This window comes from Pseudomonas sp. 57B-090624 (genome assembly GCF_003234055.1).
Classification (GTDB): domain Bacteria; phylum Pseudomonadota; class Gammaproteobacteria; order Pseudomonadales; family Pseudomonadaceae; genus Metapseudomonas; species Metapseudomonas tohonis.
In genome coordinates this window covers 1-55317 of the sequence record NZ_QKRU01000004.1, presented here as the reverse complement: position 1 = coordinate 55317, position 55317 = coordinate 1, and the positions used below count along the sequence as shown (strand labels likewise).

Below are 55317 nucleotides of genomic sequence, written 5' to 3'. Positions count from 1 at the left end.
GATCAGGCCCGCGGTGGTGGTGCAGATCAGCAGCCAGGTGGCCGGCACCAGGGTGACCCAGACGTAGCGCTGGCGCTTCATCTTGATCAGCACCACGCAGCCGAGCATCAGGGCGATGCCGGCGAGCATCTGGTTGGAGATGCCGAACAGCGGCCACAGGGTGTTGATGCCGCCCAGCGGGTCGATCACGCCCTGGTACAGCAGCCAGCCCCACATGGCCACGCAACCGGCGGTGGCGATGACGTTGGCGGTCCAGGACTCGGTGCGTTTCAGCGCCGGTACGAAGTTGCCCAGCAGGTCCTGCAGCATGAAGCGCCCGGCACGGGTGCCGGCGTCCACCGCCGTGAGGATGAACAGCGCCTCGAAGAGGATCGCGAAGTGGTACCAGAACGCCATGGTGTTCTCGCCCGGCAGCACCTGGTGGAGGATCTGCGCGATGCCCACGGCCAGGGTCGGCGCACCACCGGCACGGGCCAGGATGGTGTGCTCGCCGATGTCACGGGCGGTGGCCTCCAGCACTTCCGGGGTGATGGTGAAGCCCCAGCTGCTGACGGTGGCCGCCACGGCGGCGACGTCGGTGCCGACCACGGCCGGCGGGCTGTTCATGGCGAAGTACACGCCCGGCTCGATCACCGAGGCGGCGACCATGGCCATGATGGCGACGAAGGATTCCATCAGCATGCCGCCGTAGCCGATGTAGCGGGCGTGGGACTCGTTGGCCAGCAGCTTGGGCGTGGTGCCGGAGCTGATCAGCGCGTGGAAGCCGGAGACGGCGCCACAGGCGATGGTGATGAACAGGAAGGGGAACAGGCCGCCTTTCCACACGGGGCCGGTGCCGTCGACGAACTGGGTCAGCGCCGGCATCTTCAGCTCGGGCATGGTCACCAGGATGCCGATGGCCAGGGCGATGATGGTGCCGATCTTGAGGAAGGTCGACAGGTAGTCGCGCGGCGCCAGCACCAGCCACACGGGCAGCACGGCGGCGACGAACCCGTAGCCGATCAGCATCCAGGTGATCTGCACGCCGGTGAAGGTGAAGGCCGGCCCCCAGACCGGATCGGCGGCGACCTGGCCACCCAGCCAGATCGACAACAGCAGCAGCACCACGCCCACCAGCGAGATTTCGCCGATGCGGCCCGGGCGGATGTAGCGCATGTAGATGCCCATGAACATCGCGATGGGAATGGTCGCCATCACGGTGAACATGCCCCAGGGGCTCTCGGCCAGGGCCTTGACCACGATCAGCGAGAGCACCGCGAGGATGATGATCATGATCAGGAAGGCGCCGAACAGCGCGATGGTGCCGGGGATCTGGCCCATCTCCTCGCGCACCAGTTCGCCCAGGGAGCGGCCGTTGCGGCGGGTGGAGATGAACAGGACCATGAAGTCCTGCACCGCCCCGGCCAGCACCACGCCGGCGATCAGCCACAGCGTGCCGGGCAGGTAGCCCATCTGCGCCGCGAGCACTGGCCCCACCAGCGGGCCGGCGCCGGCGATGGCGGCGAAGTGGTGGCCGAAGAGGATGTGCTTGTTGGTCGGGACGTAGTCCAGGCCGTCGTTGTTGAGCAGCGCGGGGGTCGCGCGGGTCGGGTCCAGCTGCATCACCCTGGTGGCGATGAACAGGCTGTAGTAGCGGTAGGCGACCAGGTAGAGGGCAACGGCCGCGACCACGATCCACAAGGCGTTGATCGCCTCGCCGCGGCGTAGCGCAACCACACCCAAGGCACATGCGCCGACCACCGCCAGCACTGCCCAGGGCAGGTGGCGCGTGACGCTATTGTTATTGTTCATAGGGAACTCCGAATGGATAGACAGACAAGCTGCCGCACAAGCTTAGCCGCTCCCCGGCGAAACTGAAGTCAGACCTTGGTCTAGAGCCTTCGGCCGCTGTCGTCGGGGTGGTCGGACGCTGTCTATCCGGGGCATGGAGTGTGCCCTGCCAGCCCCCGTGCACGGGCATGACCGCTGTGTAGGGTGGAGGTCGCTTTTCTGCCTCCACCAGGCGGTGTGGAGGACGGGGAGAGCGGTGGGCTGAAACGGAGCGCCGCCCGGCCCACCCGGTGCCCAGACAGGTCCACCTGCGAGCCTGGGTCCGCTGCATGGGTAGGTCGGGTGCACGCCGACATTGCGGCCAGGCCGCCTGATCACCGGGCATGAAAAAGCCGGGCATCGCCCGGCTTCCTCGTTACCGCTGCCGATCAGGCCGGCTGCTTGGCGTAGCGCGCCAGTTGCTGGTCACGGCTCATCACTTCCAGGGTGTTGGCCAGTACCTGCTCACCGGTCACGTCCGGGGCGGAGAAGATGGTGGAGAAGTTCTCCTGGGCGACCTTGGCGAAGTGCGCGCGGTCGGATTGTTCGACCCCCAGCAGGGTCGCGTAGGCGTCCAGCGCCTCGCCCTGGCCCTGGGCCATGTCCTCGGCGATGTTGTCGAGCATGCCGTTCATGGCCAGCATCGAGCGGCCGCCGTAGCCGATCTTGGCGTTCACGTCGCAGCCGTTGGTGCCGGAGGTCATGCCGAAGGTGGCGTTACCCGAGGTGCCGTTGGTGGTGGTTGCCAGGAAGTGCGGGGCGAAGCCTCGCTGGCCGTCGAAGAGCATGTTGCCCCAGCCGCATCCATTGCCACCGGCAGCATCGGCATGCGCCGCCACGCTACCCACGCTCAGAAGTCCCACAATCAAGCCTTTGACCAGCAGTCGGTTGTCCATTAGCTGCACTCCAGAAATCAACAAAGGGGTTAAATCGCCTAAGCAGCTTTGGCGACACTTGGCGAACTGTCAAACCGCAACGGACCGACGCACCGCCCAATGGCGACGCCGCTTGCACGGATGTGAACGGGTTGACGCGCGCCCCTTGCCGGGCATCGGGATTGGGAGTCTAATCCGCCGCGAACGAGCCCCGGCGCCCAGTCCCTCCCTGATGACGACCATGTACGGCCTCCCCCGCCGCAGGATCGCGGCCCTCTTCTGTCTCCTCGCCCTGGCCACCGGTTGCCGCGAAGCGGTGTCCCCGCCTCTCGATCAGCAGCTCTACATCTGGCAGCGCCAATGGCTGCCCGCCCATGCCGACGCCCTGGCCCGCAGCCGCAATGACTTCTCCACCCTGCGCGTGCTCGCCCTGCAGGCGCACCCCGGCGCCGGGTGGTCCCGCGTCAAGGTGGACAGCGCGCTGCTGCGCCGCGATGGCCGCCCGTTGGTGGCGGTGGTGCGCCTCGATGGCCAGCTGCCGCAGCTGGACGCGCAACGGGCACGGGAGGAGATCACCGCGCTGCTCGCCGAGTGGAAGGCCGCCGGCCTGGCCCCGCAAGCGCTGGAGATCGACCACGACTGCGCCAGCGCGCGCCTGCCCGGCTACATTCGCTTCCTCGCGGAGCTGCGCCAGGCCCTGCCACCGGGCCTGCGCCTGGGCATCACCGCCCTGCCCGCCTGGCTGTCCAGCCCGGAGCTTGACGCACTGCTGGCCCAGGTGGACGGCAGCGTGCTGCAGGTCCACGGCGTCAGCGCTCCCGAGCAGGGGCTGTTCGATGCCGACAAGGCGTTCGCCTGGGCCCAGCGCTGGGCCGAACGCAGCGAGCGCCCCTTCCTGCTCGCCTTGCCCGCCTACGGTGCCGGCCTCATCAGCAGTGCCAGCGGCACCCGGGTGGAAAGCGAAGCGCCGCTGAACCTGGCCGGCGAGCGCCGCGAACTCAGCGCCGATCCGCAGCAGGTCGCCGCCCTGGTCCATCGCCTGCGGGATGAGCGCCCCGCCCACCTCGCCGGGCTCATCTGGTTCCGCCTGCCCCTGCCGGGCGACCGCCGCGCCTGGCCCCTGGCGACCTTGCGCGCCGTGGCCCGGGGCGAGCCGCTGGCGGCGGCACTGGCCGTCCAGGTGGAACGCCCACGGGGCGATGACTTGCGCGAACTCAGCCTCACCAATAGCGGCAATGCCCCCGCGACGCTGCCGCAACGCCTGGAGATCGCCGCCCGCGACTGCCAGGCCTTCGACGCCCTACCCGGCTACCGCATGCAACGCAGCGACACGGGCCTGGTGCTGGAGCGCCAGGCCGCCGCCGACCTCGCCGCCGGCCAGCGCCGTGCGCTGGGCTGGGCCCGCTGCTCCGAACTCGATCAAGGAGGAATCCATGTACGCCCCTGAGCGTCGCCGCGCCCGTCTTGCCCTGGCCATCGCCCTCGCCCTGCCGCTCGGCAGCGCCCTGGCCTGCGGCCCGGACTTCTCCATGCGCCTGCTGGACGACCGCGCCAACAGCCTGGCCGAGCTGCCCGAGGGCAACTTCGCCTTCGAGATCACCCGCCTGGCCCCGCCCATCCCCGGGCTCAAGCCGGTCACCGAGGCCAGCCTGGTGCCACGCTGGGAAGAGGACAACGGCGCCTACCTGCAGCAGCGTGACGAGCGCGAGAAAAGCGAACTGGGCGAAGCGATGTGGCAGCGCGTGCAAACCCTGCGCGGCCTCGATGACGCCCAGCGGGCCGAAGCGGAGGGCCAGGACCTGCCCGCCGAAATCCGCCTCTACACCGCCGGCGCCGTAGCCTTCCAGGGCGACCCTGCGCTGGCCGTCGACTACTTCCGCCGCGTCCTCGCGCTGCCGGAAGCCGAGCGTCGCACCCGCAGCACCTGGGCCGCCTACTCCATGGGCCGCACCCTGGCCGCCAGCAGCCGCGCCCTGCCTGCCAGCGACGAAGTGCTCAGCGACGAGGAAATCACCCAGCGCCTGCACGCCAATGCCGAAGCCGCCAGGGAGGCCTTCCGCCTCACCCGCAAACTGGCCATCGAGGGCTTCGACGACCCGCTGGAGCTGGCCGCCGCCAGCCTGGGCGAAGAAGCCCTGCTGGCCAGGGAAGCCGGCGACTGGGGCGAGGCCATCCGCCTCTATTCCAACCAGGCCGCGCTGCACGCCAACACCGGCTACAGCTCCCTGCGCCAACTGAGCGGGGAGCTGGCGCGCATGCCCGACGAGCAACTGGTGCCGCTGCTGGCGGTGCCCGAGGTGCAACAGCTGCTGACGGTGCGCTTGCTCACCCGCATCGGCTGGTTCTACGACGACCAGCCCAGCGGCGAGCAGCACCTGGCCGAACTGCTGATGGACCTCGACGCCGCCGAGCTGCCCAACGCCGACCGCCTCGCCGCACTCGCCTACCGCTTCGGCCGCTACGACAACGCCGAGCGCTTCCTGGCGAAGGCCGGCGACAGCGGCCTCGCCTGGTGGCTGAGGGCCAAGCTGGCCCTGCGCGCCGGCGACACCCCGCGCGCCACCGAAGCCTATGCCCGCGCCGCCAGGGCCTTCCCCGAGGACGAGCAATGGGGTGCCCGGCGCACCGAGAACTGGGAGTGGGAAACCGTCAGGCCGCGCTGCCGGGTGGAGGGCGAGCGCGCCATCCTCGCGCTGCAGCGCGGCGACTACCTGGAGGCTTTCGACAACCTCTACCGCAGCGGCGAGATCTACTGGATGGACGCCGCCGCCGTGGCCGAGCGGGTGCTCACCCTCGACGAACTCAAGGGCTATGTGGACGCCAAGGTGGACGCGCCGCCGGCACAGACCCAGGAAGACCGCGACGCCTACCGCCCGCGCCCGGTGGCCGCCTCCCTGCGCGAGCTGCTGGGCCGTCGCCTGCTGCGCGAAGGCCGCTACGACGAAGCCCCGGCCTACTTCGAGAGCGACGAACTGCGCGCCGCTGCCCGTGAATACGGCCAGGCCCGCGAGCAGGCGCAGAGCCGCTGGACCGGCATCGGCCGCGCCGAGGCCTACTACACCGCCGCGCGCCTGGCCCGCTGGAAGGGCATGGAGCTGCTGGGCTACGAGATGTCACCGGACTTCCATGCGCTGGGCGGCTACTTCGCCCTCACCCAGGTCGGCACGCTGAAGGCGGAGGGGCTGTTGTCCGAGGGCGAGGTGCAGCGACAGAACGCCCATATGGCGCAGCCCAACTCGCGCTATCACTACCGCTGGGTCGCCGCCGACCTCACCGAGCGCGCCGCCGACGACCTGCCCCATACCAGCCAGGCCTTCGCCGCCGTGCTGTGCAAGGGCAGCGGCTGGATCCAGTACACCGACCTTCCCCGCGCCCAGGCCATCTACCGGCGCTACGTCGAGCACGGCCCCTTCGTGGAGTGGGCGGGCAACTTCGGCATGAACTGCGAGGAGCCGGACTTCGAGAGCGCCCACGGCCGCCTGTGGGAAGAACGTGAACAGGCCGTGCGCGACGGGTTCTACTCCATCAGGTACGGCCTCGTCGCCGGCGCCGCGCTGTTGCTGGGTGCTGCCGGAGCCTGGCTGTGGCGCCGCCGTTCCCGATGAGCGGCAGCCCCGAGCCTTGTCTATAGTTGTGTGAATTGAGCAGGAGCCATGCCATGAGTGACACAGACAACGAGCGCCGACGCTTCCACCGCATCGCGTTCGATGCCGCCACCGAGATCGCCCAGGACGAGCGTCGCTGGAACGTCGAGCTGCAGGACATCTCCCTGAAGGGCCTGCTGGTGGAACGCCCGAGCAACTGGAACGGCGATCCGGACCAGCCGTTCCTCGCCACCGTCCGCCTCAGCGGCGACACCCAGGTGCGCATGGAAGTCGTGCTGACCCGCGTCCAGAAGGACCAACTGGGCTTCGTCTGCCAGCACATCGACCTGGACTCCATCGCCCACCTGCGCCGCCTGGTGGAGCTCAACCTCGGCAACGAAGGCCTGCTGGAGCGCGACCTCGCCGCCCTGGTGGAGAAGTAGCCGCTACTCGAACAACGCGTCCAGCGCCTGCTCCAGGCGTGTCACCGCGATCACCCGCAACCCGGGCGGCGCCTCCTTGGGGGCGTTGCCCTTGGGCACGATGGCCCGCTTGAAGCCGTGCTTGCCCGCCTCCTTCAGACGCTCCTGGCCGCTGGGCACGGGACGCACCTCGCCCGACAGCCCCACTTCGCCGAACACCAGCAGGTCATGCTCCAGCGGGCGGTTGCGCAGGCTCGACATGATCGCCGCGATCAACGCCAGGTCGGAGGCCGTCTCCAGCACCTTGACCCCGCCCACCACGTTGAGGAACACGTCCTGGTCATGGGTGGGGATGCCGCCGTGGCGGTGCAATACCGCCAGCAGCATCGCCAGGCGGTTCTGGTCCAGGCCCAGGGTCACGCGACGCGGGTTGGCCAGGTGGCTGGTGTCCACCAGAGCCTGCACCTCCACCAGCATCGGCCGCGAGCCTTCCCAGGTGGCCATGACCACGCTGCCGGGCACCGCTTCCTGGGCGCGGGTGAGGAAGATCGCCGAGGGGTTGGAAACCTCCTTGAGGCCCTTGTCGGTCATGCCGAACACGCCCAGCTCGTTGACCGCGCCGAAACGGTTCTTCACCGCCCGCAGCAGGCGCAGGCGGCCATCGGACTCGCCCTCGAAATACAGCACCGTGTCGACCATGTGCTCCAGCACGCGCGGCCCCGCCAGGGCGCCTTCCTTGGTCACGTGGCCGACCAGGAAGATCGCCGTGCCGCTCTGCTTGGCGTAGCGCACCAGCAACGCCGCGCTCTCGCGCACCTGGGCCACGCCGCCGGGGGCGGACTGCAGCTGCTCGGTGAAGATGGTCTGGATGGAGTCGATCACCATCACCTTGGGCTTCTCGACCCGAGCGGTGGCGATGATGCTTTCGATGCAGGTCTCGGTCATCACCTTGAGCTTGTCCTCGGGCAGCCCGAGGCGGCGGGCGCGCATGGCGACCTGCTGCTGGGATTCCTCACCGGTGACGTAGAGCGCGGGGAAGCGCGCGGCGATGTTGCACAGGGTCTGCAGGAGGATGGTGGACTTGCCGATGCCCGGGTCGCCGCCGATCAGCACCACCGAGCCGTCGACCAGGCCGCCGCCGAGCACGCGATCCAGCTCGGCGGAAGCGGTGGAGAAGCGTGGCATCTCCTCGACGCTGACCTCGGCCAGGGTCTTGATCTGCGCCTGGCCGCCGGCCCAGCCGGCGCGCCCGCTGGGGGGCGCGGCGCCGTCGATGACGGTTTCAACCAGGGTGTTCCAGGCCCCGCAGTCACCGCATTGGCCGGCCCATTTGGGGAAGGTCGAGCCGCACTCGGTGCAGCCGTACATGCGCTTGGCCTTGGCCATCAGCGGACTCCGTCAGAAAAACGAAGCCCGCATGATAGCGGATCAACCCCCGCAGGCGCGCCCGCAGCCGCAGCAGCCTTCCTTGCGCTCCGGCGCCTTGAGTGCCTGCAGGTTCTGCAGCAGGCCGTCGCGGCGCATGCGCAGGGCCTGGAGGCTGGAGCCGTCCAGCGGCTCGCTGCCCTGCTCGATGCGGCCGATGCGCTTCTCCAAAAGCTCGTACTGCTCGCGCAGGCGGGCGATGCGCTCCTCGGCGCGACGCGCCTCGTACAGGGCCTTGCGGTCACGCTCGGGGGCGGTGCTGGGAAGGGTGTCGTAGACGGTCATGGCGACGGCTCCGGAAGGGGAAATGGGCGCCAGACTACCCAGCGCCGGCCTCCCCCGCGTTGACGCCGATCAAGCCGCCTCGCCGGCTACCGGGAACGGTTTCCTAGTGGTTCTTGAGCAACTGGGCGATCTCGTCCTTCAGCGCCACCCGCTGCATCTTCAGGCTGTGCAGGGCGAGGTCGTCGAGGGCGTGCTTGCCGTCCTCCACTTCATAGATGCGTGCATCGAGACGCTGGTACTCCTGCGCCAGGCGGGAAAAATGCACGTTGTGTTGCAGCATCTCCTGCATCGTGTCGCGATATTCGGGGAACTCGCGATTGAGGGGGTGATGTTCGAGCGGCATGGTCGGGCTCCTCTCTCCGGAAACTTCCTTGAGGCTAGACCAAGCGGGGCCTTTGTTGGTGCCGGGCGGCCCGATGGCGTGTTCAGTGAACACTCGTGGCTGTGCGCCGCCCGCGGGAAGTTCTAGGATTGTGCGCCTGACCGAGGAGAACCCCGATGCTGGAGCTGCGCCCTAGCTGCGAAGCCTGTTCCCGTCCCCTGCCCCCGTCGAGCACCGATGCGCGCATCTGCTCGTTCGAGTGCACCTTCTGCGCCACCTGCGCACAGCGCCTGGAAAACGTCTGCCCCAACTGCGGCGGCGGCTTCTACCCGCGCCCGGTGCGCCCGAAGGTCCTGCTGGCCCGCTACCCGGCCACCGGCGTGAAGGTGGAAAAGCCAGTCGACACGAGCGTCCACGCTGACTTCTGCCGCCTCTACCGCCATGTGGAACCGCAACATCGCTGAGATGGCGCGGTCAGAACACTCGGTTACACTTTCAGCCCATAACCAGAACCCGGGGAGCGGTACATGAGCCTACTGAACGAATTCAAAGCCTTCGCAGTGAAGGGCAATGTGGTCGACATGGCGGTGGGCATCATCGTCGGTGCGGCCTTCGGCAAGATCGTCTCGTCCTTCGTCGGTGACGTGATCATGCCGCCGATCGGCCTGCTGATCGGCGGGGTCGACTTCACCGACCTGGCCATCACCCTCAAGGCCGCCCAGGGCGACGTGCCGGCAGTGGTGCTGAGCTACGGCAAGTTCATCCAGACGGTGCTGGATTTCATCATCGTCGCCTTCGCCATCTTCATGGGCGTGAAGGCCATCAACAAACTCAAGCGCGAAGAGGCCGTGGCCCCTTCCGTCCCGCCGGCACCGACGCCGGAGGAAGTGCTGCTGACCGAGATCCGCGACCTGCTCAAGTCGCAGCAGCAGGACAGGCAGCCCTGACCGGATTGTCTTCGCAAACATGAAAACGGCGCCCGAAGGCGCCGTTTCCGTTTCACGCCCCCGTAGCCCGTGCTTCAGCCCGGGACCTCCGGCCACTCCGTTCCCCGCGCTGAAGCACGGGCTACCACCGGGGAACGCACCTCGTAGGGCGGGTGAAACCCGCGAAGCTCATATGAAAACGGCGCCTCGCGGCGCCGTTTTCGTTTTCAGGCTCAGCCCGTCTCCTCGACCGGCCTCAGCAGCAGGCGGTTGACCCGGCGCTCGCGCACCTCGGTCACCCGCAGCTCCCAACCTTCGACCTCGAGGCGGTCGCCGACCATCGGCAGGCGGTCCAGCAGGCTCATGGCCAGGCCCGCCAGGGTCTGGTAATCGTCCGTGGGGCGGGCGCGGAAGCCCAGGCGCTCGCGCAGCACCGCCAGGTTCACCGCACCGCTGACCTTGTAGCCCTCGCCACTGGGCTCGATGTCCAGGCCCTCGCTCTCGCTGGCGTCGGGCAACTGGCCGGCGATGGACTCCAGGATATCGGTCATGGTCACCAGGCCTTCGAAGCCGCCGAACTCGTTGACCACGAAGGCGATGTGGGTCGAGGCCTCGCGCATCTGCTCCAGGGCGCCCAGCACCGAGACGCTTTCCGGCAGGTTGACCGGTGAGCGCAGCAACGACTCCAGGTCCGGCTCCTCGCCGCGCAGCAGTTCCTTGAACAACTCCTTCTTGTGCAGGTAGCCCAGGGGCTCGTCCACCGCACCGCCACGGATCACCACCAGGCGCGAGTGCGGCGCCTGCAGCAGGGCCTGGTGGACCTGCTCACGGGAATCGTCCAGGTCGATGCGGTTGACCCGCGCGCGGTCGGTCATCACGGTGCGGATCGAACGCTCGGCCAGGTGCAGCACGCCACTGATCATCACCCGCTCGCGGCGGTCGAACACCGCGGTATCGCCTTCGCCGTCCCTGAGCATGTCGGCGATGTCGTCGCCCACCTCGCCGGCATCCACGCCGCGCCCGCCGAGCAGGCGCAGCACCGCGTGGGCGGTACGCTCACGCAGGCCACGGCTGCCCTGCAGCTGGCGCTTGCGGCGCCAGCGCACCGTCTGGTTGGCCAGCTCGATGAGGATCGAGAAGCCGATGGCCGCGTACAGGTAGCCCTTGGGAATGTGGAAGCCCAGGCCTTCGGCGGTGAGGCTGAAGCCGATCATCATCAAAAAGCCCAGGCACAGCATGATCACCGTGGGGTGGGCGTTGACGAAGGCGGTCAGCGGCTTGCTGGCGACGATCATCAGGCCGATGGAGATCACCACGGCGATCATCATCACTTCCAGGTGCTCGACCATGCCGACGGCGGTGATCACCGCGTCGAGGGAGAACACCGCGTCGAGCACCACGATCTGCGCGACCACCGGCCAGAACATCGCATAGGTGCGGCTGCCGCCCTGGTGGTGGACCCGCCCCTCGATGCGCTCGTGCAGCTCCATGGTGGCCTTGAACAACAGGAACACACCGCCGAACAGCATGATCAGGTCACGCCCGGAGAAGGCCTGGCCGAACACCTCGAACAGCGGCTCGGTCAGGGTCACCAGCCAGGAGATGCTGGCCAGCAGGCCCAGGCGCATGATCAGCGCCAGCGACAGGCCGATCAGGCGGGCGCGGTCACGCTGCTCGGGGGGCAGCTTGTCGGCGAGGATGGCGATGAACACCAGGTTGTCGATGCCGAGGACGATCTCCAGCACGATCAGTGTCAGCAGTCCCAGCCAGGCGGTGGGGTCGGCTATCCATTCCATGTTCAGGCACTCCTGGGCGAAAGACGGGCAGGCGCGAAGGCTGCATCGGCGCCATGGAAGCGCTGCAGGCGGATCGGCATGCGGGAAGATCGCGCGGCGGAGTGCCACGCTCGGATCGGGCGCTCGGCGGCGCCGGGTGAGGAAGGGGCCACGCCCACGCTGCTGGGGGGTGGTTTGCTACTGTCGCTGTCCATTGGGTCCCGGATCGAAAAAACGGACGTGCATCCTAGGACATGAATGCACGCCGTTTAATCCGGGAATTTTTACCAATCGTGTACGAAGTCGCTTAGCGCCGGCGGAACAAGGGCCTCGGCTCGATCACCGAACGCCCGTAGAGCACGCTGACCCCGGCCAGCCCCTTGAGCGCGTCGACCACGGACTTGTCCGCGCGCACGGCGAAGGCATCGAAGCCGCACTGGCGCATGTGCGCGAGCTGGTCGCGCAGCACATCGCCCACCGCGCGCAGCTCGCCGTGCCAGCCGAGCCGGCTGCGCAGCAGATAGGCCTGGCTGTAGCCACGGCCGTCGCGGAAGCTGGGGAAATCCACGGCGAGGAGCGGCACATCGGTATCCAGCAGCGGCCCCAGCGTCTCCACCTCGTCATCCGGTTGCAGCAGCAGGCCGTCGCGGCCATCACGCTCGCGCCACAGGGCCAGCGGCAGGATCAACGGACCGTCCGGCAGGCCTTCGCCCACCTCGCGCACCAGGGTCCAGGGGTCGTCCGGCACCAGCTGCGGTTCTCCCTCCAGCAGGCGGATGAGGTTGTTCATGCCGGCACCTGCGCGCGGGCATAGACCCGCTCCTTGAAGGGCTCGATGCCAATGCGCCCGACGGTGTCGACGAAGCGCTCCTCCAGCTCGCGGTAGTCGAGGTAGGTGGCGACGATGCGCTCGATCACCTCCGGCACCTCGGCGGCGCTGAAGGACGGGCCGATCACCTTGCCCAGCGCCGCCGCCATGCCCTGGGCGCCGCCGAGGGTGATCTGGTACCACTCGCTGCCCCCCTTGTCGACGCCGAGGATGCCGATGTTGCCGATGTGGTGATGGCCGCAGGCGTTCATGCAGCCGGAGATGTTCAGGCTCAGCTCGCCCAGGTCGTGGAGGTAGTCCAGGTCCTCGAAACGCTGCTGGATGGCCTGGGCGACGGGGATCGACTTGGCGTTGGCCAATGCACAGTAGTCGCCACCGGGGCAGGCGATGATGTCGGTCAGCAGGCCGATGTTCGGCGTCGCCAGGCCGGTATCTCGGGCGGCGTTCCAGAGCGCGTACAGGTCGCGCTTGCGCACGTCGGGCAGCACCAGGTTCTGTTCGTGGGCGATGCGGATCTCGCCGAAGCCGAAGCGCTCGGCCCAGTCGGCCACCGCCTCCATCTGCGCGGCGGTGACGTCCCCCGGCGGCGCGTCGATCCCGGGCTTGGTGGACAGCACCACGGCGACGTACCCCGGCACCTTGTGCGGCTGCAGGTTGCGCGAGCACCAGCGGGCGAACTCGGCATCGGCGGCCAGCTGGCTGCCGAAGGCCAGGTCGATGTCATCGAGCGTCTCGTAGCTCGGCGCGTCGAAGGCGGCGGCCACGCGCTGGTACTCCGCGAGGGTCAGCTGGGCCGGGCCGTCGCGCAGGTGCTGCCACTCGGCCTCCACCTCGCGGGCGAAGGCCTCGATGCCCAGCGCCTTGACCAGGATCTTGATCCGCGCCTTGTACTTGTTGTCGCGCCGGCCGTGGCGGTTGTACACCCGCAGGATGGCCTCGACGTAGGACAGCAGGTGCTGCCACGGCAGGCCCTCGCGGATCTGCAGGCCGAGGATCGGCGTGCGCCCGAGGCCACCGCCCACCAGCACCCGCAGGCACATCTCGCCCGCCGCGTCGCGGTACAGGTAGAGGCCGATGTCGTGCATCTGGATGGCCGCGCGGTCCTCGCCGGACGCGGAGATGGCGATCTTGAACTTGCGCGGCAGGAACAGGAATTCGGGGTTGATGGTGGACCACTGGCGCAGGATCTCGGCCAGCGGGCGCGGGTCCAGCAGCTCGTCGGCGGCCACCCCGGCGAAGGCCTCGGTGGTGATGTTGCGCACGCAGTTGCCGGAGGTCTGGATGGCGTGCATCTCCACCTCGGCCAGGCGTTCGAGGATGTCCGGCACCTCGGCCAGCTCAATCCAGTTGAACTGGATGTTCTGCCGCGTGGTGAAGTGGCCGTAGCAGCGGTCATGGTCGCGGGCGATGCCGGCCAGGGTGCGCAGCTGCCGCGACGACAGGGTGCCGTAGGGGATGGCCACGCGCAGCATGTAGGCGTGCTTCTGCATGTACAGCCCGTTCTGCAGGCGCAGCGGCAGGAACTCCTCCTCGCTCAGCTCGTCGCTGATGCGCCGCGCCACCTGGTCGCGGAACTGCGCCACGCGCTCGCGTACCAGCGCGTGGTCATAGTCGTCGTATCGATACATGCAAGGCTCCTCGGTCTGGCGCCGCCCCTGCACCGGGAGCGGAACAACGAGGTGCCACTATGGGCGGCCATGCCCCTCATAAACAGCCGCAGATGTGAACGCGAAAAGCAGATCAGATTTCGCGCCCGCTCAACGTCGCCGCTGCTTCCCTGGCATGCCCGCGCCTGGGATCTGATCTCTAAAAACCTCAATGATCTGAGCCTGTTTTGTTCGGACCCGGCTTTCTAGAGTGGCGAGCCTGCCAGCCCCGGTGCTGGCGCCTTCTTCCGCAATCGAAAAGGTTCCGCCATGAACACCGCACTACAGGAGCCCACCTACAACTACCGGGTGGTTCGTCAGTTCACGATCATGACCCTGGTCTGGGGCGTGGTCGGCATGGGGCTGGGCGTGTTCATCGCCGCCCAGCTGGTCTGGCCGCAGCTCAACCTCGACCTGCCCTGGACCAGCTTCGGCCGCCTGCGCCCCCTGCACACCAACCTGGTGATCTTCGCCTTCGGCGGCAGCGCGCTGTTCGCCACCAGCTACTACACGGTGCAGCGCACCTGCCAGGCGCGACTGTTCGGCGACGGCCTGGCCGCCTTCACCTTCTGGGGCTGGCAGGTCCTCGTGGTGATGCTGCTGGTCACCCTGCCCCAGGGGCTGACCACCACCAAGGAATACGCCGAGGTGGAATTCACCGGCGCCGTGTGGATGGGCATCGTCTGGGTCGCCTACGCGCTGGTGTTCTTCGGCACCGTGATGAAGCGCCGCACCCGGCACATCTACGTCGGCAACTGGTTCTTCGGCGCCTTCATCCTGGTCACCACCATGCTCCACGTGGTCAACCACATGGCCATCCCGGTCAGCTGGTTCAAGTCCTATCCGCTCTACAGCGGCGCCACCGATGCCATGGTGCAGTGGTGGTACGGGCACAACGCGGTGGGCTTCTTCCTCACCACCGGCTTCCTCGGGATGATGTATTACTTCATTCCCAAGCAGGCCGGGCGCCCGGTCTACTCCTACCGCCTGTCCATCGTTCACTTCTGGGCGCTGATCACCCTGTACATCTGGGCCGGCCCGCACCACCTGCACTACACCGCCCTGCCGGACTGGGCCCAGAGCCTGGGCATGGCGATGTCGATCATCCTCCTGGCGCCCAGCTGGGGCGGCATGATCAACGGCATGATGACCCTCTCCGGTGCCTGGCATAAGTTGCGCGACGACCCGATCCTGCGCTTTCTCATCGTCTCGCTGGCCTTCTACGGCATGTCCACCTTCGAAGGCCCGATGATGGCCATCAAGACGGTCAACGCCCTCTCCCACTACACCGACTGGACCATCGGCCACGTGCACGCCGGCGCCCTCGGCTGGGTGGCGATGATCACCTTCGGCTCGCTCTACCACCTGATCCCGAAGATCTTCGGCCGCGAGCGGATGTACAGCACCCGGCTGATCAACGCGCACTTCTGGCTGGCCACCATCGGCACCGTGCTCTACATCGCCTCGATGTGGGTCAACGGCATCACCCAGGGCCTGATGTGGCGAGCGGTCAACGACGACGGCACCCTCACCTACTCCTTCGTCGAGGCCCTCGAAGCCAGCCACCCGGGATTCTTGGTGCGCTTCATCGGCGGCGCCTTCTTCCTCACCGGCATGCTGCTAATGGCCTGGAACAGCTGGGTCACCATCCGCGCGCCGCGCAGCGAAGCCGCCGCCATCGCGGCCCGCACCTGAGGAAGCGGCCATGGACCTGGATGGCTTCTACGGGCTGCTGTCCCTCGGCGCCCTGGTGTTCTTCTACGTCGCCACCCAGCTCAGCCTGGGCGGCAAGGACCAGCGGCAGATCGACGAAGCCACCATGCTGCCCTTCGCCGACGACGAACCCGTGGCCCGGCGCATGGAACGCGCCACCGGGCGCAGCAGCACCGGTTGCAGCTGCCCCGGGCGCTGCGACGGCGCTTGTGCGAATCGTGGGGATGTGGAGATGTGAGGGGTAAGGCGGCGCTCCGCGAACCATGCGAAGCCCCGTGCCGCAGGATGGGTAGAGCCGTGCGAAACCCATGCTGACAGCCCGGCACCGATCCCATGCCCTACCCCGCATCGATGGGTTTCGCTTCGCTCTACGCCATCCCACGGGGCTCGCAGGGCCAACGTCTTCTACCAGTAATTCTCCACCGCCACCTGCCCGGGTCGGCGGGTGAGGGCCAGGTTCATGTCGCGGGCCTTCAGCACCGCTCGGGTGTCTTCGATCATCTGCGGGTTGCCGCAGAGCATCACCCGCGAATGCTCGGGGGCCAGCGCCAGGCCGGCTGCGCGCTCCAGCTCGCCGTTCTCGATCAACGTGGTGATGCGCCCGCTCAGCGCACCGGGCACCTGCTCGCGGGTCACCACCGGGATGTAGGTGAGCTTGTCGGCGACGCCTTCCAGATGCTCCAGGCCCTTCAAGCCCCCGATCAACGGCTGGTAGGCCAGCTCGCGCTCATGCCGTGCGCTGTACACCAGCACGATGCGCTCGAAGCGCTGCCACACCTCCAGGTCCTGGAGGATGGACAGGAAGGGCGCGATACCGGTACCGGTGGCCAGCAGCCAGAGGTCGCGGCCGTCATTGAAGCGATCGAGGGTGAGGAAGCCGAAGGCCTGCTTGTCGACCAGCAGGGTGTCGCCCACGGCGAGGCGGCTCAGCTCGCTGGTGAATTCGCCGCCGGGCACCACGATGGAGAAGAACTCCAGGTGCTCGTCATGGGGCGCGGACACCATGGAGTAGGCGCGCCACACGGTGCTGCCATCGGCCCTGGTCACGCCCAGGCGGGCGAACTGGCCGGCGCGGAAACGGAAACCGGGGTCACGGGTGGTGCGCAGGGTGAACAGGCTCGGCGTCAGGGTATGGACGTCGAGCAGGGTCTGGCGGGTGAACTTCTCTTCGCTGGCGCTCATTGCGGGCTCCTGTCGCTGGAACCCCGCCAGTGTCCCGCAAAGCGCGCGCGGGAAACACCCGCGCGCGTTGTGGCTATAGACCGATCAGTGCTTGCGGTTGACGGTCTGGGCCGCGCGCAGCACGTCGGCACCGATCTCCGCCTCGTAGGTCTTCCACAGCGGCATCAGGGCCTGGCGCCAGGCGTCACGCTCCTCGGGGGTGAGGGTGATCACCTTGGCCTTGCCGGCGGCGATGACGCGCTCGCGGTCCTTCTGGTTCATCGCCTCGGCGTCCTTGTTCACCGCGAAGGTCACCTCTTCGATGATCGCTTCCAGCTCGGTGCGGGTCTGGTACGGGATGCTGATCCAGAATTTCTGGTTGGTGATCAGCATGTAGTTCAGCGAACCGTGGTTGGTCTCGATGACGTAGGGCTGGACGGTGTCGATCTTCTGGCTGGCGATGTTCGACCAGGGGCCTTCGGTGCCCTGGATGGTGCCCGCCTGGAGCGCCTTGAAGGCGTCGGCGAAGGGCATCTTCACGGTCTTGGCGCCGAGCAGGCCGAACTGCGCGTCGAGCACGGAGGAGGGCTGGATACGGAAGGCCAGGCCCTTGGCGTCCTCGGGCTTGCGCAGTTCGCGGCTGGAGGTCAGCTCCTTCATGCCGTTGTTCCAGTAGCCCAGGCCATAGATGCCCTGCTTGGACATCGAGCGCAGCAGCTCGCGGCTCTTGTCGCGCTTCTGGAAGCGCTTGACGGCTTCGAGGTCATCGAACAGGAACGGCAGGTCGAACACCTGCAACTGCTTGGTGTACGCCTCGAACTTGGACAGCGAGGGCGCCAGCATCTGCACCTGGCCGCTCTGCAGCGCCTGGATCTCGTCGGCATCGCCATAGAGGCTGGAGTTCGGGTAGACCTCGACCTTCACCTTGCCCGGCAGGCGTTCTTCCACCAGCTTCTTGAACAGCAGCGCGCCCTTGCCCTTGGGCGTGTCCTCGGCCACGACGTGGGAGAACTTGATGAGGATCGGCTCCTCGGCCAGCGCGGAGCTGGAAAGGACCATGAGCGAAGCGAACAGCGCCCCGAACAGAGACTTGTACATGTATGCACCTGTGCAAATGGCAACGGCGAAGCCCGCGCCATGCGCGTCGGCTCCGTCTGGAATAAGGTTTTTTTCGGTGGAACGCCCGCTCCCAACCAGCGGGTACGCACCGTTTTTTACGGCGTACCAGGTCGTTCAGGGCAGAGAAATGCCAGATGCCTGGTTATTATTGGAGCTGTCCCGGCGCAGAGAATCGCCATGGGATGGCGGGCCGAAATCAGAGGCGCGGATTCTTAGGCAAAACTGATCAATAAACAAGCACCGCTAATCCCAACCAGCTCTCACTTCCAGCACAATCTTCGCCTTCACCCGAGTCCAGAGTTCCCGATGCCCCCACTGCTCACCCCTTTCGGCCAGCTCGACCTGGTCCGCGTTCCCGACCAGCCGAACGACCCGCTGCAGGCCTTCGACGCCGCCGACGAGTACCTGCTCGGCCACCTGCACGAGCAGGCGCCCGACGCCGCCACCCGGGTGCTGGTGCTCAACGACAGCTTCGGCGCCCTGGCCGCCAGCCTGGCCCCGCATGTGCAGGTCACCAGCAGCGGTGATTCGCACCTGGGCTTGCTCGGCCTGCAACGCAACCTCGCGCGCAACGGCCTGGCCGCCGACGCGGTGCGCTTCGTGCCGGCCAGCGAACCGATGGACGGTCCCTTCGACCGCGTGCTGGTCCGCGTGCCCAAGACCCTGGCGCTGATGGAAGAGCAACTGATCCGCCTGCAGGGCCACCTGGCGCCCGGCGCCACGGTGGTGGCCGCCGGCATGGTCAAGCACCTGCCCCACGCCGCTGGCGACCTGCTGGAGAAGTACATCGGCCCGATGCAGGCCTCGCTGGCGGTGAAGAAGGCCCGCCTGCTGGTGGCCACGGCAGCGGACCGAGCGGCCGCCCGCTCGCCCTACCCGACCCGCTACCAGCTCGACGAACCGCGCCTCGAACTGCTCAACCACGCCAACGTGTTCTGCCGCGAAGGCCTGGACATCGGCACCCGCGCCTTCCTCCCGCACCTGCCCAGGCGCCTGGACGCCACCCGCGTGGCCGACCTGGGTTGCGGCAATGGCGTGCTCGGCATCGCCTACGCCCTGGCCAACCCGCACGCGCAGCTGACGCTGGTGGACGAGTCGTACATGGCCGTGCAATCGGCTGTGGATAACTGGCGCGCGGCCCTGGGCGAGCGACCGGTGGAGATCCGCCCCGGCGACGGCCTCGCCGAGCAGCCGGCCGGCTCGCTGGACCTGGTGCTGTGCAACCCGCCCTTCCACCAGCAGCAGGTGGTGGGCGACTTCCTCGCCTGGCGCATGTTCGTGCAGGCGCGCGATGCGCTGGTCACCGGCGGCGAGCTGTGGATAGTCGGCAACCGCCACCTGGGCTACCACGCCAAGCTCAAGCGCCTGTACCGCGGCGTCGAGCAGATCGCCGCCACGCCCAAGTTCGTGATCCTCAAGGCCACCAAATAGGGCCGTGATTCAAGCGGGCGCCGCCGTGGGTCGGGTGCAACCCGACAGCCCCGTCGCTGGGATTCGCGGGTTCCACCCGCCCTGCACGAGCCGACCGTTGCGTAGGGTGGACCCCGCTTCATCGGTCTACCATCGGAGCCGGGCCGGGCACCGCTGGTGGATGTAAAAAGCGACATCCACCCTACCGTCCTGCGCTCCCTGGTGCTGCGGGGAGTCGCTCAACCGTAGGGCGGGGGACCCGCTTCACCGGTCCACCCTCGGAGCCGGGCCGGGCACCTTGCCCTTCACAACAGGCATCGCGAGCAGAGCTCGCTCCTACGGGAGCGAGCCCGGGCCCGGCTCAGGGCGTGCTCAGCCCCGCCGCATTCATGAACAGACGCAGCAGGTAGGACACCACACCCAGGGCCAGTACGCTGGCGGTCCAGATCGCCAGCAGCCAGCCCAGGCGCTGCCACAGGGGTTTCTTCTCGGGGTTGTCCACAGCCATGGTCGCTCTCCTGGCCACTAGTGGTAGCCCTGGTCCGGGGTCACCTTGCCGCGGAACACGTAGTAGCTCCAGGCGGTGTACACGAGGATGAAGGGGATGATGAACAGCGCCCCCACCAGCGCGAAGCCCTGGCTCTGCGGCGGCGCGGCGGCCTGCCAGATGCTCAGCGAGCCCGGCACGATGTTCGGCCAGAGGCTGATGCCCAGGCCGCTGTAGCCGAGGAAGATGAGGATCAGGGTGAGCACGAAGGGCTTGATGTTGTCGTAGTTCGCCACCGATCGCAGCAGGTAGAAGAAGGTCACCAGCACCAGCAGCGGCACCGGCATGAACCAGAACAGGTTGGGCAGGCTGAACCAGCGCTGGGCGATCTCGCCATGGGACAAGGGCGTCCAGATGCTGACGATGCCGATCACCGCCAGCAGCACCAGGGCCAGCGGGCGCGCCATGTCGTGCATCTGCTCCTGCAGGCGGCCTTCGGTCTTCATGATCAGCCAGGTGCAGCCGAGCAGCGCATAGGCCGCCACCAGCCCCAGGCCGCTGAAGATCGGGAAGGGCGCCAGCCAGTCCAGCCCGCCGCCGGCGAACTGGCGGTTCTCCACCGGGATGCCCTCGATGAAGGCCCCCAGGGCCACGCCCTGGAAGAAGGTCGCCGCCAGGGAGCCGCCGATGAAGGCCTTGTCCCAGATGTGGCGCTTGTGCTCCTTGGCCTTGAAGCGGAACTCGAAGGCCACGCCACGGAACACCAGGCCGATGAGCATGAACATCAGCGGCAGGTAGAGCGCGCTCAGCACCACCGAGTAGGCCAGCGGGAAGGCCGCGAACAGGCCCGCCCCGCCCAGCACCAGCCAGGTCTCGTTACCGTCCCACACCGGCGCGACGGTGTTCATCATCACGTCGCGCTCGGAGTCGTCCTTGACGAAGGGGAAGAGGATGCCGATGCCCAGGTCGAAGCCGTCCATCACCACGTACATCATCACGCCGAAGACGATGATGATCGCCCAGATCAGAGAAAGGTCGATGCCCATGTTCAGTTCCTCGCGCCCAGGTCGTCACCCGAGTTGTCGTCGTCTTCCATATTCTCGTCGGCCGCCGAGATGGGCCGCGCCGGCGTACGTTTCTGGCCGGGACCGCCGATACCCTGCTCCTTGCCCTCGTCGGTCTTCGGTCCCTTGCGCACCAGGCGCAGCAGGTAGCTGAAGCCGGCGCCGAACACGGCGAAATAGACCACCACGAACATGATCAGGGTGAGGCTCATCTGCGCGAAGCTGTGGTTGGACGAGGCGTCGGCGGTGCGCATCAGGCCGTACACGACCCAGGGCTGGCGGCCGATCTCGGTGGTGAACCAGCCGGCGAGGATCGCGATCAGCCCGGACGGCCCCATCCACAGGCATAGGTGGAGGAAGGGCCGCGAGGTGAAGAGCCCGCCGCGCCAGCGCAGCCACAGGCTCCAGACGCCGACCAGGATCATCAGCAGGCCCAGGGCGACCATGATGCGGAACGACCAGAAGACGATGGTGGAGTTGGGCCGGTCTTCCTTGGGGAACTCCTTCAGCGCCGGCACCTGCTTGTCCAGGCTGTGGGTGAGGATCAGGCTGCCGAGGTAGGGGATCTCCACCTTGAAGCGGGTTTCCTCGCGCTCCATGTCCGGCCAGCCGAAGAGGATCAGCGGCGTCGCCTCGCCGGGCGGGTTCTCCCAATGGCCCTCGATGGCGGCGATCTTCGCCGGCTGGTGCTTGAGGGTGTTGAGGCCGTGCATGTCGCCGATGAAGGCCTGCACCGGCGCCACCAGAAGGGCCATCCACATGGCCATGGAGAGCATCTGGCGGATCGCCGGGTTGTCCCGCCCGCGCAGCAGGTGCCAGGCCGCCGAGGAGCCGACGAAGAACGCCGTGGCGAGGAAGGCCGCGGTGGCCATGTGCGCCAGGCGATAGGGGAAGGACGGGTTGAAGATCACCGCGAACCAGTCGGTGGGGATCACCCGGCCATCGACGATCTCGAAGCCCTGGGGCGTCTGCATCCAGCTGTTGGAGGCGAGGATCCAGAAGGTGGAGATCAGCGTGCCGATGGCCACCATCACCGTGGAGAAGAAGTGCAGGCCCGGGCCGACGCGGTTCCAGCCGAACAGCATCACGCCGAGGAAGCCGGCCTCGAGGAAGAACGCGGTGAGCACCTCGTAGGTCAGCAGCGGCCCGGTGACCGAGCCGGCGAAGTCGGAGAACGCGCTCCAGTTGGTGCCGAACTGATAGGCCATCACCAGGCCGGACACCACGCCCATGCCGAAGTTGACGGCGAAAATCTTCGACCAGAAGTGATAGAGGTCGCGGTAGACCTCCCGGTTGGTCTTCAGCCACAAGCCTTCCAGTACCGCCAGGTAACTCGCCAGGCCGATGGTGATGGCCGGAAAGATGATGTGGAAGGAAATGGTGAAGGCGAACTGGATTCGGGCGAGATCAAGAGCCTCCAATCCGAACATTACGACGTCCTCTAGCTGGTTCACGGGCACGGCCCTGGGCGGGTCACTCCGGCAATTGGAGCGCGGGCCCTGGGAATTCGTTCTTTTTATCTGGAGTTTCAGGGAGATGGCGGCTCACTCAGCCGCAAGCGCAAGCCCAAGGTGCGGGCATTGACGCAGATCAATCAGCAGCTAAAGAGTAGCGCTTCGCTTGAGGAAAAAAGCTGTGGTCGATTGCCACGCGGCAGGTTGCCGCAGCGAGTGGATAGCCCTGGACAAACACGGAGCCGGACCGGAGCTCCGCTACAAGGTCACTGGACAGTCCTGAGCAGCCCGCTAACCCGCCTGGTGGATGGATGAAGCGTCATCCACCCTACACCCCTGGAAGCCGGTGCACGCCTACGGCCGTGGCGCGTGCCCCGAATCAAGGGCCTTGGGCGTGTCCACGTCCAGCACCACGCCAGGGTCGTCCACCTCCAGCGCCAACCAGGCCTCGCGATGGGCGGCGAGCACCGCACGGGCACCTTCGTCGCCCTGGAGGCGTTCGAGTTCAGGCCAGAAGGCGCGGCCGAAGATCACCGGGTGGCCGCGCCGGCCCTGGTGCAGCGGAAACAGGATGCGCCGGGCGTCGGCCCGCGCCAGCAGCCCGCCCAGGGTCGCCTCGGCCAGCCAGGGCATGTCGCCCAGCAGCACCGCCAGGGCATCGCCCCGGGCTGTGGATAACCCGCGCACGCCGGCCGCCAGGCTGTGGCCCATGCCCAGGTCGGCGTCCGCGCAGCGGATCACCGGGCAATCGGCCGGCAGGCCCAGCGCCGCCGGGTCGTCCTCCGGGCGTAGCACCACATGCACCTCATCGAACACCGCCCGCACCCGCGCCACGCTGGCCGCCAGCAGGGTGCGCCCATCGGCCAGGCGCGCCTGGCGCTTGTCGCTGCCGAAGCGGGTACCACGGCCAGCGGCGAGGATCAGGGCGATGACGGGGGGCATGACAACTCCTGGGGCATCAAAGAATGGGTGGGAGCGAATTCATTCGCGAAAGGGCCGCGCAGCGGTCCCAGCAGCAAACCGATACAGAGCAGCAGCCTGTCGGCCGCCATCGCGAATGAATTCGCTCCCACAGAGAGCCGCCCATGTATTCCGTCCAGGGAATCAAACCCGCTCGCGCGGTATCGCATTGCGCACCCGCAGGATGTCGGCAAGCACCGCCAGGGCGATCTCCGCCGGGGTCTTGCTGCCCAGGTTCAGGCCGATGGGGGCGATGATGCGGGCCATGTCCGCTTCGCTCAGGCCGCCCACGCGGCGCAGGCGCTCCCGGCGCTTGGTGCTGGTGGCCATCGAGCCCATCACGCCGATGTAGAAGGCCTCGGTGCGCACCGCCTCGATCATCGCCAGGTCGTCGATGCGCGGGTCGTGGGTCAGCGCCACCACGGCGGTGTCAGCGTGGCAACCACCGTTGCGGATCACTTCGGACGGCAGCTCGCGACGCACCTCGACGCCCGGCAGCTCGACGCCCTCGAGCACCTCCTCGCGGGGGTCACAGAGCACCACCTCGAAGCCCAGCGGCTGGGCGAACTCGGCGCACACCTGCGCCACCGAGGAATACCCGGCCAGCAGCAGGCGCTGGGCGGCCCCTACGCGCAGGCGGATGACCTGCTCGTCGCGCTCGACCCGGGCGCCCTGCTCGCGGTCCTCCCGCAGGGTGCGGCTGCCGCCGTCGATGCGGATCTCCCGCAGCAGCCGGCGCTGGCCGGCCAGGGCGCTTTCCAGCTCGCGCAGGTGCGCCTGCACCTCGCAATCGGCCGGCAGGTTCTCCACCAGCACGTCCAGCACCCCGCCGCAGGGCAGGCTGATCTTCGAACGCTCGTCGCTGCCGTCGCCGTAGCGCACCAGCGCCAGCGGCTCGGGGAAGGCGCCTTCGGCGACACGTTCGAGGAAGTCATCCTCGACGCAACCACCGGACAACGACCCCACCCACTGCCCCGCCTCGTTGGCGGCCAGCAGCGAACCCGGCGCGCGGGGCGCCGAGCCGTAGGTGGAAAGCACGGTACAGAGCCAGACACGCTGGCCGGCCCGGGACCATTCGAGGGCCTTGCGCACGACGATGAGGTCGAGGTGTTGCATGGTCAGTGAACCTTTTCGCTTCGCAGTTGGGAGACGCTCTCCATGCCGATGTCCCCGGGCGATCCTCCCCAGGTCTGGCGCAGGTAGTTGAGCAGATCGCGCATCCGCGCGTCATCAAGATCGTGCTGGAAGCCCGGCATCGGCTGCATCCGCTCGAAGCCGGTGAACTGCTGCTCGCGGATGCCGTCGTCGATCACCCGCAAGAGGTTGCGCGAATCCTCCTGGCGCAGGGTGGTGTTGCCGGCCATGGCCACCGCCACGTGGGGGATGCCCTGCCCCTGCGCGCCATGGCAGCCGGCGCAGAGGTTCAGGTACTCCTGGCGACCGGCCTGGGCGCTGGCGGTGAGCTCGGCCAGCGGGCGGGTGGCGATGGTCGCCGGAGCCGGCGGCTGGTCACCCATGAGGAACACCGCCATGGCCTGGTGATCCACCTCCGGCAGGTATTGCAGGCTGTGGTGCAGCACCGGGTACATCTCGTTGAACACCGAGCCCTGGGCGCTGATGCCGTGCTTGAGGAAGGTCGCCAGGTCGTCGGTGGTCCAGCCACGGGCGGCCAGCGCCTCGGCCTTCAGGCTCGGCGCCAGGTAGCCCAGAAGCACACCGCCTTCCATGCGCTGGTCCTGCTGCAGGGCACCGAGCGCGTTGCGCGGGGTGTGGCATTCACCGCAGTGGCCGAGGGCTTCCACCAGGTACTGGCCGCGCTGCCACTGCTCGCTCTTGCCCTCCGCCGGCTGCATCTGCACGCGGTTCTTGTAGAGCATGTTCCAGAACGCCAGGCCGAAGCGCAGGTTGAACGGGAAGGTCAGGCTGGTCTGCGGGCTCGCCTTGGGGATCGGCTCGCGGCTCATCAGGTAGGCGTAGAGGGCGTCGGAGTCCTCGCGGGTGATGAGGTGGTAGGAGGTGTAGGGCATCGCCGGGTAGAGCTTGCTGCCGTCGGGCTTCTCGCCCTGGGTCAGCGCGCGGTAGAGGTCATCGGCGGTGTAGTGGCCGATGCCGTGCTCCTTGTCCGGGCTGATGTTGGTGCCATAGATGGTGCCGAACGGCGACTCCAGGGGCAGGCCGCCGGCATAGGGGGCGCTGCCCTCGATGCTGTGGCAGGCCACGCAGTCGGCGGCGCGGGAAATGTAGCGGCCGCGCTCGATCAGGGCCTTGTCGGCGGGCGCTTCGGGCGCGGCGGTGGCGGCCAGGGGCAGGAACAGCCCGGCGGCGATCAGCAGTGCTTTCATCATCAGCCTTCCTTCACCAGACCCAGTTCCTCGACCACATCGCGCGCGGCGCTGTAGTAGCGGACGTAACCGGTGCAGCGGCAGATGTGCTTGCCCAGGGCGTTGTCGATCTCGCCCTCCAGCTCGCTGCGCTTGACCGGCTGGCGCTGCAGCTTCTCCACCAGCACGGTGGCGGCGTTGACGTAGCCCGGGGTGCAGTAGCTGCACTGGAAGGCGAACTGGTCGACGAACTTCTGCTGGATGGGGTTGAGGCTCTTCACCTCGCCCTTGTCGTCGAGCTGGGCGTGGCCCTCCACCGTGCGCACCTTCTTGCCGGCGAAGAAATGCGCGCCGGTGATGCAGGTGCGGATCTCCTCGCTGGTGCCGTCGGGCTTGTCGAGGATGGCCACGCAGGCGTGGCACACGCCCTGGCCGCAGCCCAGGCGCGAACCGGTGAGGTTCAGGTACTCGTGGAGGAAGTCGATCATCATCAGGTCATCCGCCACCTCGATGGGGCCGACGGCCTGGCCGTTGATGTTCATGCTGAGCGCGCGGTTAGCCATGGAGGGCCTCCTTGATGCGGGCCGGAGTCAGGGGAAGGTCGCGCAGGCGCTTGCCGGTGGCGTGGGCCACGGCGTTCACGATGGCGCCGACCACGGGGATCATCACCACTTCGGCGATGCCCTTGGCCGGGTCGCTGGGCGACAGCGGCGGCAGGATCTCCGCCGTCTGCGACCACACGGCGACGTCCTTCGCCCGGGGCAGCTGGTAGCGGTTGAAGTTCCAGGTGCCCTCGCCCGGGCCCCCTTCGTAGAGCGGCATCTCCTCCATCAGCGCGTGGCCGATGCCCATGGCGATGCCGCCTTCCAGCTGGCCGAGCACCAGCTCGGGGACGATCACCCGGCCGCACTCCATCCAGGAATGGTGGTTGATCACCCGGGCCTCGCCGCTGCCCTTGTTGACCTTGATCTCCACCAGGGTGGCCACCGGGCTGTAGTAGGTGACCATGGCGTTGTTGAGCTGGGTTTCCGGGTAGCTGACCGAGACGCGGTCCAGCAGGTGGTAGCCGTTGCGGGTCATCAGGGCGCGCTTGCCGGCGTCGGCACCGGCGCCGTACTTCACCGCCACCGCGTCCAGCGGCAGGCTCTCGCGCACGCCGTTGATCTCGAACTCGGCCGAGGCCCACTTCCAGCGGTTGAAGCCGTGCACGCTGGCCGCAGTGACCAGGCCCAGGTCGTGGGCCTTCCTGGCCAGCAGCTCGAAGGGAATCGGCGGCATGCCGCCGGCGCTCAGAGCGCCGTCCTTCCAGTGGGCGTCCTCGCGGCGCACCACGTAGGGGTTGAGCGAGCCGTTGTACTCGCCACGGCCCCAGATGCTCAGCGCCGCCGGCCACAGGCCGTGGTTGAAGAGAATGCGCGCGGCCTCGCGGGTGGCGTGGCCGGAGTAGTACGCGGAGTTGGTGGCCGAGGACGGCGAGGCCAGCTTGCCCACCCAGCGCGGGTTCTTCAGCGCGGCGTCCTGGTCGGCCTGGCTGATGATGTAGGGGTTGCCGCTGGTGACCAGGCCCAGCTCGTGCCAGTCGGTCTCCCCGGTCTTGATCTCGTGGGCCGGCTGTCCCAGGTGGTCGGCGGCCAGCAGTGCCTGGGAGGTGGCCATGCCGGTGCCCATGTCGATGGCCACGTGGCGCAGCAGCACGCGCCCGTCGGCGGTGATCTCCAGGCTCGCCAGGGGCGCCTCGGAGCCGGTGCCGAAGTCCTTCTGGCACATGGCGAAGCCGACGCCGTAGAGGTTGTCCGGGTCCTCGGCGTCGAAGCGCTGCTTGCGCTCCGCGCGGGTGCGCCAGATTTCATGCTGGGCGGCCTTGTCGAGGATCTCGTCGAGGCGCAGGGCACCGGCGGGAATCGCACCCTGGGTGTTCTTCATGCCGGTCTTGAAGACGTTCTTCCTGCGCAGCTCGATGGCGTCCAGGCCCAGGCGGCCGGCCACCTCGTCCACCATCATCTCGGTGGCGGCCATGGTCTGCAGGGTGCCGTAGCCGCGCATGGAACCGGCCTCGACGCCGCGCGAATGGTACGCGGTGGCGGCCAGGTCGCTCTGCGGCAGGTAGTAGATGGACTGCGCCGCCGTGGCGCCGACCGCCGCCACCGAGGAGCTGTAGTTGGCGCGGCCGCCGCCGTCGACGTCCATGTGCGCGCGGAAGATCTGGAAGCTGTGGTCCCGCTTGTTCACCGCCAGCTGGTAATGCATGTCGAAGGGGTGGCGCTTGATGCCGCTCTGGAACTGCTCGTAGCGGTCGTTGGCCAGGCGCACCGGCACGCCCTCGCCGTACATCGCGGCGAGCGCGGCGTAGAAGACGAAGATGTTGTTGTCCTTGGAACCGTAGCCCACGGTGTAGCCCGGGTGCAGGTTGAGCGTGGCCACCTTGAAGCGCGACGGCGCCAGCATGTGCGCGGTCTGCTCGGCCACCTCGAAGGGGCACTGGGTGGCGACCACGAAGTGCAGGGTGCCGCTTTCGGCGTCGTACCAGCCGTTGCCGTTGTCGGCTTCCAGGGCCGCCGGCTCGATGGACTGGGTGGTGAAGCGCTCGTCGAACACCAGCCAGTCTTCCGGCGGCGCCTTGAGTTGCTGCTCCATGCGTTCGGCGTAGTAGAGGCCCTGCTGGGTCAGGTCGCCGTTGATCCTGGCCTGCTGGCTCCACACCGGTTTGCGCTGGCGGATGATGGGGAACAGCATGCTGTCCTTGAGGCTGGAGAACACGTCCGGCTCGAAGGGCGTCTCGCCGCCCACCCGCACGAAGCGGAAGCTGCCGTAGGGGTCGGCCTGGTACAGCTCGGCCTTGGCGCCGTAGCGCACCACCTTCTCGTTGAACTTGAGGATGTTCTTGGCCCGGCGGTAGCGGTCGAAGTCGGTCCAGATGGCCATCGCCACCGGGTGGCCGATGAACATCGGCACCTGGCCTTCCGGCAGGAAGGGGTCGAGGTTGTGGCCTTCGGGGAAGCCGATGCCGTCACGGGCGAGGTCCGCCGCGGTGACCAGGCGATCGGGCTTGAGCTCGTCGCCGAGCATGGACAGGTCCAGGCCGGCGTAGAGGTGATCGGCGCGGGTCGCCTTGATCAGCAGCGCATGGCCCTGGCGCTGGGGCCAGCCGGGCATGTCCTTGGCGCGGATGTCACGGGCGAAGACCTTGGCCCCGCAGGCCTTGGAGACGCCGTCGATGCGCGCTCGCGCCTGGCCGCCCGGCGTGTACCAGGGCTGTGGCGAGGCGGTGACCCGGTCTTCGAACAATGCAGCAAAGGCCTTGCTGCCCAGCGGTGCCAGCGTGATGCCGATACCTGCGATGACACTGCCCTGCAAGAAGGCGCGTCGGGATAACTCACGGTTGGACATACCCGTTCCTCGGAGCCTTGGCGGACGCCGACTCCTGTTTTCTGAGCGTAAAAACGGTTGTCGGCCACTCTCGGGAGTGGTCGATTCAAGCGTAGTCGAAAGGATTTTTTGACCTCGAAGTCAAATTCTAACCAAGGCGGTCTGGCAGAAAAAGAAAAATTTGCCCAGTCAGTCAGGAAAAGAGCTCGTCGGGTCGCTGACGAAATCCCGGGAGCCCCATTCACCCGCGCCCGAGCGAGGTGATAGGCTGCGCTTCCGATAGCTCCCTAAGCATTTTTCCATGCCCCAGGCCCAGCTCCTGCGTCACCACCGCCCGTTCCTCGCGTTCTGGCTCGCCCGCGTCTGCACGGCCAGCGGCTTCCAGATGCTCACCGTGGCCATCGGCTGGCACCTCTACGCCCTCACCGGCAGCGTGCTCGACCTGGGCCTGGTGGGCCTGGCGGAATTCCTCCCGCGCGTGCTGTTCATGCTGCATACCGGGCACGTTGCCGACCGCTACGATCGGCGCCGGGTCGCGGCGCTGTGCCAGACGGCCCAGGGCCTGATCGCCGCCGCACTGGCGTTCGGCAGCGCCACCGACAACGTCAGCCGCGAGATGATCTTCCTCCTCGCCTTCGCCCTTGGCGCCGCGCGGGCCTTCGAGATGCCGGCCACCCAGGCGCTGCTGCCGAACATCGTCCCGGCCCAACTGTTCCCCCGCGCGGTGGCCGCGGCCGCCTCGGCGATGCAGGCGGCGACCATCGTCGCGCCCGCCCTCGGCGGCCTGCTCTACGCCGTCGGCAGCCTCTGGGTCTACGGCCCGGTGACGGTGCTCTACGGCCTCGCCTGCTGCCTGATGCTGAGCCTTTCCAGCCGCCAGCAGGTGCTGCGCAAGGAGCCCGCCTCCCTGGACTCGCTGCTGGCCGGCATCCGCTTCATCCGCAGCCGCCCGGACATCCTCGGCGCCATCTCCCTGGATCTGTTCGCCGTGCTGCTGGGTGGCGCCACTGCGCTGCTGCCGGTGTTCGCCAAGGACATCCTGCTCACCGGCCCCTGGGGCCTCGGCCTGCTGCGCTCGGCGCCGGCGGTGGGTGCCCTGGCGATGTCGTTCTGGCTGGCGCGCTTCCCCATCGAGCGCAACGTGGGGCGGATCATGTTCACCGCCGTCGGCGTGTTCGGCGTGGCGACCATCGCCTTCGGCCTGTCCACCTCGTTCTGGTTCTCCCTCGCGGTGCTGGCGGTGCTCGGCGCGGCGGACATGATCAGCATGGTGATCCGCGGCGCCTTCGTGCAGCTGCACACCCCGGACGAGATGCGCGGCCGCGTCAGCGCGGTCAACGGCCTGTTCATCGGCGCCTCCAACCAGCTCGGCGAGTTCGAGTCCGGGGTCACCGCCGCCTGGTTCGGCACCGTGCCGGCGGTGGTGATGGGCGGCGTCGGCACGCTGCTCATCACCGGCCTGTGGATAAGGCTCTTCCCCACCCTGGCCAACCGCGACCGCCTGCACGGCGGCGACTGATCAGAGCAGCTTGTCGGGGGTGATCGGCAGGTCGCGGATGCGCTTGCCGGTGGCGTGCCAGATGGCGTTGGCCACGGCCGCCGCGACCCCGACGATGCCGATCTCGCCGACCCCCTTGGAACCCAGGGCATTGACCACGCGGTCCTCCTCCTCGACGAAGATCACCTCGACCTCGCCGATGTCCGCGTGCACCGGGATGTGGTACTCGGCCAGGTTGTGGTTCATGTGCCGGCCCAGCGCGTGGTCGGTCTGGGTCTCCTCCTGCAGGGCCATGCCGATGCCCCACACCACGCCGCCGAGGATCTGGCTGCGCGCGGTCTTCGGGTTGACCACGCGCCCGGCAGCGATGGCGCTGACCACCCGGGCGACGCGCACCACGCCCAGCGCCTCGTCCACCCGCACCTCGACGAACACCGCCGAGTGGGTGGCGGTGGAATAGGCCTCGCGTCTCTCGTCGGGCCTGGCCTCCACCTGCGCCTCCAGGGCCGCGCCGCCGCTGGCGCGGACGATCTCGCCAAAGCCCAGCGCCTGCTCCGGCGCGCCGATGACCCGCAACTGGCCGTCGACGAACTCCACCTGATCGCGCGCAAGCCCCGCGAAGGGCGAGCCCTCCCGCTCGGCGGCGGCCTTCAGCAGCTTCTCCTGCAGCGCCACGCAGGCCTGCTGCACCGCGCTGCCCACCGAGGAGACGGTGAAGGAGCCACCCTGCAGCGGGGCCTTGGGCAGGTGCGAGTCGCCCAGGCTGAAGGTCACCCGCGCCATGTCCAGCCCCAGGCTCGCGGCGGCGATCTGGGTCATCACCGTGTAGGTGCCGGTGCCGATGTCGGTGGTCGCGCTGCTCACGTGCAGGTGGCCCTCGCCGTCGATCAGCGCGCGGGCGCTGGCCGGGCTCTGCATCGCCTCCCAGACGCCGGTGGCCAGGCCCCAGCCGATCAGCTCGCGGCCCTCGCGCATGCTGCGCGGCTGCGGGTCACGCGCCGCCCAGCCGAAGCGCTCGGCGCCCTGGGCGTAGCACTCGCGCAGGGCCTTGCTGGAGAAGGGCTTGCCCTCGTTCTGGTTGCGCTCGGCGTAGTTGATGAGGCGCAGTTGCAACGGGTCGATGGCCACGGCGGCGGCCATCTCGTCCATGGCGCACTCCAGGGCGAAGACCCCCAGGGTCGCGCCCGGGGCACGCATGTCCAGCGGCGTGTAGACGTCCAGCGGCGCCAGGCGGTAGCCCAGCTCGACGTTGTCGCACTGGTAGAGCATCCCGGACCACTCCACCACGTGCTCGGTGAAGTCCTCGAAGCGCGAGGTCTGCGCCACCGCCTCATGGCGCAGGGCGCGCAGCTCGCCGTTGGCGGCGGCGCCCAGGGCCAGGCGCTGCACGGTGCGCGGGCGGTAGCCGAAGCTGAACATCTGCTGCCGGGTCAGGGTCACGCGCACCGAGCGGTGCAGCTTGAGCGCCGCCATCACCGCCAGCACCAGCTGGTACTGCGGGCGCAGGCCGGAGCCGAAGGCGCCGCCGACGAAGGGCGCCATCACCCGTACCCGGCCCGGCTCCAGGCCGAACACCCCTTCGATGTACTGCTGGCTGTTCTGCGTGCCCTGGGTCTTGTCGTAGACCAGCAGCGCGCCGTCGGGCTGCATGACCACGGTGGCGGCATGGGGCTCCATGGGGTTGTGGTGCTCGATGGGCGAGCTGTACTGCACCTCGATGCGCAGCGCCGCCCCCGCCAGGGCGCCTGCGCAATCGCCGCGCGGCTCGGGCAGGGACGCCGGGGCCAGGTGGGCGTCGTCGAGGGCGGCCAGCAGGTCGGTCTGGTGCGGCTCCGTTTCATACTCCACCGCCACCAGGGCGGCGGCGTGGCGCGCCTGCTCCAGGGTCTCGGCCACCACCAGGGCTACCGGCTGGCCGCTATAGAGGATGCGGTCGTTGTACAGCGGGCGGAACGGCGAGCCGTCGGCGGCGTCGGCGTCCTCGTAGGGCTCGTCGTAGCGGGCGACCGGCGGCCGGTTGGCGTGGGTCAGCACCAGCTGCACGCCGGGCGCCGCTTCCGCCGCGCGGCTGTCGATGGCGAGGATGCGCCCGCGCGGGATGCCGGCATTGACCACCCAGCCATGCAACAGGCCGGGCACTGCGAAGTCGGCGGCGTAGCGGGCGCGACCGGTGACCTTGTCGCGACCATCCACCCGGTCATGGGCCTTGCCCAGTGGCGATGCACTCATACGCGCGGCCCTCCCTTGGCGGCGTCGGCCAGGGCGCGGATCACCGCGCGGCGGGCCAGCTCCACCTTGAAATTGTTGCGCCCCAACCCCTCGGCCCCCTGCAGCAGCAGATCGGCGGCGACGCGGAAGGCCGCCGGCGTGCAGGGCTTGCCCACCAGTGCCGCCTCGGCCTCGGGCTGGCGCCAGGGCTTGTGCGCCACGCCGCCCAGGGCGATGCGCGCCTCGGCGATGGCGCCCTGGTCCAGGCGCAGCGCCGCCGCCACCGAGACCAGGGCGAAGGCGTAGGAGGCACGATCACGGATCTTCAGGTAGGCGCTGTGGCGGGCGAAGGACGACGGCGGCAGCTCGACCTCGGTGATCAGCTCGTCCGCCGCCAGGTGATTGTCGCGCTGCGGCTCGTCGCCCGGCAGGCGGTGGAAGTCGGCGAAGGGGATCGCCCGCGTGCCGCCGGGGCCGGCGACGTGCACGACGGCCTCCAGCGCCGCCAGGGCCACGCACATGTCGGAAGGGTGGGTGGCCACGCAGTGTTCGCTGGCGCCGAGTATCGCGTGGTTGCGGTTGAGCCCCGTGCGCGCCGGGCAGCCGCTGCCAGGCGCGCGCTTGTTGCAGGGCGTGGCCACGTCGTAGAAGTACTGGCAGCGGGTGCGTTGCAGCAGGTTGCCGCCGACGGTGGCCATGTTGCGCAGCTGCGGCGAGGCCCCCGCCAGCAGCGCCTCGGCCAGCAGCGGGTAGTGGCTCTGTACGCGCGGGTGCCAGGCCAGGTCGGCGTTGCTCACCAGGGCGCCGACGCGCAGCCCGCCGCCCTCGCCGACCAGCACGCCGTGCAGGGGCAGCGCGGTGATGTCGATCAGCCGTTCGGGGCGCTCGACGTTCTCCTTCATCAGGTCCACCAGGTTGGTGCCACCGGCGATGAAGCGTGCGTGGGGGCCGGCCAGCGCCAGGGCCTGGTCCAGTTCCTCGGGGCGCTCGAAGCTGAAGGGCGTCATGCGGCGTCCCCCCTGGCAGCGCCGCGGCAGGCCGGCAGCGCCTCTTCGATGGCGTCGAGGATGTTGGCGTAGGCACCGCAGCGGCACAGGTTGCCGCTCATCTGCTCGCGGATGGCATCGCGGTCGTGGGCGCGGTTCTCGCTGGCCAGGGCCACCGCCGAGCAGAGCTGCCCCGGCGTGCAGTAGCCGCACTGGAAGGCATCGTGGCGGATGAAGGCGGCCTGCATGGGGTGCAGCTCGCCGCCGCGTTCCAGGCCCTCCACCGTGGTGATCTCGGCGCCGTCCTGCATCACCGCCAGGGCCAGGCAGGCGTTGATCCGCACACCGTTGCGCAACACCGTGCAGGCGCCGCACTGGCCGTGGTCGCAGCCCTTCTTGGTGCCCACCAGGTCGAGGCGCTCGCGCAGCAGGTCGAGCAGCGTCGTCCAGGGCTCCACCTGCAGCCGATGGGGCTCGCCGTTGATGACCAGTTGGATCGGGTGGCCGATGGCAGCGGGGCCACGGCGTGGGCTGGATAGGGCACTCATGTCGACCTCAGGCTTGTCTGGTCCGGCCCCGAAGGGCGGTGCGCGGGTGTGGATACCCGCATCTTTGAGGTGGACTGGCCGCTCTTCCCCGAGGTTCAGGGTTTCTGCCCCGACGGGCGGATGGACGAAACCGAAGCTGCCCGTCTGGTCATAAATTCACCGCCCCCGGGGGAGCTGGTATGATGCGCGCCTTTTTTGCCGGGCTGGCAGAAACGGCGCCCAACCGCAGGCGCTGTGCTTGACTGCTATCCAGTCCGGGCCAACACGACGCGCAGACGTCACGGGGAGCACACATGCTGGAAAAACTGTTCCAACTCAGAGCGCACGACACCAACGTACGCACCGAAGTCCTGGCGGGGATCACCACCTTCCTGACGATGGCCTACATCCTCTTCGTGAACCCCGACATCCTCGGCGAGACCGGCATGGACAAGGGCGCGGTGTTCGTCGCCACCTGCCTGGCGGCCGCCATCGGCTCGGCCATCATGGGCCTGATCGCCAACTACCCCATCGCCCTCGCCCCAGGCATGGGCCTGAACGCCTTCTTCACCTACACCGTGGTGCTGCACATGGGCCACACCTGGCAGGTGGCCCTGGGCGCGGTGTTCATCTCGGCGTGCATGTTCTTCGTACTGTCGATCTTCAAGATCCGCGAATGGATCATCAACAGCATCCCGCTGGAGCTGCGCTCGGCCATCGCCGCCGGCATCGGCCTGTTCCTGGCGCTGATCGCCCTGCAGAAGGCCGGCATCGTCGCCGCCCACCCGGTGACCATGCTGACCCTGGGCGACCTGGCCAAGCCCGAGCCGGTGCTGGCGGTGCTCGGCTTCTTCCTGATCGTCGCCCTGGAGGCGCGCAAGGTGACCGGCGCGGTGCTGATCGGCATCCTCGCCGTCACCCTCGCCGGCATCGGCCTGGGCGTGTCGAAGTTCGGCGGCATCGTCTCCATGCCGCCGTCCCTGGCACCCACCTTCCTGCAGCTGGACATCAAGGGCGCGCTGGAAATCGGCCTGGTCAGCGTGATCTTCGCCTTCCTCTTCGTCGACCTGTTCGACAACTCCGGCACCCTCATCGCCGTGGCCAAGAAGGCCGGCCTGATGCGTGCCGACGGCCACATGCCGAAGATGGGCCGCGCGCTGATCGCCGACTCCACCGCCGCCATGGGCGGCTCGCTGCTGGGCACCTCCACCACCACCAGCTACATCGAATCCGCCGCCGGCGTCAGCGCCGGTGGCCGCACCGGCCTCACCGCCATCGTCGTCGCCATCCTGTTCCTGCTGGCGCTGTTCCTCTCCCCGCTGGCCGGCAGCGTGCCCGCCTTCGCCACCGCCCCGGCGCTGTTCTTCGTCGCCGTGCTGATGGCCTCGGGCCTGGCCGAGATCGACTGGAACGACCTGACCACCGCCGCCCCGGTGCTGATCACCGCCCTGGCGATGCCCTTCACCTACTCCATCGCCGACGGCATCGCCTTCGGCTTCATCGCCTGGGCCGCCATCAAGACCCTGGCCGGGCGCTACAACGAACTGAGCCCGGCGCTGGTGATCCTCGCCGTGCTGTTCGTGATCAAGATGGGGTTCTTCCACTGATGAGCCGCCCGCAGTTCGATCCCACAGGCTACGCCGCGCAGCTCGCCGACAAGGCCGAGCGCCTGAAGGCCCTGCTGGCGCCCTTCGACGCACCGCAACCGGACGTCTTCGACTCGCCCCGCGAGCACTACCGCCTGCGCGCCGAGTTCCGCCTGTGGCGCGAGACCGGCAGTGAAACCCGTCACTACGCCATGTTCGAAGCCGGGGACAAGTTCACTCCCGTGCTGATCGAGGACTTCCCCATCGCCAGCCGCCGCATCAACGAGCTGATGCCGCGCCTGAAGGCCGGCTGGCAGGCCAGCCAGGTGCTGTCGTTCAAGCTGTTCCAGGTGGAGTTCCTCACCACCCTGTCGGGCGACGCGCTGATCACCCTCTGCTACCACCGCCCCCTGGACGATGCCTGGAAGGCCGAGGCCGAGAAGCTCGCCGCCGACCTGGGCGTGAGCCTGGTGGGCCGCTCCAAGGGCAAGCGCATCGTCATCGGCCGCGACTACGTGGAAGAAGAGCTGACCGTCGCCGGCCGTGCCTTCCGCTACCGCCAGCCCGAAGGCGCCTTCACCCAGCCCAACGGCGAGGTGTGCCAAAAGATGCTGGCCTGGGCCTTCGAAGCCATGGGCGAGCGCAGCGACGACCTGCTGGAGCTGTACTGCGGCAACGGCAACTTCACCCTGCCCCTGGCCACCCGCGCGCGCAAGGCGCTGGCCACCGAGATCAGCAAGACCTCGGTCAACGCCGCCCTGGCCAACCTCGCCGACAACGGCGTGGACAACGTCACCCTGGTGCGCCTCTCCGCCGAAGAGCTGACCGAAGCCCTCAACGAAGTGCGCCCCTTCCGCCGCCTCGCCGGCATCGACCTCAAGGCCTACGAGTTCGGCACCGTGTTCGTCGACCCGCCCCGCGCCGGCATGGACCCGGACACCTGCGAGCTGACCCGCCGCTTCGAACGCATCCTCTACATCTCCTGCAACCCGGAGACCCTGGCCGCCAACATCGCCCAGCTGCACGACACCCACCGCATCGAGCGCTGCGCCCTGTTCGACCAGTTCCCCTACACCCACCACATGGAATCGGGTGTGTTGCTGGTCAGGCGCTGATTCCGGCCGCGAGCCACCGCACGGACATGACCGCTGCGTAGGGTGGAGGTCGCTTTTTACCTCCACCAAGGCGGAGGTGAGGCGCGCCCGGAAACGGGCTGGAGACCGAGCTGGCCGAAGGAAAACGGTGGGCTGAAGCCCACCCTACGCCCACCCTGTGCGTGACCGCCTGGTACCCCGATGCGAATGAATTCGCGCCTACCCAGCCGGCCCCTCCCCCATCACCCCACGAACAGGCGATACGCCGGGTTGTCGCTCTCGTCCCACCAGGGGTAGCCGATGGCGTCCAGCGCCCCGGGCAACAGGTGCAGCTCGTGGTCGGGCACCTGCAGGCCGGCCACCACGCGGCCATCGGCGGCGCCGTGGTTGCGGTAGTGGAACAGGCTGATGTTCCAGCGCCCGCCCAGCTTGTCGAGGAAATTGAGCAACGCACCGGGGCGCTCGGGGAATTCGAAGCGCAGCAGGCGCTCGTGCAGGGCGCCGTCCGCGCGCCCGCCGACCATGTGGCGGATGTGCAGCTTGGCCAGCTCGTTGTCGGTCAGGTCCAGCACCGGGAAGCCCTGGTCGCGCAGGCCTTGCACCAGAGCCCCGCGCGGGTCGTTCTCCGGGTGGGTCTGCACGCCGACGAAGATGTGCGCCTCGGCATCGCCGTGGTAGCGGTAGTTGAATTCGGTGATCTGCCGCCGCCCCAGGGCCTCGCAGAAGGCGCGGAAGCTGCCCGGGCGCTCGGGGATGGTCACGGCGATGATCGCCTCGCGCTGCTCCCCCAGCTCGGCACGCTCGGCGACGTGGCGCAGGCGGTCGAAGTTGACGTTGGCGCCCGAGTCGATGGCCACCAGGGTGCGCCCCTCGCAGCGCTCGCGGGCCACGTACTTCTTGATCCCGGCCACGGCCAGCGCGCCGGCCGGCTCGGTGATGGAGCGGGTGTCGTCGTAGATGTCCTTGATCGCCGCGCAGATCTCGTCGGCGCTGACGGTGAGCACCTCGTCCACGTACTGGCGGCAGACCTCGAAGTTGTGCGCGCCGATCTGCGCCACGGCCACGCCGTCGGCGAACAGCCCGACCTGCTCCAGCACCACGCGCTCGCCGGCGGCCATGGCCGCCTGCAGGCAGTTGGAGTCGTCCGGCTCGACGCCGATCACCCTCACCTCGGGGCGCAGGTACTTCACATAGGCGGCGATGCCGGCGATCAGCGAACCGCCGCCCACCGGCACGAAGATGGCGTCCAGCCGCCCGGGATGCTGGCGCAGGATCTCCATGGCCACGGTGCCCTGGCCGGCGATCACGTCGGGGTCGTCATAGGGCGGCACGAAGGTCAGCCCGCGCGCCTCGGCCAGTTGCAGGGCATGGGCCAGGGCCTCGGGGAAGGCGTCGCCGTGGAGCACCGCGCGGCCGCCCCGGGCGAGCACGCCCTGGACCTTGAGCTCCGGCGTGGTGCGCGGCATGACGATGGTCGCCTCGATCCCCAGGTGCCGCGCCGCCAGGGCCAGGCCCTGGGCGTGGTTGCCGGCGGAGGCGGCGATCACCCCGCGCGCACGCTGCTCGGCGCTGAGCTGGGACACGCGGTTGTAGGCACCACGGATCTTGAAGGAGAACACCGGCTGCAGGTCCTCTCGCTTGAGCAGCACGGCGTTGCCGAGGCGCTGGGCCAGGCGTGGCGCCGGCTGCAGGGGCGTCTCGATGGCGACGTCGTAGACCGGCGCGCGGAGGATCTTCTGCACATAGCCTTTGAGCAGGGCGTCGGTCATGCCACGGCCTCCCCGGTGACGGCGTCGAGCAGGTCGGTGCCATAGGAGTTGTCCACGGCGCAGCGCCAGCTGTCGTCGGCCTGGCGGCGGAACACGTAGGTGGCCTTGCGTTCGAGGAAGGACAGGAAGCCGTCGGCGGACCGCCACTGGATGCGCGCACGCCCCATGACCAGGGCGGTGTCGCCGGTCTCCATCACCTGCAGGTCGCGCTGGCTGACCCAGAGGCTGTGCTGGAAGTGCGCGGCGATGGCATCGAAGGCGCGGCGGATGCCGTCGCGGCCCTGGACACTGAGGCCCGGGCGCACGACGAGCACGGCATCGTCGGTGTAGAAATCCATCAGCGCATCGAAGCGCCCGGCATTGATCAGCTGGTCCGCCCGTTGCACGGCCTGGACGAGAGGGGAGGGTTGCATGGCGTCTCCTGAGGTTCGCTTGGGGCCCAGGAGACAGAAAGAAGAAACCCGCCTCGAGGGCGGGTTTCTGTGTAGGTACTGGTCAACCCGCCAAGTATCGAATGGCGGTAATAATCTGTTGGCGCAGCATCTGGGTGGTCGGTTTCATGGTGCTGGAAATTATTCCTGCCGCTGCGCCAAGTCAAGCGGCGGTTTTCAGGTGAGCAGCTCGGCGAAGGCCTTGTCCGCCTCCAGCACGGCCGGCAGCGCGGCGAACAGCGCGTCCAGGTCCACGCCTTCCACCAGCGGGCCTTCCAGGGACTGCCGCGCCTCCTCGGTGGCACCGCCATGGGCCTGCAGCGCCTCGCTGACCAGCACCGCCTGGGCCAGGATGCGCGGCAGCAACGCATCGGCCGGCGCCTGCATCGGTCGCGCCTGGTAGGCGATGGCCTGCTGGATCACCGCCGGCAGCTGCCAGCGCCGCGCCAGCTCCGCGCCCACTTCCGGGTAGCCGAACCCCAGTTGCAGCGTCTCGCTGGCGGCACGCCCGGTGGCACCGCCCTTGCCGCTGTTGAGCTTCTCGGCGAACTCCGGGGCACCGGTCTGGATCAGCAGCTCGCCGATGTCATGCATCATCCCGCAGGTGAACGCCGTGTCCGCGTCCACGCCCTTCTGCTTGGCCAGCAGGCGGCTGATGCTCGCCACCTGGAAGCTGTGCAGCCAGAAGCCCTTCAGGTCGTAGTTGGGCGAGGCCTTGAAGGCGCCGGTCACGGCCGAGGCCATCACCAGGGTGCGCAGGGTGTTGAAGCCCAGGCGCATGGCCGCGTCCTCGATGCTGGTGGACTCCCGCGCCCCGCGAAAACGCGCGGAGTTGGCCAGGCGCAGCACCTTGGCGGCGATCACCGGGTCGAGGGCGATATTGCGCGCCACGCCATCCAGGCTGGAGGTCGGGCTGTCGAATTGCTGGATCAGGTCCTGCGCCACCTTGGGAATGCTGGGCAAGGTGTGCAGGTTGGAAAATAGGGCGTCTATATCCATGGGACCACCTCCTTCATCGGCTTGAAAACCAAAGGATAGGCAAGTTTCCCAAGCCTGCCCGGCAGGCCGTCGCCGCGCAGGCGAAGGCTCTGTTTCAAGGCCTTTCAGGTGGCAGCGGTGCCGCTTCGTCGATGCGTTCCACCAGGCCTTCACGCACGCCGCCCCGGCGCAGCGGCTCGTTGATCTCGTCGTCCAGGTCGCCGATCAGCGCGGTGTCCGGCTCCGGTTCCCGCTGGCGCGCCAGCTGCACCAGGGCCACGCCGGCCAGCAGCGCGGTGGCCACCTTGTAGGCCAGGGAGCTGATATCGAAATTCTGCAGGGTGCCGTCGTCCAGCCACAGCGAACCGATGCGCGCCAGGGCCAGGGCCGACTGCACCAGCAGCAGCATCATCAGTGCCGCACGCATCAGCTCGCGCCCACGCAGGGCCCACAGCAGGAACAGCGCCAGGCCGATCTGCAGGCCGCCGTAGTAGACGCGCACGTTGCTCACCGAGGCGGTCTCCATCAGCAGCATGCCGCTGAGGTTGGCCATCTCGTAGGGGCGGAACCAGTAGGCCAGGCCGAAACCCGCGAACACCAGGACCTGGACCACCAGAATCAGCCGGGCAAGTAGCATCGCCTTTCTCCTCCGATCGGCAGCGATCTGCAAAAGACCCGTCGCGGATCGTTTCGTTCGCCCAACCCATCGCAAGGTCGGGGCACCCTGGCAGCACCGCGGCTAGGCTCTGGAAAGGCCCATCCCAAGGAGTTCACCCATGCTGCCGCCCCGCCTCAGCCTGCCGCTGCTCGCCATGCTGCTGGGCGCCTGCGCCGCCCCGCACGACGACCAGGTGACCATCGCCCCCGCCGTGCGTGACACCCCCTACATGACCTTCACCATCCAGCCGGTGCGCGCCCCGGGCCACCGCCAGGACCTGGAGGAGCGCTTCGACAACGCCCTGCACAAGGCCATGGAAGCCAAGGGCTATCGCTACCAGGAAAAGGGCAGCGACCTGACCATCATCTACGCCCTGGGCCTGTCCCCCGAGCCCGGCGTGACCATGCGCCCGGTGATCACCCCCGGCGGCGCCGTCTACAACCAGACCGAACTGACCCAGGACGAACGCGCCCGCCTCGCCCTGCGCATCCTCGACGGCTTCGACGAACGGGTGCTGTTCGAAGCCCAGATCAGCCGCCAGCTGCAAGACCCCAAGCTGACCCAGCAAGGCTTCGACAAGGCCGTCGCCGAACTGCTGCAGGGCTTCCCGGCGCGGCCGGCGCCTTGAGGCGTCCAGCCCGCAACGGGACATGACCGCTGCGTAGGGTGGAGGTCGCTTTTCACCTCCACCAGGCAGAGTCGGGAGCGGCGCGCCGATATCCTCGGTGCGCCCCATCGATGGGTTTCGCTCCGCTCTACCCATCCTACGAGCTGCGGCCGGCGCCTTGAGGCATCCAGCCCGCAACGGGACATGACCGCTGCGTAGGGTGGAGGTCGCTTTCCACCTCCACCAGGCGGAGTCGGGGGCGGCACGCCGATATCCTCGGTGCGCCCCATCGATGGGTTTCGCTCCGCTCTACCCATCCTACGAGCTGCGGCCGGCGCCTTGAGGCATCCAGCCCGCAACGGGACATGACCGCTGCGTAGGGTGGAGGTCGCTTTTCACCTCCACCAGGCAGAGTCGGGAGCGGCGCGCCGATATCCCTGGTACGCCCCATCGATGGGTTTCGCTCCGCTCTACCCATCCTACGAGCTGCGGCCGGCGCCTTGAGGCGTCCAGCCCGCAACTGGACATGACCGCTGCGTAGGGTGGAGGTCGCTTTTCACCTCCACCAGGCGGAGTCACGGGCGGCACGCCGGCATCCCTGGTACGCCCCATCGATGGGTTTCGCTCCGCTCTACCCATCCTACGAGGGCGACGCGCGCGCCGGCCTCGAAAAAAACCGCCCCCGGTCTACCGGCGTACATCCCGTAACAGCCGCAGCGCGCAGCGCAGCGGCGACAGGCATAAGCTGTCGCCCATTTCACGTTCAGGAGTTTTCCCATGCGCCGCGTTCTTCTCGCCTCCCTGTTCTTCGCCCCGCTGTTCGCCCAGGCGGCGGAGACCGTTTCCATGGACGTCTACCGCGACCCCAACTGCGGCTGCTGCAAGGCCTGGATCAGCCACCTGCGTGACAACGGCATCCAGGTCAACGACCACGTCGAGAACGACATGGCCTCGGTCAAGGCCCGCCTCGGCGTGCCCCACCGCCTGGGCTCGTGCCACACCGGCGTGATCGACGGCAAGTTCGTCGAGGGCCACGTGCCGGCCAGGGACGTGCTGGCACTGCGCGCGCGCCAGGACCTGGTCGGCGCCGCCGTGCCGGGCATGCCCATGGGCTCGCCGGGCATGGAGATGGACGGCATGCAGGACGCCTACCAGGTGATCGGCGTCTCGGCCCAGGGCGGCGAGAGCGTGCTGGCCGAATATCCGGCACACTGAGCGCCCCTTTCCCAGCGCGGTCGCCCCAGGGCGGCCGCGTGCATTTCACGGAGCCGAACATGGATTACTGGCAGGTCGATGTATTCGCCGAACGCGTACTGGCAGGCAATGGCCTGGCGGTCTTCCCCGATGCCCGCGGCCTTTCGGGCACGGCCATGCAGGGCCTGACCCGCGAGCTGCGCCAGTTCGAGTCGATCTTCCTGGAGCCGGGCACCGGGCCCGGCGAGTTCGCCGCGCGGGTGTTCACCGTGGAAGAGGAGCTGCCCTTCGCCGGCCACCCCATCCTCGGTGCCGCCGCCCTGCTGCACCACCTGCACGCCCCCGGCGAGCATGCCGAATGGGCGCTGCAACTGCCCGAGAAGCGCGTCACCCTGGCCACCCGCCGCCAGGGCGAGGGCTTCTACGCCGAGATGAACCAGGGCGTCGCCGCCTTCGGTGCCGAGCTCGACGCGCAGGCTGCCGAGGCCTTCGCCGCCGCCTTCGCCAGCGAGTGGGACCGACGCCATGCGCCCCGGGTCGTCAGCACCGGGCTGCCCTACCTGCTGCTGCCGGTGACCGCCGCCGGCCTGGCCCGCGCGCGCCAGCAGCGCGAGCTGGAAGCCGAACTCGCGGCCATCGGCGCCGCCTTCGTCTTCCTCCTCGACGTCGACGCCCGCGAAGGCCGCACCTGGGACCCCCTCGGCGTGGTCGAGGACATCGCCACCGGCAGCGCCGCCGGCCCGGTCGCCGCCTGGCTGGTGGACAAGGGCCTGGAGCCGCGCGGCCCGGGCTTCGCCCTCAACCAGGGCCGCTTCCTCGACCGCCCCAGCCGGCTCGACGTGCGCGTGGACGACAGCGGCCAGGTGCATGTCGGCGGGGCCGTGCAGCTGCTGGCCCAGGCCCGCCTGCTGGTGGCTCCCGCCCGGCTCGCCTGACGACCGGGCTGGCGCCTCCTGCCGCCAGCTACGACACTCAATGCCTCGACAAGAACAAGGATCGGCACATGCGCTGGCAACGGGCGAGACGCAGCGACAACGTGGTGGATGCACGCGGCAGTGGCGGCGGCATGCGCCTGGGCGGAGGCAAGAGCATCGGGCTCGGCGGCATCGCCCTGGTCGTGGTGATCGGCCTGCTGATGGGCGAGGACCCGCTGACCATCCTCGGCCAGCTCGCCGGCCAGGCCGGGCTGTCCACCGCGCCCCCGCACAGCGGTGCAGCGCCGGGCGACGACCAGGAAGTGGAGTTCGTCCGCGCCGTGCTCGGCGACACCGAGGACACCTGGCAGGCCCTCTTCCAGCAGGGCGGCCGCCAGTACCAGGAACCGAAGCTGGTGCTGTTCAACGGCGGCGTGCAGTCGGCCTGCGGCTTCGCCTCCTCGGCGGTCGGCCCCTTCTACTGCCCCGGCGACCGCCAGGTGTACCTGGACCTGGACTTCTTCCGCGAGATGTCCCAGCGCTTCTCCGCCGCCGGCGACTTCGCCCAGGCCTACGTGATCGCCCACGAGGTCGGCCACCACGTGCAGACCCTGCTCGGTGTCTCGGCCAAGGTGAACGCCGCGCGCCAGCGGGGCGAGAAGATGGAAGGCGCCGGCGGCCTGCTGGTGCGCCAGGAGCTCCAGGCCGACTGCCTGGCCGGCGTCTGGGCCTTCCACGCGCAGAAACGCCTGGACTGGCTGGAACCCGGCGACCTGGAAGAAGCCCTCAACGCCGCCAATGCCATCGGCGACGACCGCCTGCAGAAGCAGGCACGCGGCCAGGTGGTGCCCGACTCCTTCACCCACGGCACCTCGGCGCAGCGGATGCGCTGGTTCAAGACCGGCTTCGAGCGCGGCGACATCAACCGTTGCGACACCTTCACCGCACGGGACCTGTAGAACCGTGCAGGGCCCTTGATGGGTTTCGCACGGCACGAAGTCTCTCCCCCAACTACCGCGCCAACAGCAGCAGCTGCGCGCAATCCTCGGCGTACCAGTCGGTGAGCTCCGGCCAGGGGTTCTCCGGCAGGTTGACCAGCACCGTGGCGGTCCCGGCGGCGCGGCCGCAATCGAGGTCGAAGCGGTAGTCGCCCACCATCACCATCTCGCTCGCCGCCACGCGCCAGCGCGTGGCCAGGTGCTGCAGCCCGCCCGGGTGCGGCTTGGGTGGCGCCTCGTCGCGGCCGAGGATGTCGGCGGCGGCGAAGCAGTCGTCCAGGCCGATGGCGGCCAGCGTCAACAGCGCCAGCTCGCGGGCGTTGCGGGTGAGGATGCCGAGGCGCACACCGCGCTCGTGCAGCGTGCGCACCAGCTCGACGGCGCCGGCCGCCGGACGGGCGTTCACCGCCAGTTCGCGCTCGTGCTCCAGCAGCCAGGCGTGCTTGGCGCGTGCCTCCTCGGCGGGCAGCGCGGCGAGGTGATGGAGGATGTCGTCCTCCGGGGGGATCGCCAGCTCGCGGCGGATCGCGGCGAAATCGTGGACGGCGACGGTGAGGGTGCCGTCCATGTCGAACACCCAGTGGCGGAACTGCGCCAGGCCCATGTCTCTACTCCGTCGGGTTCGGGAACAGCGCGCAAGGTTACACCGTCCCCGCCCGTCAGTAGTTGATGATCAGGGTCACGTTGTCGATGTAGGTGCCCACCGGCACGTTGGCCTGCGTGGGGTCGACGGTCACCTGGAAGTTCACCGTCTGCTGCAGCCCCGTGCCCTTCTGCGACAGGTTCTGCGTGGTGTTCCACACGGTCGTGGTGTTGGGGAAGTAGATGTTGTAGCCCAGGCGGTTGGCTCCGCTGGCCATGCGTCGCCAGGGCGCCTGGTAGTTCTGGCCGTTGTCGAAGCTGACCAGGTAGCCCTCGTCGCTGGTGCAGGTCAGGGTGATGGCCCGGGTCACCGAGGTGAACTGGCTGACCAGCGCCTGGCTGCCGAGGTCGACGTTCTGGTAGCTGTTCAGGGCGCAGGCCTTGGTGACCACGATGGTCACGGTGCTGGTGGCGGTCACCCCCGTGCCCCAGTTGGTCGGCGCACCGCACAGGCCCGCCGGGCAGTTCTGGGTGACGCCCGGGCTGCGTTGCCAGTTGCACAGGCTGAGCACGCCGGACTCGCAGATCGCATAGCGCCAGGTGAACACCACCGAGGCGCTGTAGGTGCCGGCGGGCACGTTGGCGGCCTGGGCCTGGAAGTACAGGTTGATGCCGGTGGTGGCGTTGGTCAGCAGCGCCAGCACCGCCAGGCTGCTCAGCTGCACCGTCGAGCCCGGGGTGATCTCGGCGCCGCCGTTGCTGACGAACACCTTCAGCGGAATGCTGTTGCCATTGCCGTCGCTGAGCACCGGCGCGGCGGACTGCAGGGTGACCTGCACGTAGTTGGCCGCCAGCAGGGCGAGGAACGATGCGCAGGTCAGCCCCGCACCGCCCAGGTTGCCCTGCGCGGAAGCGTTCAGGGTGAAGGAGCTCACGCTGCCCAGGCTCACCGCCGGGTTGACCGTGGTGCACACCGCCCAGGCGCGGCCCGCCCCCAGCCAGAGCGCCAGCAGCAACAGCAGGGGGACGATCGTGCGCTTCGCATCCATGGTTCGGTCCTCGTTCGGACGGATCAGCGGCAGGTCAGCGGGCCGACCTGCGAGAGCTCCTCGTCCAGCGTCTTCAGTTCCACCGTCACCGCGCAGTGGCTGCCATCGGGCAACTCCACGCGCAGCGCGTTGCGTTGTTCCAGCCCCTCGAAATACACCAGCCCGTCCCAGCCCACGTAGGCCTCCAGGCCTCGCCCCTCGACCCGCGCCAGGCTGCCGCGCGGCAGCACCTGGCCGCGCACGTCGATGAGCAGGATGCTGGCCGCCACCACGCGCTCCATGGGGAACTCCAGCAGCGCGCCGCTGCCCTGGTGCACGGCGATCTCCTGGGAAACCTCGGCGATGCGCACGTTGCCCGGCAGCCCCAGCGGGTCGATCTCGTAGTTGGCGCGGTAATAGGACGGCACCCAGGGCACCAGCAGGTGGCCACGGCTGTCGGTGCGGCCCAGCAACTGGTGCTCGAAGTTCACCGGCACGTCGGCGTAGCCCGAGGTGCTGACCAGGACGAAGGCGTCGTTGATGCGGTTGCTGGGGAACACCCCGCCGTCCATCCACACCAGCGAGCCGCTGACATCGCCCCACTGGGTGCGCTCGCCGTCGTTGTCGTACAGGCCCACCTGCAGCTGGGTGTAGGGCGTGCGCCAGGTCAGGTCGGCCTGCTTGTAGCGGCCACCGCCGGCGGCGTAGCTGAGGTTGTAGCCGACGCCCCCCTGGCTGGGCGCGGTGCGCCCGTAGCGGACGCGCTCGCGGTACTGGCCGCCGGTGTCGCGCTCCACGCTGGCGCTGAAGGTGGAGAGCACGTCGAACGGCATGATCAGCTGCACCAGGGCCGAGTAGCCCGAGGTGCCCAGCTCGCGGTTCATCGACACGTACAGGCTGCTGTTGGCCCACAGGCTGCGCGACCAGGACAGGTTGACCACGCGGGTGCGCTCGCCGCTGCGGGCCTCGCTGGCGAAGTAGCCGATGCCCAGGCTGCCGACCGGCTCCGGGCTCACCGAGAAGGTCACCTGGTCGGTACGCCGCGCCAGGCCGAGCTCCTCGCGCCCCAGCTCCAGGGCGCTGACCTGGCTGACGTCGACGAAGCCCGAGCTGCGCTGCACGCGCTGGAAGGCGAAGCCGAACCACGGCGAGTAGTAGCTGTAGCCGAGGCTGGCCTGGCGGCCGCGCAGGCCGTCGTAGGCGCTCTCGGACACCGAGGTGCCGAGGGTGCCCCAGTTGCCCAGCCCGAAGGTGCCGCCGAGCCCGCCCAGGCGCAGCGCCTCGCCCAGCTCGGCGTGGGTCTCCAGGGTGAAGGCATCGCTGATGCCGTAGCGGAAGGTGCCGGTGCCCACGCTGCTGCCGTAGGAGAAGCTCTCCAGCCCGTAGTCCTCGCGCAGCTTGCCCGCCCCCAGGGAATAGTCGTAGAGGCCCTTCTGCAGCAGCGTGTTGGTAACGTAGAAGGGCACGTCGGTGGAGACCTGCCGGCCGAGGGCATCGGTGGTGACCACCGTGGCGGTGCCCGCACCGCTGATGTACGGCACGTTGCTGACGGTGAAGGGCCCGGGCTGCAGGTCGTCACTGCTGACCCGCGCATTGTTGATGAACAGGTCCACCGTGCTCGGCACCGCGGCGTCGCCGCTGAAGCGTGGCAGCGGGTAGGTGACCAGGTCCGGACGCAGGGCGAAGTTGCGCGAGACCTGCACGCCACCGACCCGCACCGCGCTGTTCCAGGTCAGCGCGCCGGTGACCAGGTCGCCCACCTGCACGCTGCGCAGGCTGTCCTGGTCGTTGAAGGTCCACAGCGTGTCGTAGCGCACGTAGCCGTCGCCCTCGCCTTCGCTGTCACCGAAGCTCTTGCGGTACACACCGGTGTTGCCCAGGGTGCCGAAGCCGCCGAACAGGCGCTGCTCCAGCCAGGTACTGGCGTAGCGCTCCCCGGCATCGCTGTCGGTGTAGTAGAGGTCGTAGTTGAACAGCGCCCCGAAGTCGGCACGGGCCGGCGTGCGCGCATACACGCTGGTGTCGCCCACCTCCTGGCGCGGCAGCCACTCGCTGGGCAGCGTCAGCTTCAGGCGTTGCAGCTCCTGGTCGTACTCGCTGCCCAGGCCCTCGATGGCATCCAGGGCCTGCGGCCCGCTGGCGCCCTCGGGCAGCCGCACGCCGACGCCGCGCAGGTCCTCGGCATCGACGAAATAGCGGCCATCGCGGACGCTCACCGGCACCACCTTGTCGGTGGCCATCTCGTTCACCAGCAGCTCCAGATAGAGGCTGTACTCACCGGGCATGGCGCCCGCTTCCGGCGCCGTGGCGTCGGCGCCCGGGACGGCCGCCGCGCCGCCGCCCGGCGACTCGGCCGCCCAGGGCGCGCTGCCGAGCAGCACGGCGAGGGCGAGCCCGCCCCACGGGTGCCAGGCCCGCGTGCCCCCGTTGCGCCCGAGCCCCCCGTTGCGCGCCATCCCCCGACGACCGGCCTGCTGCGGATCACTGCAACGGGATCGGCTGGGGCTCGGCCTGTTCGTTGATCCGCGCCTCCAGCACGAAATTGCCGCCGGGCACCCCGTCCGGCAGCTGCCAGCGCATCTGCGCGCCGGGCAGCACATAGCCCAGCAGGCCGTCGGCGATCAGCGTGCGGGCGCTCCCCTGGCGCACCGAGACCTTGGACAGCCGCGCATGGGCCGCCCCCTGGTTGCTCAGGAACAGGTAGTGCCGCCCGCCTTCCTGGCGCACCTGGTAGCTGAGCTTCGGCTGCAGCACCTGCACGCCCTCCCGGGGCTTGGCCCCCGGCACCGGCACCGGCGCCGGCGCCACGCCCGTGCCGAAGACGAACAGCGGCACCGAATAGCGCATCTGGAACTTGACCCCCAGCTGCGGATCGGCCACCGCGTCGGGCTGCAGCATCTCGTCCACCAGCACCCGGTAGGCCTGCTCGGTGCCGGCCGGCGCAGGCTGGGTGGCGATCAGGCGGATCATCTGCCGCTTGCCCGGCGCGATGGTCACCACCGGCGGGCTGCCGATCACACTGCGTTGCGCATCGAGCCGGTCGTCGAAATCGCCCTGGCGCCAGGCCATCACCCGCACCTGCAGGCCCACCGGCTGCTGGCCACGGTTCTCCAGCCACAGCGCGGCGGCCTTCTGCTCGGCCTCGATGGTCGGGTTGATCGGCCAGATCAGCACCGAGCTGGCCGCATGGGCATCGCCTGCCGCCGTCAGGGCGAGTCCCAGCAGGGCGGCGCGGGCGCCGGTGCGCAGGCCATGTCCACGGGCGGTTCGCTGCATGGGTGTTCCCCCCTTCAATAGCTGACGGTGACCGTCACCGTGTCGTTGTAGATGCCGGCGCTGGGCATGCTGCCCACGGCGAACAGCCGCGCGTAGATCGGGTAGGACTGGGTGCCGCTGGTGGCGCTGTAGCTCACGCTCAGGGCCGTGGCGCCGTTGCTGCCATCCCCCCACACCGCGCTGTAGCCGGCGTCCTTGTACAGCTGGTAGCGCAGGGTCTCGGCGCCCTTGATCATGTAGCGCCCGCCGCTGACGCTGGCGGTGTTGAGCCCGGCATTGATGGCAATGGTCAGTGCCGTGCCGGGCGTGCATTGCAGCTGGATCGAACCGTTGCCCACGGTGCTCACCCGGGTCACGTCGCTGGGCAGGGTGCTGACCTGGCCGAAGTTGATGCTGCCGTAGGTGGTCACGTCGCTGCTGCCACTGCCCAGCACGCAGCCGGCGGTGACCGCGGCCTTGATCTCGAACAGCTGGGTGATCTGCAACTCGTTGGTGCCCGTGTCCGCGAGGCACGGCAGGCCCGGCAGCAGCGCCAGGCAGGCGAACGCCGGCAGGCGCCCCATCACCAGCTCACCGTGACGGTGACCGTGTCGGTGTAGGTGCCCGACAGCGGCGTGGCCTGCACCGGCACGCGGCCGTACACCGGCAGCAGCTGGTCCTGCCCGTTGCCGGTGCCGGTGACGCCGATGCTGTTGTCCCAGACGGTCGCGTAGGTGGCGGAGGTGTAGAGGTTGTAGCTGACCTGGGCGGCGGCGGGCCCGGTCATGCGGCGGGCATTGACGTTGCCACTGCCGCCGGCGCTGATCAGCACGCGATAGGGCGTGCTGGCCAGGCAGTTGACCCGCAGCGCGCCGGCCCCAGCCGTGCCGACCACGGTGACCTGCGCGGCGAGGTCGAGGTGGGTGCCGAAATCCAGGGTGCCGAACTGGCCGAGGGTCGCGGGGACGGTGCTTCCGGCACTGCAGGCCGGCAACACTTCGGCGGTGATCCCTACGGTGGCGCTCTTGCTGGCGGCATGGATCGACGGGCTGGCCGCCGTCGAAACCATCAGCACCAGCCATATCCACTTGCTGTCGCGACGGCAGACCATGGCGGTTCCTGGGGGTGATTCGTACTTCCGTGTCGCAATGATCATCGGCGGCGGGGCAACGGCCCCGGCGCGCCCGCTACCAGGTGATGGTCACCTGGACGGTGTCGGTATAGGTGCCGGTGGCGGGTGTCGTCTGCGGCGGCACGCGGCCGTAGACGACCAGTTCCTGGTTGGCGCCGGTGCCGGTGCCGGCCAGGGCGGTGCCGCCGTTGCTGCCGTTGCCCCAGAGGGTCGTGCGCCCGGCCTCCTTGTAGAGGTTGTAGGCGATCACGTCGGTGGCACCGGCGCTCATGTTGCGCTGGTTGCCGGTGGCGTGCAGGCCCGAATCCAGGGCCACCGAATAGTTGGTGCCGATGTTGCAGGTCACCCCGAACGAACTGCCCGCCGAGGAGCCCACGGACTGCGCCTCGATGATGCTGTTCAAGCTGGGATAGGTGCCGAAGGCGATGCTGCCGAATGTGTTCGCGCTGCCGTTGTTGCTGCCGTTGTTCACGGTGCAGCCGGCGCCGATGACGAGTTGCACACCCAACTGCCCCTGGACCGTCCCCGCAGCCTCCAGAGACGACGACAGAGGCAGAAGCACCAGGGACGAAATCAAAAACTGAGCGCGATTCATTTATGAAAACTCCTACAACACCCAAGACTCCATGAGTACTTGTGTACCAATGAAAGGGACCGTAGTAGAAATTCTGCGGCGATCAAAAACCCGGAAATGCCAGCTGTCCGGCACACCCTGCCATCCTCCTGGCGCCAATCACGCAAGCCACTGAATTCAGTGGATTTTCTGCGTTTTGTAAGAAATACGCCCAATTGAATAATGGCGATTTTCTTACGAAATAAAGAGCAAATAGCCAGCATGCATCCTTATGCCCGGCGCGCCCTGAAGTCCCTCTGGAAATTTCAATTGGCGATAAGTCGCTTCACCGTTTCCTACAGCCTGTTTGCCAGGCCTCTGCGGATTGCCTATCGGGCTGAGGGAATTCCTACAAGGCAACTGCATTGCCGTCCTACAAAACCTCTGAGTAGCTTCTTGCCCCGTCGTGGCCTTGGTCATGACCGGGATTAGAGCCCCCGTGTTACAAAATACGCACAACACGCCATAGCAGAGATCAGCCCTCACGGGCCGGGTCTTCTGGCCGTCTATGGCGGACCGTGCGGGACGGGCATCAGCCCATCCGGTTTGCGTATTTGCCGGGGTCTCTAGCCTCGCACGGTCCGCCACCCTCATGCCGGTGGCGGCTCCTCTTCCAGAAAGGAGTCCTGGGATATGAGAGCCATCCAGTCGCAACACCCCGTCATCCACCGCACCGCCCGCCCGGAGGTGCGCCATGACTGACTACCGCACCGCCACCCGCTTCGTCCGCTTCCGCCGCCCCCTCCACGTCGTGCTGATCGACGGCCTGCCCTGGTTCTGCTGCCGCGACCTCGCCCGCCTCACCAACAGCCGCCTCGACATGCGCATCACCGCCAAGCTGGACGCCGACCAGTGGCGCCTGGAAACCCTGCGTCACGAGGCCGGGCAATTCACCGAAGAGCTGCTGGTGAACGAAAGCGGGCTGCACGCCCTGCTGCTGGTCAACTTCTACCACCCGGAAAACAGCAGCCTGCGCCAGTGGATAACCCAGGAAGTGCTCCCCGCCCTGCGCGACCAGCAACGCGCGCCCGACCACCAGCCCCGCCGCCGCCTGCTGAAATGGCAGGGCCACCACCAGATCAACCTCATGGAATGGCAGGGCCAGTGGTGGATTCGCTACGACGACATGCCCCGCGTGCTCGGCCAGGGCGATGCGTTGAAGCAGCAGTTGTCCTGAGGTCGGCCTTGGGGACGCCTGGGATACCGAGGTGATGGGTTTCGCACGGCTCTACCCATCCTACGAAGCACCTGCAAGGCACACGTAGGATGGGTAGAGCGCAGCGAAACCCATGCGGTGCAAAACTCGCCCAGGGTGCAGGCCGGGCACACCGGTTGGTGGATGAAAAGAGCGTCATCCACCCTACGCGAGCCCGCTCGTCGTGGGGCACCGGGGCATTCCGGGCGTAGGGTGGACATCGCTTTTCATGTCCACCAACGGAGTCGGGCCATACGCCGTGGCCCACTCGGCGGAGCGCTTCGCGAGCAGAGCTCGCTCCTACGGCGCGGCGCGGGGAGTTACTTCCAGTCTTCGCGCACGCGGGTCAGCCCTTCCTGGGCCACCGAGGCCACCAGCTGGCCGGCGCGGTTGAAGATGCTGCCGCGAGAGAAGCCGCGGGCGTTACCGGACCAGGGGCTGTCCATGGAGTACAGCAGCCAGTCGTCCGCGCGCAGGTCACGGTGGAACCACAGCGAATGGTCGAGGCTGGCCACCTGCATGAACTTCTGCCACACCGAAACCCCGTGGGGCAGCATCGAGGTGGTCAGCAGGCCGAAGTCCGAGGCATAGGCCAGCACGTACTTGTGGATGGCGCGGATGTCCGGGAGGTTGCCGTCGGCGCGGAACCAGACGTGCTTCACCGGCTCGCCCGGCTTCGGGTCGTAGGGGTTGTTGGCGGTGACCGGGCGGATCTCGATCGGCTTGTCGCAGAGGAACTTGTCGCGCATGCGCTCGGAGATCAGGTGGGCGTTCTGCCGGGTGATCTCCAGTTCCGAAGGCAGGTTCTCCGGGCCGGGCACCTCGGGCATGGCGATCTGGTGCTCGAAGCCCCCCTCGTCGGACTGAAACGACGCGCTGCAGGTGAAGATCGGCTGGCCCTTCTGGATCGCCGTCACCCGCCGGGTGCTGAAGCTGCCGCCATCGCGCACCCGGTCCACGGTGTAGACCACCGGCAGGGATGCATCGCCCGGGCGCAGGAAGTAGCCGTGCAGGGAGTGCACATGGCGCTCGTCCTCCACCGTCTGGCTGGCCGCCGACAGCGACTGGCCGAGCACCTGGCCACCGAACAGCTGGCGGAATCCCAGGTCCTGGCTGACGCCACGGAAGAGGTTCTCCTCGATGGATTCGAGGCTCAGCAAGGCGACCAGATCGTCCAGCACCTGGGTCATGGGGGTTATCTCCTCTGCAAGGCGGCTGCCCCGTTCAGGGTCGGGGTCGAGTTCATTCAGGATAGGCCGGTGCCGTCGTCAGGCGCTCGTCCCGACGGGCGCGGCCAGGGGTGGAATGGTAAAGATTTTGCCAGCGGCTGTCGGCAGCTCATGCACCGCTTCGTCGAAATGACAGCCGATGCGGGGCATCGCCCTCCCGCTCGCCGGGCGATGCCTGGCGTGCGTGGCCGGCGCGGAGCCCGTCGCTCATGGCCGCTGCAGCCAGTCCTGGCGGTGGATGCGGTAGAGAATGTGCTGGCGCAGCGGGTGGCCGACCGCGACCTTCGGGTGCTCGAAATCACCGGTCTCGTCACGGCTCATGCCGATGCGCTCCATCACCGCGCTGGAATTTTTGTTGGCGGGCACGGTGAAGGCCACGACCTGGGCCAGTTGCAGGGTGTCGAAGGCGCAGGCCAGGGCCGCGCGCGCCGCCTCGCTGGCGTAACCCTGGCCCCAGTGGGCGCGGGCCAGGCGCCAGCCGATCTCGGTGGCCGGGGTGAAGGGCGCCTCGAAGCCGACCTTGCCCAGCCCGGTGAAGCCGATGAACTCGCCGTTGTCCCGGCGCTCCAGGGCCCAGAGGCCGAAGCCGTGTTCGGCGGCATGGGCGCGGGCGCGCTGGATCAGCGCGGCGGCCTCCTCGCGGCTCTGGGTGCCGGGGAAGTAGCGCATCACTTCGGGGTCGGCGCAGAGCGCGGCCAAGGGGTCGAGGTCGTCGTCGCGCCAGGCGCGCAACAGCAGGCGCGGGGTCTGCAGTTCGAGGGGCATTGCCGGTTCCTCCCAAGAGTGGCGGTGCTTACGAGATGGACAGCCGCCGCGTTACTCTCTGCGACCCGGCCGACGAAAAACAACTCCGCATTATGCCTTTGCCGCTGGTCTACCACGACGACTACAGCCCGCCCTTCCCCGACGGGCACCGCTTCCCCATGGAGAAGTTCCGCCTGCTGCGCGACCACCTGGTGGCCAGCGGGCTGACCCGTGACGAGCAGCTGCGGCGCCCCGAGCTGTGCCCGCCGGAGGTGCTCGCCCTCGCCCATTGCCCCGACTACATCGCCCGCTACCAGCAGGGCGAGCTCTCCCGCGAGGACCAGCGCCGCCTCGGCCTGCCCTGGAGCGAGGCCCTGGCACGGCGCACCGTGCGTGCGGTGGGCGGCTCGCTGCTGGCCGCCGAGCTCGCCCTGGAACACGGCCTCGCCTGCCACCTGGCCGGCGGCACCCACCACGCCCACTACGACTTCCCGGCGGGCTTCTGCATCTTCAACGACCTGGCGGTGATCAGCCGCTACCTGCTGGCGGCCGGCCGGGTCGGGCGCGTGCTGATCTTCGACTGCGACGTGCACCAGGGCGACGGCACGGCGCGCATCCTCGCCGACACGCCCGAGGCCATCACCGTGTCGCTGCACTGCGAGAAGAACTTCCCCGCACGCAAGGCCGAGAGCGACTGGGACATCCCCCTGCCGATGGGCATGGGCGATGCCGACTACCTCAAGGTGGTGGACGACGCCCTGAACTACCTGCTGCCGCTCTACCAGCCCGACCTGGTGCTCTACGACGCCGGCGTGGACGTGCACCAGGACGACGCCCTGGGCTACCTGCAACTCACCGATGCCGGCGTCGCCGCCCGCGACGAAGCCGTGATGCGCCATTGCCTGGGCCGCGACATTCCCGTGGTCGGCCTGATCGGCGGCGGCTACAGCAAGGACCGCCAAGCCCTCGCCCGCCGCCACGGCATCCTCCACCACAGCGCCGCCCGCGTCTGGCACAGCCAGGGCCTCACCTGACCCGCCAAGGATCGGAGTGGATACGGCGCAGGGCGGGCCGGGCGGCGTTCCGCTTCAGCCCACCGAATACACCTAATCCCAACACCCTCTCGCAACGCCTCCCC

Annotated in this window: 50 protein-coding genes and 1 pseudogene (1 of these 51 only partly in view); 17 read left to right on the top strand and 34 right to left on the bottom strand. The window is 68.5% G+C overall.

The genetic code is table 11. The features are described from left to right. Together DMX10_RS02930 and DMX10_RS02925 are read right to left on the bottom strand one after the other, a co-directional pair. Positions 1–1791: the 5' portion of a carbon starvation CstA family protein gene (locus tag DMX10_RS02930; RefSeq protein WP_111259700.1), read on the bottom strand. The gene continues 276 nt to the left of window position 1, outside the view; the window shows 1791 of its 2067 coding nt (coding positions 1–1791); the start codon lies at positions 1789–1791; its stop codon lies beyond the left edge, outside the window. 407 nt (positions 1792–2198) lie between these two features. After that, the gene (locus DMX10_RS02925; protein WP_111259699.1) at positions 2199–2705 is read right to left on the bottom strand and encodes a DUF3015 domain-containing protein; all 507 of its coding nucleotides are present in this window, start codon (positions 2703–2705) and stop codon (positions 2199–2201) included. A gap of 220 nt (positions 2706–2925) precedes the next feature. Between DMX10_RS02925 and DMX10_RS02920 the strand changes: the two genes are divergently transcribed. From DMX10_RS02920 to DMX10_RS02910, 3 genes are read left to right on the top strand one after another with little or no spacing between them, the layout of a single operon-like run. After that, on the top strand, positions 2926–4131 hold the full coding sequence (locus DMX10_RS02920) for a DUF3142 domain-containing protein (RefSeq protein WP_111259698.1): 1206 nt from the start codon (positions 2926–2928) through the stop codon (positions 4129–4131). Then, positions 4118–6289, top strand: coding sequence for a M48 family metallopeptidase (locus DMX10_RS02915; protein ID WP_111259697.1), 2172 nt, complete (start codon positions 4118–4120; stop codon positions 6287–6289). The genes DMX10_RS02920 and DMX10_RS02915 overlap by 14 nt, the downstream gene beginning before the upstream one ends. Before the next feature lie 53 nt (positions 6290–6342). Further along, complete coding sequence (locus DMX10_RS02910) at positions 6343–6711, top strand: PilZ domain-containing protein (protein ID WP_111259696.1); 369 nt, start codon at positions 6343–6345, stop codon at positions 6709–6711. Positions 6712–6714: 3 nt separating this feature from the next. Here the strand turns inward: DMX10_RS02910 and radA are convergent, their stop codons facing one another. The 3 genes from radA to DMX10_RS02895 all read right to left on the bottom strand — a co-directional run bounded on the left by radA (position 6715) and on the right by DMX10_RS02895 (position 8743). Then, complete coding sequence (radA, locus tag DMX10_RS02905; RefSeq protein WP_111259695.1) at positions 6715–8076, bottom strand: DNA repair protein RadA; 1362 nt, start codon at positions 8074–8076, stop codon at positions 6715–6717. Positions 8077–8118: 42 nt separating this feature from the next. Then, positions 8119–8400, bottom strand: a complete 282-nt coding sequence (locus DMX10_RS02900) for a DUF465 domain-containing protein (protein ID WP_111259694.1) — start codon at positions 8398–8400, stop codon at positions 8119–8121. Positions 8401–8503: 103 nt separating this feature from the next. After that, complete coding sequence (locus DMX10_RS02895) at positions 8504–8743, bottom strand: YdcH family protein (protein ID WP_111259693.1); 240 nt, start codon at positions 8741–8743, stop codon at positions 8504–8506. 155 nt (positions 8744–8898) lie between these two features. Between DMX10_RS02895 and DMX10_RS02890 the strand changes: the two genes are divergently transcribed. Continuing rightward, positions 8899–9186, top strand: coding sequence for a DUF1272 domain-containing protein (locus DMX10_RS02890; protein ID WP_111259692.1), 288 nt, complete (start codon positions 8899–8901; stop codon positions 9184–9186). A gap of 63 nt (positions 9187–9249) precedes the next feature. Continuing rightward, entirely contained in the window at positions 9250–9669 is a 420-nt protein-coding gene (gene mscL, locus DMX10_RS02885; protein ID WP_111259691.1) for a large-conductance mechanosensitive channel protein MscL, read from the top strand. Positions 9670–9881: 212 nt separating this feature from the next. Here mscL and DMX10_RS02880 read toward each other — a convergent pair whose 3' ends face one another. The 3 genes from DMX10_RS02880 to DMX10_RS02870 all read right to left on the bottom strand — a co-directional run bounded on the left by DMX10_RS02880 (position 9882) and on the right by DMX10_RS02870 (position 13880). Next, positions 9882–11444 (bottom strand): TerC family protein, encoded by a 1563-nt coding sequence (locus tag DMX10_RS02880; RefSeq protein ID WP_111259690.1) that lies wholly within the window; start codon positions 11442–11444, stop codon positions 9882–9884. A 286-nt stretch (positions 11445–11730) separates the two neighbouring features. Continuing rightward, the gene (locus DMX10_RS02875; protein WP_111259689.1) at positions 11731–12213 is read right to left on the bottom strand and encodes a DUF934 domain-containing protein; all 483 of its coding nucleotides are present in this window, start codon (positions 12211–12213) and stop codon (positions 11731–11733) included. Then, entirely contained in the window at positions 12210–13880 is a 1671-nt protein-coding gene (locus DMX10_RS02870; protein WP_111259688.1) for a nitrite/sulfite reductase, read from the bottom strand. Before DMX10_RS02870 ends, DMX10_RS02875 begins: the two co-directional genes overlap by 4 nt. Positions 13881–14168: 288 nt before the next feature. Here DMX10_RS02870 and ccoN point away from each other — a divergent pair, with 288 nt between their 5' ends. After that, positions 14169–15593 (top strand): cytochrome-c oxidase, cbb3-type subunit I, encoded by a 1425-nt coding sequence (ccoN, locus tag DMX10_RS02865; protein ID WP_111259687.1) that lies wholly within the window; start codon positions 14169–14171, stop codon positions 15591–15593. Between the two features lie 10 nt (positions 15594–15603). After that, entirely contained in the window at positions 15604–15849 is a 246-nt protein-coding gene (locus DMX10_RS02860) for a cbb3-type cytochrome c oxidase subunit 3 (RefSeq protein ID WP_111259686.1), read from the top strand. Between the two features lie 167 nt (positions 15850–16016). Here DMX10_RS02860 and DMX10_RS02855 read toward each other — a convergent pair whose 3' ends face one another. Next, entirely contained in the window at positions 16017–16793 is a 777-nt protein-coding gene (locus DMX10_RS02855; protein ID WP_111259685.1) for a ferredoxin--NADP reductase, read from the bottom strand. A gap of 84 nt (positions 16794–16877) precedes the next feature. Beyond that, a complete protein-coding gene (locus tag DMX10_RS02850; RefSeq protein ID WP_111259684.1) occupies positions 16878–17870 on the bottom strand; it encodes a TRAP transporter substrate-binding protein in 993 nt (330 codons plus the stop codon). A 327-nt stretch (positions 17871–18197) separates the two neighbouring features. Here DMX10_RS02850 and DMX10_RS02845 point away from each other — a divergent pair, with 327 nt between their 5' ends. After that, positions 18198–19322: a class I SAM-dependent methyltransferase gene (locus DMX10_RS02845; protein ID WP_111259683.1), complete on the top strand. Its 1125-nt coding sequence runs from the start codon at positions 18198–18200 to the stop codon at positions 19320–19322. Positions 19323–19662: 340 nt separating this feature from the next. On the opposite strand, the gene DMX10_RS02840 is transcribed toward DMX10_RS02845, so the two are convergent. The 8 genes from DMX10_RS02840 to DMX10_RS02805 all read right to left on the bottom strand — a co-directional run bounded on the left by DMX10_RS02840 (position 19663) and on the right by DMX10_RS02805 (position 28974). Beyond that, positions 19663–19809, bottom strand: a complete 147-nt coding sequence (locus tag DMX10_RS02840) for a DUF2474 domain-containing protein (RefSeq protein WP_043244499.1) — start codon at positions 19807–19809, stop codon at positions 19663–19665. 17 nt (positions 19810–19826) lie between these two features. Further along, the gene (gene cydB, locus DMX10_RS02835; protein ID WP_021218807.1) at positions 19827–20834 is read right to left on the bottom strand and encodes a cytochrome d ubiquinol oxidase subunit II; all 1008 of its coding nucleotides are present in this window, start codon (positions 20832–20834) and stop codon (positions 19827–19829) included. A 2-nt stretch (positions 20835–20836) separates the two neighbouring features. Next, positions 20837–22282 (bottom strand): cytochrome ubiquinol oxidase subunit I, encoded by a 1446-nt coding sequence (locus DMX10_RS02830; RefSeq protein ID WP_111259682.1) that lies wholly within the window; start codon positions 22280–22282, stop codon positions 20837–20839. A gap of 378 nt (positions 22283–22660) precedes the next feature. Beyond that, entirely contained in the window at positions 22661–23248 is a 588-nt protein-coding gene (locus DMX10_RS02825) for an NTP transferase domain-containing protein (protein ID WP_111259681.1), read from the bottom strand. A gap of 162 nt (positions 23249–23410) precedes the next feature. Continuing rightward, positions 23411–24382, bottom strand: coding sequence for an XdhC family protein (locus tag DMX10_RS02820; RefSeq protein WP_111259680.1), 972 nt, complete (start codon positions 24380–24382; stop codon positions 23411–23413). A gap of 2 nt (positions 24383–24384) precedes the next feature. After that, the gene (locus DMX10_RS02815) at positions 24385–25608 is read right to left on the bottom strand and encodes a cytochrome c (protein ID WP_111259679.1); all 1224 of its coding nucleotides are present in this window, start codon (positions 25606–25608) and stop codon (positions 24385–24387) included. A 2-nt stretch (positions 25609–25610) separates the two neighbouring features. Beyond that, on the bottom strand, positions 25611–26150 hold the full coding sequence (locus DMX10_RS02810; RefSeq protein WP_111259678.1) for a (2Fe-2S)-binding protein: 540 nt from the start codon (positions 26148–26150) through the stop codon (positions 25611–25613). After that, positions 26143–28974, bottom strand: coding sequence for a xanthine dehydrogenase family protein molybdopterin-binding subunit (locus DMX10_RS02805; RefSeq protein ID WP_111259677.1), 2832 nt, complete (start codon positions 28972–28974; stop codon positions 26143–26145). The genes DMX10_RS02810 and DMX10_RS02805 overlap by 8 nt, the downstream gene beginning before the upstream one ends. 280 nt (positions 28975–29254) lie before the next feature. Between DMX10_RS02805 and DMX10_RS02800 the strand changes: the two genes are divergently transcribed. Continuing rightward, positions 29255–30472 (top strand): MFS transporter, encoded by a 1218-nt coding sequence (locus DMX10_RS02800; protein ID WP_111259676.1) that lies wholly within the window; start codon positions 29255–29257, stop codon positions 30470–30472. Here the strand turns inward: DMX10_RS02800 and DMX10_RS02795 are convergent, their stop codons facing one another. The 3 genes and pseudogenes from DMX10_RS02795 to DMX10_RS02785 form a co-directional block, all read right to left on the bottom strand. Continuing rightward, complete coding sequence (locus DMX10_RS02795) at positions 30473–32680, bottom strand: xanthine dehydrogenase family protein molybdopterin-binding subunit (protein ID WP_111259675.1); 2208 nt, start codon at positions 32678–32680, stop codon at positions 30473–30475. It lies immediately after the preceding gene. Beyond that, positions 32677–33666 carry a xanthine dehydrogenase family protein subunit M gene (locus tag DMX10_RS02790; RefSeq protein WP_111259674.1) on the bottom strand — a complete coding sequence of 330 codons (990 nt, stop codon included), beginning with the start codon at positions 33664–33666 and terminating at the stop codon, positions 32677–32679. Before DMX10_RS02790 ends, DMX10_RS02795 begins: the two co-directional genes overlap by 4 nt. After that, a pseudogene (locus tag DMX10_RS02785) lies at positions 33667–34193 on the bottom strand ((2Fe-2S)-binding protein); the annotation flags it as partial. A 293-nt stretch (positions 34194–34486) separates the two neighbouring features. Between DMX10_RS02785 and DMX10_RS02780 the strand changes: the two are divergent. Both DMX10_RS02780 and trmA read left to right on the top strand, forming a co-directional pair. Beyond that, positions 34487–35779, top strand: a complete 1293-nt coding sequence (locus DMX10_RS02780) for an NCS2 family permease (protein WP_111259672.1) — start codon at positions 34487–34489, stop codon at positions 35777–35779. Next, positions 35779–36873, top strand: coding sequence for a tRNA (uridine(54)-C5)-methyltransferase TrmA (gene trmA / locus DMX10_RS02775; RefSeq protein ID WP_111259671.1), 1095 nt, complete (start codon positions 35779–35781; stop codon positions 36871–36873). The genes DMX10_RS02780 and trmA overlap by 1 nt, the downstream gene beginning before the upstream one ends. Positions 36874–37094: 221 nt before the next feature. On the opposite strand, the gene ilvA is transcribed toward trmA, so the two are convergent. From ilvA to DMX10_RS02755, 4 genes are all read right to left on the bottom strand, one after another. Beyond that, positions 37095–38621, bottom strand: a complete 1527-nt coding sequence (gene ilvA / locus DMX10_RS02770; protein WP_111259670.1) for a threonine ammonia-lyase, biosynthetic — start codon at positions 38619–38621, stop codon at positions 37095–37097. Beyond that, the gene (locus tag DMX10_RS02765) at positions 38618–39034 is read right to left on the bottom strand and encodes a DUF4440 domain-containing protein (protein ID WP_043244527.1); all 417 of its coding nucleotides are present in this window, start codon (positions 39032–39034) and stop codon (positions 38618–38620) included. The genes ilvA and DMX10_RS02765 overlap by 4 nt, the downstream gene beginning before the upstream one ends. Before the next feature lie 195 nt (positions 39035–39229). Beyond that, complete coding sequence (locus tag DMX10_RS02760) at positions 39230–40051, bottom strand: HDOD domain-containing protein (RefSeq protein ID WP_043244530.1); 822 nt, start codon at positions 40049–40051, stop codon at positions 39230–39232. Between the two features lie 94 nt (positions 40052–40145). Then, positions 40146–40667 (bottom strand): DUF4345 domain-containing protein, encoded by a 522-nt coding sequence (locus tag DMX10_RS02755; protein WP_111259669.1) that lies wholly within the window; start codon positions 40665–40667, stop codon positions 40146–40148. Between the two features lie 139 nt (positions 40668–40806). Between DMX10_RS02755 and DMX10_RS02750 the strand changes: the two genes are divergently transcribed. The 4 genes from DMX10_RS02750 to DMX10_RS02735 all read left to right on the top strand — a co-directional run bounded on the left by DMX10_RS02750 (position 40807) and on the right by DMX10_RS02735 (position 44362). Further along, positions 40807–41316, top strand: a complete 510-nt coding sequence (locus tag DMX10_RS02750) for a DUF4136 domain-containing protein (RefSeq protein WP_052351366.1) — start codon at positions 40807–40809, stop codon at positions 41314–41316. Between the two features lie 756 nt (positions 41317–42072). Further along, positions 42073–42510 carry a DUF411 domain-containing protein gene (locus DMX10_RS02745; RefSeq protein ID WP_111259668.1) on the top strand — a complete coding sequence of 146 codons (438 nt, stop codon included), beginning with the start codon at positions 42073–42075 and terminating at the stop codon, positions 42508–42510. A gap of 59 nt (positions 42511–42569) precedes the next feature. After that, positions 42570–43424: a PhzF family phenazine biosynthesis protein gene (locus tag DMX10_RS02740; RefSeq protein WP_111259667.1), complete on the top strand. Its 855-nt coding sequence runs from the start codon at positions 42570–42572 to the stop codon at positions 43422–43424. Positions 43425–43492: 68 nt separating this feature from the next. Continuing rightward, positions 43493–44362, top strand: a complete 870-nt coding sequence (locus tag DMX10_RS02735) for a neutral zinc metallopeptidase (protein ID WP_111259666.1) — start codon at positions 43493–43495, stop codon at positions 44360–44362. Positions 44363–44414: 52 nt separating this feature from the next. Here the strand turns inward: DMX10_RS02735 and DMX10_RS02730 are convergent, their stop codons facing one another. The 7 genes from DMX10_RS02730 to DMX10_RS02700 form a co-directional block, all read right to left on the bottom strand. Then, a complete protein-coding gene (locus tag DMX10_RS02730) occupies positions 44415–45005 on the bottom strand; it encodes an HAD family hydrolase (RefSeq protein ID WP_043247160.1) in 591 nt (196 codons plus the stop codon). Positions 45006–45060: 55 nt separating this feature from the next. Continuing rightward, positions 45061–46032: a spore coat protein U domain-containing protein gene (locus DMX10_RS02725; RefSeq protein ID WP_043247162.1), complete on the bottom strand. Its 972-nt coding sequence runs from the start codon at positions 46030–46032 to the stop codon at positions 45061–45063. 23 nt (positions 46033–46055) lie between these two features. Then, positions 46056–48467, bottom strand: a complete 2412-nt coding sequence (locus tag DMX10_RS02720) for a fimbria/pilus outer membrane usher protein (protein WP_111259665.1) — start codon at positions 48465–48467, stop codon at positions 46056–46058. Positions 48468–48492: 25 nt separating this feature from the next. Then, positions 48493–49260 (bottom strand): molecular chaperone, encoded by a 768-nt coding sequence (locus tag DMX10_RS02715; protein ID WP_178082913.1) that lies wholly within the window; start codon positions 49258–49260, stop codon positions 48493–48495. Between the two features lie 41 nt (positions 49261–49301). Continuing rightward, the gene (locus DMX10_RS02710; protein ID WP_043245051.1) at positions 49302–49850 is read right to left on the bottom strand and encodes a spore coat U domain-containing protein; all 549 of its coding nucleotides are present in this window, start codon (positions 49848–49850) and stop codon (positions 49302–49304) included. Continuing rightward, the gene (locus tag DMX10_RS02705) at positions 49850–50377 is read right to left on the bottom strand and encodes a spore coat U domain-containing protein (protein ID WP_081711580.1); all 528 of its coding nucleotides are present in this window, start codon (positions 50375–50377) and stop codon (positions 49850–49852) included. Before DMX10_RS02705 ends, DMX10_RS02710 begins: the two co-directional genes overlap by 1 nt. A gap of 76 nt (positions 50378–50453) precedes the next feature. Further along, positions 50454–50900: a spore coat U domain-containing protein gene (locus DMX10_RS02700; protein WP_236206528.1), complete on the bottom strand. Its 447-nt coding sequence runs from the start codon at positions 50898–50900 to the stop codon at positions 50454–50456. An 805-nt stretch (positions 50901–51705) separates the two neighbouring features. Between DMX10_RS02700 and DMX10_RS02695 the strand changes: the two genes are divergently transcribed. Beyond that, complete coding sequence (locus tag DMX10_RS02695; RefSeq protein ID WP_111259663.1) at positions 51706–52188, top strand: Bro-N domain-containing protein; 483 nt, start codon at positions 51706–51708, stop codon at positions 52186–52188. A gap of 338 nt (positions 52189–52526) precedes the next feature. On the opposite strand, the gene tesB is transcribed toward DMX10_RS02695, so the two are convergent. Together tesB and DMX10_RS02685 are read right to left on the bottom strand one after the other, a co-directional pair. Further along, positions 52527–53396, bottom strand: a complete 870-nt coding sequence (gene tesB, locus DMX10_RS02690) for an acyl-CoA thioesterase II (RefSeq protein WP_043245046.1) — start codon at positions 53394–53396, stop codon at positions 52527–52529. Positions 53397–53642: 246 nt separating this feature from the next. Beyond that, complete coding sequence (locus tag DMX10_RS02685; RefSeq protein ID WP_111259662.1) at positions 53643–54200, bottom strand: GNAT family N-acetyltransferase; 558 nt, start codon at positions 54198–54200, stop codon at positions 53643–53645. Positions 54201–54292: 92 nt separating this feature from the next. On the opposite strand from DMX10_RS02685, the gene DMX10_RS02680 reads away from it, so the two are divergent. Then, entirely contained in the window at positions 54293–55213 is a 921-nt protein-coding gene (locus DMX10_RS02680) for a histone deacetylase (protein ID WP_043245055.1), read from the top strand. The last annotated feature ends 104 nt before the right edge of the window (positions 55214–55317 follow it).

Excerpts from the sequence above, each read along its gene's own strand:
- DMX10_RS02735 (WP_111259666.1), top strand. The coding sequence starts at position 43,493 with ATGCGCTGGCAACGGGCGAGACGCAGCGACAACGTGGTGGATGCACGC.
- radA (WP_111259695.1), bottom strand. The coding sequence starts at position 8,076 with ATGGCCAAGGCCAAGCGCATGTACGGCTGCACCGAGTGCGGCTCGACC.
- DMX10_RS02720 (WP_111259665.1), bottom strand. The coding sequence starts at position 48,467 with ATGGCGCGCAACGGGGGGCTCGGGCGCAACGGGGGCACGCGGGCCTGG.
- DMX10_RS02895 (WP_111259693.1), bottom strand. The coding sequence starts at position 8,743 with ATGCCGCTCGAACATCACCCCCTCAATCGCGAGTTCCCCGAATATCGC.
- DMX10_RS02845 (WP_111259683.1), top strand. The coding sequence starts at position 18,198 with ATGCCCCCACTGCTCACCCCTTTCGGCCAGCTCGACCTGGTCCGCGTT.
- DMX10_RS02850 (WP_111259684.1), bottom strand. The coding sequence starts at position 17,870 with ATGTACAAGTCTCTGTTCGGGGCGCTGTTCGCTTCGCTCATGGTCCTT.
- DMX10_RS02795 (WP_111259675.1), bottom strand. The coding sequence starts at position 32,680 with ATGAGTGCATCGCCACTGGGCAAGGCCCATGACCGGGTGGATGGTCGC.
- DMX10_RS02805 (WP_111259677.1), bottom strand. The coding sequence starts at position 28,974 with ATGTCCAACCGTGAGTTATCCCGACGCGCCTTCTTGCAGGGCAGTGTC.
- DMX10_RS02760 (WP_043244530.1), bottom strand. The coding sequence starts at position 40,051 with ATGGATATAGACGCCCTATTTTCCAACCTGCACACCTTGCCCAGCATT.
- DMX10_RS02815 (WP_111259679.1), bottom strand. The coding sequence starts at position 25,608 with ATGAAAGCACTGCTGATCGCCGCCGGGCTGTTCCTGCCCCTGGCCGCC.
- DMX10_RS02910 (WP_111259696.1), top strand. The coding sequence starts at position 6,343 with ATGAGTGACACAGACAACGAGCGCCGACGCTTCCACCGCATCGCGTTC.
- DMX10_RS02900 (WP_111259694.1), bottom strand. The coding sequence starts at position 8,400 with ATGACCGTCTACGACACCCTTCCCAGCACCGCCCCCGAGCGTGACCGC.
- DMX10_RS02925 (WP_111259699.1), bottom strand. The coding sequence starts at position 2,705 with ATGGACAACCGACTGCTGGTCAAAGGCTTGATTGTGGGACTTCTGAGC.
- DMX10_RS02820 (WP_111259680.1), bottom strand. The coding sequence starts at position 24,382 with ATGCAACACCTCGACCTCATCGTCGTGCGCAAGGCCCTCGAATGGTCC.
- DMX10_RS02740 (WP_111259667.1), top strand. The coding sequence starts at position 42,570 with ATGGATTACTGGCAGGTCGATGTATTCGCCGAACGCGTACTGGCAGGC.
- DMX10_RS02855 (WP_111259685.1), bottom strand. The coding sequence starts at position 16,793 with ATGAGCGCCAGCGAAGAGAAGTTCACCCGCCAGACCCTGCTCGACGTC.
- DMX10_RS02830 (WP_111259682.1), bottom strand. The coding sequence starts at position 22,282 with ATGTTCGGATTGGAGGCTCTTGATCTCGCCCGAATCCAGTTCGCCTTC.
- DMX10_RS02755 (WP_111259669.1), bottom strand. The coding sequence starts at position 40,667 with ATGCTACTTGCCCGGCTGATTCTGGTGGTCCAGGTCCTGGTGTTCGCG.
- ilvA (WP_111259670.1), bottom strand. The coding sequence starts at position 38,621 with ATGACCGACGCCCTGCTCAAAGGCTATGTGCAGAAGATCCTCCGCGCG.
- DMX10_RS02685 (WP_111259662.1), bottom strand. The coding sequence starts at position 54,200 with ATGCCCCTCGAACTGCAGACCCCGCGCCTGCTGTTGCGCGCCTGGCGC.
- DMX10_RS02810 (WP_111259678.1), bottom strand. The coding sequence starts at position 26,150 with ATGGCTAACCGCGCGCTCAGCATGAACATCAACGGCCAGGCCGTCGGC.
- DMX10_RS02890 (WP_111259692.1), top strand. The coding sequence starts at position 8,899 with ATGCTGGAGCTGCGCCCTAGCTGCGAAGCCTGTTCCCGTCCCCTGCCC.
- DMX10_RS02790 (WP_111259674.1), bottom strand. The coding sequence starts at position 33,666 with ATGACGCCCTTCAGCTTCGAGCGCCCCGAGGAACTGGACCAGGCCCTG.
- ccoN (WP_111259687.1), top strand. The coding sequence starts at position 14,169 with ATGAACACCGCACTACAGGAGCCCACCTACAACTACCGGGTGGTTCGT.
- trmA (WP_111259671.1), top strand. The coding sequence starts at position 35,779 with ATGAGCCGCCCGCAGTTCGATCCCACAGGCTACGCCGCGCAGCTCGCC.
- DMX10_RS02750 (WP_052351366.1), top strand. The coding sequence starts at position 40,807 with ATGCTGCCGCCCCGCCTCAGCCTGCCGCTGCTCGCCATGCTGCTGGGC.
- DMX10_RS02875 (WP_111259689.1), bottom strand. The coding sequence starts at position 12,213 with ATGAACAACCTCATCCGCCTGCTGGAGGGAGAACCGCAGCTGGTGCCG.
- DMX10_RS02840 (WP_043244499.1), bottom strand. The coding sequence starts at position 19,809 with ATGGCTGTGGACAACCCCGAGAAGAAACCCCTGTGGCAGCGCCTGGGC.
- DMX10_RS02725 (WP_043247162.1), bottom strand. The coding sequence starts at position 46,032 with ATGGATGCGAAGCGCACGATCGTCCCCCTGCTGTTGCTGCTGGCGCTC.
- DMX10_RS02915 (WP_111259697.1), top strand. The coding sequence starts at position 4,118 with ATGTACGCCCCTGAGCGTCGCCGCGCCCGTCTTGCCCTGGCCATCGCC.
- DMX10_RS02800 (WP_111259676.1), top strand. The coding sequence starts at position 29,255 with ATGCCCCAGGCCCAGCTCCTGCGTCACCACCGCCCGTTCCTCGCGTTC.
- DMX10_RS02870 (WP_111259688.1), bottom strand. The coding sequence starts at position 13,880 with ATGTATCGATACGACGACTATGACCACGCGCTGGTACGCGAGCGCGTG.
- tesB (WP_043245046.1), bottom strand. The coding sequence starts at position 53,396 with ATGACCCAGGTGCTGGACGATCTGGTCGCCTTGCTGAGCCTCGAATCC.
- DMX10_RS02780 (WP_111259672.1), top strand. The coding sequence starts at position 34,487 with ATGCTGGAAAAACTGTTCCAACTCAGAGCGCACGACACCAACGTACGC.
- DMX10_RS02710 (WP_043245051.1), bottom strand. The coding sequence starts at position 49,850 with ATGGGGCGCCTGCCGGCGTTCGCCTGCCTGGCGCTGCTGCCGGGCCTG.
- DMX10_RS02860 (WP_111259686.1), top strand. The coding sequence starts at position 15,604 with ATGGACCTGGATGGCTTCTACGGGCTGCTGTCCCTCGGCGCCCTGGTG.
- mscL (WP_111259691.1), top strand. The coding sequence starts at position 9,250 with ATGAGCCTACTGAACGAATTCAAAGCCTTCGCAGTGAAGGGCAATGTG.
- DMX10_RS02920 (WP_111259698.1), top strand. The coding sequence starts at position 2,926 with ATGTACGGCCTCCCCCGCCGCAGGATCGCGGCCCTCTTCTGTCTCCTC.
- DMX10_RS02825 (WP_111259681.1), bottom strand. The coding sequence starts at position 23,248 with ATGCCCCCCGTCATCGCCCTGATCCTCGCCGCTGGCCGTGGTACCCGC.
- cydB (WP_021218807.1), bottom strand. The coding sequence starts at position 20,834 with ATGGGCATCGACCTTTCTCTGATCTGGGCGATCATCATCGTCTTCGGC.
- DMX10_RS02880 (WP_111259690.1), bottom strand. The coding sequence starts at position 11,444 with ATGGAATGGATAGCCGACCCCACCGCCTGGCTGGGACTGCTGACACTG.
- DMX10_RS02695 (WP_111259663.1), top strand. The coding sequence starts at position 51,706 with ATGACTGACTACCGCACCGCCACCCGCTTCGTCCGCTTCCGCCGCCCC.
- DMX10_RS02705 (WP_081711580.1), bottom strand. The coding sequence starts at position 50,377 with ATGGTCTGCCGTCGCGACAGCAAGTGGATATGGCTGGTGCTGATGGTT.
- DMX10_RS02765 (WP_043244527.1), bottom strand. The coding sequence starts at position 39,034 with ATGCAACCCTCCCCTCTCGTCCAGGCCGTGCAACGGGCGGACCAGCTG.
- DMX10_RS02680 (WP_043245055.1), top strand. The coding sequence starts at position 54,293 with ATGCCTTTGCCGCTGGTCTACCACGACGACTACAGCCCGCCCTTCCCC.
- DMX10_RS02745 (WP_111259668.1), top strand. The coding sequence starts at position 42,073 with ATGCGCCGCGTTCTTCTCGCCTCCCTGTTCTTCGCCCCGCTGTTCGCC.
- DMX10_RS02730 (WP_043247160.1), bottom strand. The coding sequence starts at position 45,005 with ATGGGCCTGGCGCAGTTCCGCCACTGGGTGTTCGACATGGACGGCACC.